The organism is Streptomyces sp. NPDC046821 (assembly GCF_040645335.1).
Lineage (GTDB): Bacteria > Actinomycetota > Actinomycetes > Streptomycetales > Streptomycetaceae > Streptomyces.
Genome location: NZ_JBEYYB010000002.1, coordinates 115,344 through 171,001 on the forward strand (window position 1 = coordinate 115,344; position 55,658 = coordinate 171,001).

General features: G+C 71.2%; 54 protein-coding genes (1 of these 54 only partly in view). 16 read left to right on the forward strand and 38 right to left on the reverse strand.

Annotated features, from left to right (window positions below):
* The first annotated feature begins 27 nt into the window (after positions 1-27).
* Positions 28-858, forward strand: coding sequence for a PaaX family transcriptional regulator C-terminal domain-containing protein (locus ABZ893_RS04090; protein ID WP_361396403.1), 831 nt, complete (start codon positions 28-30; stop codon positions 856-858).
* Positions 859-1,132: 274 nt separating this feature from the next.
* Here ABZ893_RS04090 and ABZ893_RS04095 read toward each other — a convergent pair whose 3' ends face one another.
* Complete coding sequence (locus ABZ893_RS04095) at positions 1,133-2,284, reverse strand: glycerate kinase (RefSeq protein ID WP_361396406.1); 1,152 nt, start codon at positions 2,282-2,284, stop codon at positions 1,133-1,135.
* A gap of 244 nt (positions 2,285-2,528) precedes the next feature.
* Here ABZ893_RS04095 and ABZ893_RS04100 point away from each other — a divergent pair, with 244 nt between their 5' ends.
* The 5 genes from ABZ893_RS04100 to ABZ893_RS04120 all read left to right on the forward strand — a co-directional run bounded on the left by ABZ893_RS04100 (position 2,529) and on the right by ABZ893_RS04120 (position 6,583).
* A complete protein-coding gene (locus ABZ893_RS04100) occupies positions 2,529-3,611 on the forward strand; it encodes an ADP-ribosylglycohydrolase family protein (protein ID WP_361396409.1) in 1,083 nt (360 codons plus the stop codon).
* Positions 3,612-3,680: 69 nt separating this feature from the next.
* The gene (locus ABZ893_RS04105) at positions 3,681-4,181 is read left to right on the forward strand and encodes an NUDIX hydrolase (protein WP_361396412.1); all 501 of its coding nucleotides are present in this window, start codon (positions 3,681-3,683) and stop codon (positions 4,179-4,181) included.
* 193 nt (positions 4,182-4,374) lie between these two features.
* Positions 4,375-4,764, forward strand: coding sequence for a VOC family protein (locus ABZ893_RS04110; protein WP_361396415.1), 390 nt, complete (start codon positions 4,375-4,377; stop codon positions 4,762-4,764).
* A 127-nt stretch (positions 4,765-4,891) separates the two neighbouring features.
* The gene (locus ABZ893_RS04115) at positions 4,892-5,623 is read left to right on the forward strand and encodes a Sir2 family NAD-dependent protein deacetylase (RefSeq protein ID WP_361396418.1); all 732 of its coding nucleotides are present in this window, start codon (positions 4,892-4,894) and stop codon (positions 5,621-5,623) included.
* Positions 5,624-5,818: 195 nt separating this feature from the next.
* Entirely contained in the window at positions 5,819-6,583 is a 765-nt protein-coding gene (locus ABZ893_RS04120) for a GNAT family N-acetyltransferase (protein WP_361397677.1), read from the forward strand.
* Between the two features lie 30 nt (positions 6,584-6,613).
* On the opposite strand, the gene ABZ893_RS04125 is transcribed toward ABZ893_RS04120, so the two are convergent.
* The 4 genes from ABZ893_RS04125 to ABZ893_RS04140 form a co-directional block, all read right to left on the reverse strand.
* Entirely contained in the window at positions 6,614-7,105 is a 492-nt protein-coding gene (locus ABZ893_RS04125) for a methylated-DNA--[protein]-cysteine S-methyltransferase (RefSeq protein WP_361396421.1), read from the reverse strand.
* A gap of 11 nt (positions 7,106-7,116) precedes the next feature.
* Positions 7,117-8,583 carry an AlkA N-terminal domain-containing protein gene (locus ABZ893_RS04130; RefSeq protein WP_361396424.1) on the reverse strand — a complete coding sequence of 489 codons (1,467 nt, stop codon included), beginning with the start codon at positions 8,581-8,583 and terminating at the stop codon, positions 7,117-7,119.
* Positions 8,584-9,111: 528 nt separating this feature from the next.
* Positions 9,112-9,627 (reverse strand): O-acetyl-ADP-ribose deacetylase, encoded by a 516-nt coding sequence (locus ABZ893_RS04135; RefSeq protein ID WP_361396426.1) that lies wholly within the window; start codon positions 9,625-9,627, stop codon positions 9,112-9,114.
* Positions 9,624-11,033 (reverse strand): NAD(P)/FAD-dependent oxidoreductase, encoded by a 1,410-nt coding sequence (locus tag ABZ893_RS04140; protein ID WP_361397679.1) that lies wholly within the window; start codon positions 11,031-11,033, stop codon positions 9,624-9,626. Before ABZ893_RS04140 ends, ABZ893_RS04135 begins: the two co-directional genes overlap by 4 nt.
* A 95-nt stretch (positions 11,034-11,128) precedes the next feature.
* On the opposite strand from ABZ893_RS04140, the gene ABZ893_RS04145 reads away from it, so the two are divergent.
* Positions 11,129-11,845: a hypothetical protein gene (locus tag ABZ893_RS04145; RefSeq protein ID WP_361396430.1), complete on the forward strand. Its 717-nt coding sequence runs from the start codon at positions 11,129-11,131 to the stop codon at positions 11,843-11,845.
* Here the strand turns inward: ABZ893_RS04145 and ABZ893_RS04150 are convergent.
* Together ABZ893_RS04150 and ABZ893_RS04155 are read right to left on the reverse strand one after the other, a co-directional pair.
* Positions 11,781-12,635 carry an inositol monophosphatase family protein gene (locus ABZ893_RS04150; protein ID WP_361396433.1) on the reverse strand — a complete coding sequence of 285 codons (855 nt, stop codon included), beginning with the start codon at positions 12,633-12,635 and terminating at the stop codon, positions 11,781-11,783. The two genes, ABZ893_RS04145 and ABZ893_RS04150, sit on opposite strands and share 65 nt — an antisense overlap.
* A gap of 109 nt (positions 12,636-12,744) precedes the next feature.
* Positions 12,745-14,583 (reverse strand): gamma-glutamyltransferase, encoded by a 1,839-nt coding sequence (locus ABZ893_RS04155; RefSeq protein WP_361396436.1) that lies wholly within the window; start codon positions 14,581-14,583, stop codon positions 12,745-12,747.
* Between the two features lie 188 nt (positions 14,584-14,771).
* On the opposite strand from ABZ893_RS04155, the gene ABZ893_RS04160 reads away from it, so the two are divergent.
* Complete coding sequence (locus ABZ893_RS04160) at positions 14,772-15,452, forward strand: hypothetical protein (protein ID WP_361396439.1); 681 nt, start codon at positions 14,772-14,774, stop codon at positions 15,450-15,452.
* 42 nt (positions 15,453-15,494) lie between these two features.
* Here the strand turns inward: ABZ893_RS04160 and ABZ893_RS04165 are convergent, their stop codons facing one another.
* Positions 15,495-17,021, reverse strand: a complete 1,527-nt coding sequence (locus ABZ893_RS04165) for an NCS1 family nucleobase:cation symporter-1 (RefSeq protein WP_361396442.1) — start codon at positions 17,019-17,021, stop codon at positions 15,495-15,497.
* An 87-nt stretch (positions 17,022-17,108) separates the two neighbouring features.
* Complete coding sequence (locus ABZ893_RS04170; RefSeq protein WP_361396445.1) at positions 17,109-18,128, reverse strand: TIGR03842 family LLM class F420-dependent oxidoreductase; 1,020 nt, start codon at positions 18,126-18,128, stop codon at positions 17,109-17,111.
* A gap of 301 nt (positions 18,129-18,429) precedes the next feature.
* On the opposite strand from ABZ893_RS04170, the gene ABZ893_RS04175 reads away from it, so the two are divergent.
* Entirely contained in the window at positions 18,430-19,554 is a 1,125-nt protein-coding gene (locus ABZ893_RS04175; RefSeq protein WP_361396447.1) for a winged helix DNA-binding domain-containing protein, read from the forward strand.
* 17 nt (positions 19,555-19,571) lie between these two features.
* Here ABZ893_RS04175 and hydA read toward each other — a convergent pair whose 3' ends face one another.
* From hydA to ABZ893_RS04195, 4 genes are all read right to left on the reverse strand, one after another.
* Positions 19,572-20,978 (reverse strand): dihydropyrimidinase, encoded by a 1,407-nt coding sequence (gene hydA, locus ABZ893_RS04180; RefSeq protein ID WP_361396450.1) that lies wholly within the window; start codon positions 20,976-20,978, stop codon positions 19,572-19,574.
* 64 nt (positions 20,979-21,042) lie between these two features.
* On the reverse strand, positions 21,043-22,326 hold the full coding sequence (locus ABZ893_RS04185; RefSeq protein WP_361396452.1) for an aspartate aminotransferase family protein: 1,284 nt from the start codon (positions 22,324-22,326) through the stop codon (positions 21,043-21,045).
* Positions 22,327-22,373: 47 nt separating this feature from the next.
* Positions 22,374-23,216 (reverse strand): nitrilase-related carbon-nitrogen hydrolase, encoded by an 843-nt coding sequence (locus ABZ893_RS04190; protein WP_361396454.1) that lies wholly within the window; start codon positions 23,214-23,216, stop codon positions 22,374-22,376.
* A 199-nt stretch (positions 23,217-23,415) separates the two neighbouring features.
* On the reverse strand, positions 23,416-23,667 hold the full coding sequence (locus ABZ893_RS04195; RefSeq protein ID WP_361396456.1) for a helix-turn-helix transcriptional regulator: 252 nt from the start codon (positions 23,665-23,667) through the stop codon (positions 23,416-23,418).
* A gap of 52 nt (positions 23,668-23,719) precedes the next feature.
* Here ABZ893_RS04195 and map point away from each other — a divergent pair, with 52 nt between their 5' ends.
* A complete protein-coding gene (map, locus tag ABZ893_RS04200; RefSeq protein WP_361396460.1) occupies positions 23,720-24,487 on the forward strand; it encodes a type I methionyl aminopeptidase in 768 nt (255 codons plus the stop codon).
* A gap of 107 nt (positions 24,488-24,594) precedes the next feature.
* Here the strand turns inward: map and ggt are convergent, their stop codons facing one another.
* Positions 24,595-26,436, reverse strand: a complete 1,842-nt coding sequence (gene ggt / locus ABZ893_RS04205) for a gamma-glutamyltransferase (protein ID WP_361396463.1) — start codon at positions 26,434-26,436, stop codon at positions 24,595-24,597.
* 103 nt (positions 26,437-26,539) lie between these two features.
* Between ggt and ABZ893_RS04210 the strand changes: the two genes are divergently transcribed.
* Positions 26,540-27,298, forward strand: a complete 759-nt coding sequence (locus ABZ893_RS04210) for a hypothetical protein (RefSeq protein ID WP_361396466.1) — start codon at positions 26,540-26,542, stop codon at positions 27,296-27,298.
* A 202-nt stretch (positions 27,299-27,500) separates the two neighbouring features.
* On the opposite strand, the gene ABZ893_RS04215 is transcribed toward ABZ893_RS04210, so the two are convergent.
* The 5 genes from ABZ893_RS04215 to ABZ893_RS04235 form a co-directional block, all read right to left on the reverse strand.
* Entirely contained in the window at positions 27,501-28,370 is an 870-nt protein-coding gene (locus ABZ893_RS04215; RefSeq protein ID WP_361396469.1) for an amino acid ABC transporter permease, read from the reverse strand.
* Positions 28,367-29,011 (reverse strand): amino acid ABC transporter permease, encoded by a 645-nt coding sequence (locus ABZ893_RS04220; protein WP_361396472.1) that lies wholly within the window; start codon positions 29,009-29,011, stop codon positions 28,367-28,369. Before ABZ893_RS04220 ends, ABZ893_RS04215 begins: the two co-directional genes overlap by 4 nt.
* A 9-nt stretch (positions 29,012-29,020) precedes the next feature.
* Entirely contained in the window at positions 29,021-29,938 is a 918-nt protein-coding gene (locus ABZ893_RS04225; protein ID WP_361396475.1) for a glutamate ABC transporter substrate-binding protein, read from the reverse strand.
* Between the two features lie 17 nt (positions 29,939-29,955).
* Positions 29,956-30,699 (reverse strand): amino acid ABC transporter ATP-binding protein, encoded by a 744-nt coding sequence (locus ABZ893_RS04230; RefSeq protein WP_361396478.1) that lies wholly within the window; start codon positions 30,697-30,699, stop codon positions 29,956-29,958.
* Positions 30,700-30,849: 150 nt separating this feature from the next.
* Entirely contained in the window at positions 30,850-31,290 is a 441-nt protein-coding gene (locus ABZ893_RS04235) for a DUF6278 family protein (RefSeq protein WP_361396481.1), read from the reverse strand.
* A 215-nt stretch (positions 31,291-31,505) separates the two neighbouring features.
* Between ABZ893_RS04235 and ABZ893_RS04240 the strand changes: the two genes are divergently transcribed.
* Positions 31,506-33,278, forward strand: a complete 1,773-nt coding sequence (locus ABZ893_RS04240; protein ID WP_361396484.1) for an SGNH/GDSL hydrolase family protein — start codon at positions 31,506-31,508, stop codon at positions 33,276-33,278.
* A 30-nt stretch (positions 33,279-33,308) separates the two neighbouring features.
* Here the strand turns inward: ABZ893_RS04240 and ABZ893_RS04245 are convergent, their stop codons facing one another.
* The 3 genes from ABZ893_RS04245 to pcaC form a co-directional block, all read right to left on the reverse strand.
* Positions 33,309-34,088 carry an exodeoxyribonuclease III gene (locus ABZ893_RS04245; protein ID WP_361396486.1) on the reverse strand — a complete coding sequence of 260 codons (780 nt, stop codon included), beginning with the start codon at positions 34,086-34,088 and terminating at the stop codon, positions 33,309-33,311.
* A gap of 110 nt (positions 34,089-34,198) precedes the next feature.
* Entirely contained in the window at positions 34,199-34,834 is a 636-nt protein-coding gene (locus tag ABZ893_RS04250; protein ID WP_361396488.1) for an MBL fold metallo-hydrolase, read from the reverse strand.
* Between the two features lie 53 nt (positions 34,835-34,887).
* On the reverse strand, positions 34,888-36,186 hold the full coding sequence (gene pcaC, locus ABZ893_RS04255; protein ID WP_361396491.1) for a 4-carboxymuconolactone decarboxylase: 1,299 nt from the start codon (positions 36,184-36,186) through the stop codon (positions 34,888-34,890).
* Positions 36,187-36,369: 183 nt separating this feature from the next.
* On the opposite strand from pcaC, the gene ABZ893_RS04260 reads away from it, so the two are divergent.
* Entirely contained in the window at positions 36,370-36,990 is a 621-nt protein-coding gene (locus tag ABZ893_RS04260; protein WP_361396494.1) for a hypothetical protein, read from the forward strand.
* A 7-nt stretch (positions 36,991-36,997) separates the two neighbouring features.
* On the opposite strand, the gene ABZ893_RS04265 is transcribed toward ABZ893_RS04260, so the two are convergent.
* The 6 genes from ABZ893_RS04265 to ABZ893_RS04290 form a co-directional block, all read right to left on the reverse strand.
* Entirely contained in the window at positions 36,998-37,576 is a 579-nt protein-coding gene (locus ABZ893_RS04265) for a sugar kinase (protein ID WP_361396497.1), read from the reverse strand.
* Complete coding sequence (locus tag ABZ893_RS04270) at positions 37,576-38,748, reverse strand: ROK family glucokinase (RefSeq protein ID WP_361396501.1); 1,173 nt, start codon at positions 38,746-38,748, stop codon at positions 37,576-37,578. The genes ABZ893_RS04265 and ABZ893_RS04270 overlap by 1 nt, the downstream gene beginning before the upstream one ends.
* 181 nt (positions 38,749-38,929) lie before the next feature.
* Entirely contained in the window at positions 38,930-39,742 is an 813-nt protein-coding gene (locus ABZ893_RS04275; RefSeq protein WP_361396504.1) for an ATP-binding cassette domain-containing protein, read from the reverse strand.
* On the reverse strand, positions 39,709-40,764 hold the full coding sequence (locus ABZ893_RS04280) for an ABC transporter permease (protein ID WP_361396506.1): 1,056 nt from the start codon (positions 40,762-40,764) through the stop codon (positions 39,709-39,711). Before ABZ893_RS04280 ends, ABZ893_RS04275 begins: the two co-directional genes overlap by 34 nt.
* Positions 40,761-41,765 (reverse strand): sugar ABC transporter substrate-binding protein, encoded by a 1,005-nt coding sequence (locus ABZ893_RS04285; protein ID WP_361396509.1) that lies wholly within the window; start codon positions 41,763-41,765, stop codon positions 40,761-40,763. The genes ABZ893_RS04280 and ABZ893_RS04285 overlap by 4 nt, the downstream gene beginning before the upstream one ends.
* Positions 41,766-41,870: 105 nt before the next feature.
* On the reverse strand, positions 41,871-42,659 hold the full coding sequence (locus tag ABZ893_RS04290; RefSeq protein WP_361396511.1) for a GntR family transcriptional regulator: 789 nt from the start codon (positions 42,657-42,659) through the stop codon (positions 41,871-41,873).
* Between the two features lie 76 nt (positions 42,660-42,735).
* On the opposite strand from ABZ893_RS04290, the gene ABZ893_RS04295 reads away from it, so the two are divergent.
* Positions 42,736-43,740, forward strand: coding sequence for a Gfo/Idh/MocA family oxidoreductase (locus tag ABZ893_RS04295; RefSeq protein ID WP_361396515.1), 1,005 nt, complete (start codon positions 42,736-42,738; stop codon positions 43,738-43,740).
* Between the two features lie 7 nt (positions 43,741-43,747).
* Here the strand turns inward: ABZ893_RS04295 and ABZ893_RS04300 are convergent, their stop codons facing one another.
* From ABZ893_RS04300 to ABZ893_RS04325, 6 genes are all read right to left on the reverse strand, one after another.
* On the reverse strand, positions 43,748-45,022 hold the full coding sequence (locus tag ABZ893_RS04300; RefSeq protein ID WP_361396518.1) for an alpha/beta fold hydrolase: 1,275 nt from the start codon (positions 45,020-45,022) through the stop codon (positions 43,748-43,750).
* Between the two features lie 203 nt (positions 45,023-45,225).
* On the reverse strand, positions 45,226-46,290 hold the full coding sequence (locus tag ABZ893_RS04305) for a hypothetical protein (RefSeq protein ID WP_361396521.1): 1,065 nt from the start codon (positions 46,288-46,290) through the stop codon (positions 45,226-45,228).
* Between the two features lie 64 nt (positions 46,291-46,354).
* Positions 46,355-48,010, reverse strand: coding sequence for an OPT/YSL family transporter (locus ABZ893_RS04310; protein ID WP_361396524.1), 1,656 nt, complete (start codon positions 48,008-48,010; stop codon positions 46,355-46,357).
* A 203-nt stretch (positions 48,011-48,213) separates the two neighbouring features.
* Positions 48,214-48,990: an IclR family transcriptional regulator gene (locus tag ABZ893_RS04315; protein ID WP_361396527.1), complete on the reverse strand. Its 777-nt coding sequence runs from the start codon at positions 48,988-48,990 to the stop codon at positions 48,214-48,216.
* Positions 48,991-49,191: 201 nt separating this feature from the next.
* Positions 49,192-49,857 (reverse strand): response regulator transcription factor, encoded by a 666-nt coding sequence (locus ABZ893_RS04320; protein ID WP_361397682.1) that lies wholly within the window; start codon positions 49,855-49,857, stop codon positions 49,192-49,194.
* Between the two features lie 25 nt (positions 49,858-49,882).
* A complete protein-coding gene (locus ABZ893_RS04325) occupies positions 49,883-51,163 on the reverse strand; it encodes a histidine kinase (protein WP_361396530.1) in 1,281 nt (426 codons plus the stop codon).
* A gap of 179 nt (positions 51,164-51,342) precedes the next feature.
* Here ABZ893_RS04325 and ABZ893_RS04330 point away from each other — a divergent pair, with 179 nt between their 5' ends.
* Positions 51,343-51,543: a hypothetical protein gene (locus ABZ893_RS04330; protein ID WP_361396532.1), complete on the forward strand. Its 201-nt coding sequence runs from the start codon at positions 51,343-51,345 to the stop codon at positions 51,541-51,543.
* A gap of 23 nt (positions 51,544-51,566) precedes the next feature.
* Here the strand turns inward: ABZ893_RS04330 and ABZ893_RS04335 are convergent, their stop codons facing one another.
* From ABZ893_RS04335 to allB, 3 genes are all read right to left on the reverse strand, one after another.
* Positions 51,567-51,974 (reverse strand): ribonuclease domain-containing protein, encoded by a 408-nt coding sequence (locus tag ABZ893_RS04335; protein ID WP_361396535.1) that lies wholly within the window; start codon positions 51,972-51,974, stop codon positions 51,567-51,569.
* A 202-nt stretch (positions 51,975-52,176) separates the two neighbouring features.
* Positions 52,177-52,998, reverse strand: coding sequence for an AIM24 family protein (locus tag ABZ893_RS04340; RefSeq protein WP_361396538.1), 822 nt, complete (start codon positions 52,996-52,998; stop codon positions 52,177-52,179).
* 132 nt (positions 52,999-53,130) lie between these two features.
* Entirely contained in the window at positions 53,131-54,471 is a 1,341-nt protein-coding gene (gene allB / locus ABZ893_RS04345; protein ID WP_361396540.1) for an allantoinase AllB, read from the reverse strand.
* Between the two features lie 302 nt (positions 54,472-54,773).
* On the opposite strand from allB, the gene ABZ893_RS04350 reads away from it, so the two are divergent.
* Positions 54,774-55,574 carry an IclR family transcriptional regulator gene (locus tag ABZ893_RS04350; protein ID WP_361396543.1) on the forward strand — a complete coding sequence of 267 codons (801 nt, stop codon included), beginning with the start codon at positions 54,774-54,776 and terminating at the stop codon, positions 55,572-55,574.
* Here the strand turns inward: ABZ893_RS04350 and ABZ893_RS04355 are convergent.
* Positions 55,517-55,658, reverse strand: partial view of an ABC transporter ATP-binding protein gene (locus ABZ893_RS04355; protein WP_361396545.1) — the 3' portion only. It continues 605 nt past the right edge of the window; 142 of the gene's 747 nt are visible here — the last part of the coding sequence; its start codon lies beyond the right edge, outside the window — the gene reads right to left on this strand; it ends in the stop codon at positions 55,517-55,519. The genes ABZ893_RS04350 and ABZ893_RS04355 overlap by 58 nt on opposite strands.

Below are 55,658 nucleotides of genomic sequence, written 5' to 3' on the forward strand. Positions count from 1 at the left end.
ACACAACGGACAAGGGGGCCAAGGGAATTGGAAGCCGCACCACGGACCCGGCGCCGGGCGGACGGGTCACCGAGCGCGCGGACGCTCCTGCTGACCGTGCTCGGCGAGTACGTGCGCTACCCGGGCGCCGAGAGCGTCATGGCGGGCGCCGTCGTCGGCGCGCTCGGCGCGTGCGGGGTCGGCGAGGCCGCGACCCGGCGGGCTCTGACCCGGCTCGTCCGGGAGGGCTGGCTGCGTACGGAGCCGTTGGGGCGCCGCACGCGCGTCGTCCTGGAACCGCGCCTGATCGCCCTGCTCACGGCATGGACGCACCGGCTCGAACGGGCGGTGGAGGAGACGCCGTGGCACGGGGAGTGGCAGCAGCTGCTGCTGCGGGTCCCGGCGGACGCGTGGCGGGACCGGGCGCTGGTGGAGGAACAACTGGCCTTCGAGGGGTTCGGGTCACCGGGCCAGGGCGTATGGGTCGCGGCGGACGCCGGGGGCGTACCGGCGCTACGCGGCCTGCTCGCCGACCAGGGACTCGCACCGTACGCGCTGTGGCTGACGTCCCGCGTGACCGATGAGGCAGAACTGGTGCGCAGGGCCTGGGACTTGAGCCGCGTCCGCGCGGCACACGAGGAGTTCGTGGCCGGATTCGGCGTGGTGCGGGCGGAATCGGACGAGGAGGCGTTCGTGGCGCGTACGCGGCTGGTGCACGCGTGGCGCGGGACGTTCGCGCGGGATCCGCGGTTGCCGGGTTCCCTGCTACCCGAGGACTGGCCCGGTCACCGGGCGACGCGGTTGTTCATCGATACGTGGCGTGCCCTGCACGCGCCCGCTGACCGGCACTGGCGGAGGCTTGCGGAGGGGCGGGGGTAGGGAGGGCGTCGGGGAGCGGGTGGGGCTGCGCGCGCGGCCCGGCTGACGGGAACCGGCGGAGTCCATGGGCCGGGTCGCACGCCCTGCCGACGGGCGCCGCGAGAGCCAAGCGAGGGGCGGGCCGACTCGGGTTGCGCTGGGCCGCACAAGCTTCACAGCCTCGCGCGCGCCCAGTCCCCCGGGCGGACAGGCCCGTGCGGGGCCGGGTGACGCGTCACCGGAGACGCGTCACCCGCACACAGGACAGGTCAGACCAGCCCGCACACAGGACAGGTCAGACCAGGTAGTCCCGGGCGATGCGCTCCGCGACCTCTTCGAGGATCGGGCCGGCTTCGGCGATGCAGCGGGCCACGTCCGGTTCCACGTCCGTGAGGGCGTAGGCGCGGCGGATGCCGGCCTTGCCCAGGGCCTCCGGGGCGAGCTGGAGGCGGCCGCAGACCGCCACGACCTCGACGCCCGCGGCGCGGGCCGCCGCGGCGACGCCCGCCGGGGCCTTGCCGTGCAGGGTCTGCTCGTCGAGCGAGCCCTCACCGGTGATCACGAGGGTGGCGCCGGCCAGCGCCGGGGCGAAGCCGAGGACGTCGAGCATGACCTCGATACCGGCCCGGAAGCTCGCACCGAGTCCGACGAGAGCGCCGTAGCCGATGCCGCCGGCCGCACCCGCGCCGGGCGAGTCGGCGTACTCGAGCGCCTTCGGGCCGATCGACTCCGCCAGGACCCGCGCGAAGTGGGCGAGCGCCGCGTCCAGCGTGGCCACGTCGTCCGGGGTCGCGCCCTTCTGCGGGCCGTACACCGCGGGCGCGCCCTTCGGGCCGGTCAGCGGGTTGTCGACGTCGCTGGCGAGGACGATCTCCACATCGGCCAGACGCGGGTCGAGCCCCGAGAGGTCGGCCGTGGCCACGTCGGCGAGCGCGCCGCCGCCCGGGCCGACCGGCTTGCCGTCCGCGTCCAGGAACGTCGCGCCGAGCGCGGCCAGCATCCCCGCGCCGCCGTCCGTCGTGGCGCTGCCGCCGACGCCGAACACGATGGAGCGCGCGCCCGCGTCGAGCGCCGCGGCGAGCAGTTCGCCGGACCCGTACGTGGTCGAGGTGAGGGGCGCGAAGGCGCCCTCGGGCAGCAGCTGGAGCCCGGACGCCTCGGCCATCTCGACGACGGCCGTGCCGTCCCGGAGGGCGTAGGCCGCGGTGACCTCGTCACCGACCGGCCCGGTCACCCGTACCTCGCGGCGCTCGAAACCGGCCGCCACGGCAGCGGCCACCGTGCCGTCGCCGCCGTCCGCGACGGGCACGGAATCGATCCGCACTCCGGGCGCGATCCGCCGCAGACCGGCAGTGACCCGCTCCGCGACCTGTACGGCCGTGAGCGAGCCCTTGAACTTGTCCGCGGCGATGAGCACACGCTCCGCCGTCACTCCAGCGTCCGCCACCTTGTCATTCCCCTTGCTTTCGCGCCTTGCTTCCGCAAGGCAGTCGCGCCGCAGCGACCCTAACCGGAGAAGGGGTCCGCTGCCCATGGCTGTCCGGTCCGCGAAACGACGGACCTGGCGGTTATCCCCGTCTATTTCTACTTATTCCCGGGTGTGATCGGGTGCGATCGGCGCAGAAATGATCGATCAATTCGGTATGGCGGAGCGCGTCGCCCGCCGCGTCTTCATCGGGTAGACCGGAAGCATGACCTCCGTGGGCGACGACCTACGAGACGACCTTCGAGGCGATCTACGAGACCGCATGCTCGGCGGCTGGCTCGGCCGGATCGCGGGCAACATGCTCGGCAAGCCGGTGGAACAGGGCGACTACTGGACCCGCGCGCGCATCGACGCGTATCTGCGGCGGGCCGGCGCCCTGCCGCTCACCGACTACCTGCCGGAGCCCGCCGACGCGACGGACCGGCGTGCCCTGCGCCCCGAGTGGGAGCAGTGCGTGCGCGGCCGGATCCACGGCAGCTGCCGAGACGACGACGTGGACTACGCGATCCTCGGCCTGCACCTTCTGGAGACGTACGGCTTCGCCTTCTCCACCGAGAACGTCGGCGAGCTGTGGCTCCTGCGGCTGCCGTACCTCCAGACGTTCACCGCGGAACGGGCCGCGTACCGCAATCTCGCGAACGGGCTCAGGCCCCCGCTGACGGCGACGTACGACAACCCGTACCAGGAGTGGATCGGCGCGCTGATCAGGGCGGATGTCTTCGGCTGGACGTGTCCGGGGGACGCCCGCCGCGCGGCCTTCCTGGCGCGGCGCGACGCCGCCCTGTCCCACACGGGCAACGGCGTGTACGGGGCGATGTGGGCGGCGGCGCTCGTCGCCTCGGCGTTCACCGCGCCTGGTGTGCGCGACGCGCTCGGCACCGCGCTCACCGTCATCCCGGCGAGCAGCCGGCTCGCCCGTACGGTGCGCCGCACGATGTCGCTCCACGAGGCGGGCCTCAGCTGGGAGGAGACGCTGGCCACGATGGAGGAGGAGACGGCGGGACTCGGCTGGATCCACACCGTCCCGAACGCGGCCGTCCTCACGGCGGGGCTGCTGTACGGCGACGGCGACTTCACCCGCACGCTCGCGCTCACGGTGCGCGGCGGCCTGGACACGGACTCGAACGGCGCGACGGCGGGGTCGGTGGCGGGTGTGCTGTGCGGGGCGGCGGCGATTCCGGAGCAGTGGAAGGAGCCGCTGGAGGACCGGGTACGGAGTGCGGTGTTCGGGTTCGACGGGGTGCAGATCAGTGAACTGGCGGCGCGGACAGTGGAGTTGGCCGAGTAGCGGTCCGGCGTGAGCAGGGCGCACTCAGCGATACCCGGCGGCCTCGCGCACGGTCGTTACGCTTCCCCCATGACCCACTCCTCTGCCGAGTACGCCACGTACATCGCCGGTCTCCCCCGTGTCCTGTGCGGCGCCGCCGCGCTCTTCCGCGACGCCGAGGGGCGCCTGCTGATCGTCGAGCCGAACTACCGCGACGGGTGGGCGCTGCCCGGCGGAACCGTCGAGTCCGACGCCGGGGAGACCCCGCGCCAGGGCGCCCGGCGCGAGACGGCCGAGGAGATCGGCCTCGACGTCACGCTGGGCCGGCTCCTCGCGGTCGACTGGGTGCCCGGCACGACCGTGCGACCGCCGCTGGTGGCGTATCTGTACGACGGCGGCGTCCTGGACGAGGACCGGTTCAAGGCGATCAAGCTCCAGGAGGAGGAGCTGCTTTCGTGGCGGCTCGTGGAGCGGGCCGAGCTGGACGCGTACCTGCCGGGCGGGCTGGGCCGCCGGGTGAACGCGGCGCTGGACGTTCTGGAGGAGGGGCGGGGCGCGGCGGAGCTGGAGAACGGCGAGGTGGTGGGCTGACGCGCCGCTACGAACGCTAGGCCGAGCACTTCCTCGCCTTCGTCGGTACAGCCGCAGCCCTCATCAACTACCGTTGACTTACTGCGTAGATACGTAGATGTGTAGACAGGGCTATGATCCACGGCGACATCGCGTGTCGGTCACCGGCTGGGTGAGGCATGGAGGTGTCGGGACATGCCTTCGGAGGCATTCCTTGTCAGTCAAGTTGAACCACACGATCGTCCACGCCCGGGACAACCGGGAGTCCGCAGAATTCTTCGCGAACCTGCTGGGCCTTGAGATCACCGCCGAGTGGGGGCCGTTCATCGCGGTCGAGCTGAGCAACGGCGTCACGCTGGACTTCGCCACCATCCCCGCAGACAAGATCACTCCCCAGCACTACGCCTTCTTGATCTCCGAGGAGGAGTTCGACGCGGCGTACGCGCAGATCGCACAGCGCGGCATCGAGCACTACGCCGACCCCCACCGGAAGCACCCCGGCGCAATCAACCACAACGACGGTGGCCGCGGCGTGTACTTCATGGACCCGGCGGGCCACGCCATGGAGCTCATCACCGTGCCGTACGGCGGCTGGACCTCGTAACCACATGCGCTGAGGGCCGCACCCCCAGCGCGGGGTGCGGCCCTCAACCGCTGCTTGTGCCTCCTGGCGACCGGGCCGTGCGTTAAGCGCTCGCCTGGAAACGGCAGGCCGTCCTACCCTCGGCGGCATGAGCACGCAGCCGCCCCTCGTGGCGATTCTCAGCGGCGCCGGGATCTCCACGGACTCCGGGATTCCGGACTATCGCGGGCCGAACGGCCTGTGGCGGCGCGATCCCGAGGCCGAGAAGCTCGTCACCTACGAGTTCTACATGGGTGACCCCGACATCCGCCGCCGCTCGTGGCAGATGCGGCGGAAGAACCGGACGCTGGCCGCACAGCCGAACGACGCGCACCGGGCCGTGGCCGAGCTGGAGAAGGCCGGGGTGCCGGTGCGGGTGATCACGCAGAACGTCGACGGGCTGCACCAGCTCGCCGGGATGCCCGACCGTAAGGTCCTCGAACTGCACGGAACAGCAAGGAAGTTCGTGTGTACGCAGTGTCATGCGCGCGGGCCCATGGAGGACGCGCTCGCCCGGGTCGAGGCCGGCGAGGACGATCCGGCGTGCCTGGTGTGCGGCGGGATCCTGAAGTCGGCGACGGTGATGTTCGGGGAGCGGCTCGACCCGGTGGTGCTGGGCGAAGCGGTGGCGATCACCAAGAACTGCCAGGTGTTCTTCGCCGTCGGCAGCAGCCTCCAGGTGCAGCCGGCGGCGGGTCTCGCGGGCCTCGCGGCGGACAACGGGGCGCGGCTGGTGATCGTCAACGCCGAGGCGACCCCGTACGACGACCAGGCGGCCGAGCTCGTACGGGAACCGATCGGGACGGCGCTGCCGCGGCTGCTGGGGGAGCTTGTCCCTTAGGGGCGGGGCCTTGGGGCGGGCCGGGGGTGCGGTCTTCGCCGGGTCATGCTGGGATCAATCGCTATGGGTGATCAATTCCTCGATGAGGCCGACTTGGATACAGCCGACTCGGATGCAGCCGACTTGGATACAGCCGACTTGGATACAGCCGACTTGGACGCAGGCAACTCGGATGCATCCGGCTTGATGGACAGGATGGAGCGGAACCTCGCCGAACATGCCTGTCACCTGCACCGGAGCATGACCGATGCGACCGTCACGGAGGTCGGTGACCTTCTGGTCGCCGACAGCGGCCTGGACGACGACACGTTCAACATCGTCGCCATGGCCCGCTTCACCGCCGCCGACGCCACGGCACGTATCGCCGAGACCGCTCGGACGTTGGCCCCTACCGGCCGCCGTTTCTCCTGGTGGGTGGGGCCCGCGTCGACGCCGCTGGATCTCTCCGCCCGATTGACGGCGGCCGGCCTGCCGGAGTCCGAAGGCGAGACGGCGATGTGGGCCGCGCTGGATGACACCCTCGCACCGCCCGCCCTCCCCGGACTGGACATCCAGAGGGTGGCCACGCCCGAGCAGCTCGCGGATTACGCCACGGTCATCGCCGCGAACTGGGACCCGCCCTCCGACACCGTCCGCCGGTTCTTCGCCCAGGCCGCCCCGCAGGCACTGGCCGCGCACTGCCCGGCCCGGTATCTGGTCGGCTACGTGGAAGGCCGTCCGGTCTGTACCGCCGAGGTGTTCCATCACGCGGGAGTCTCCGGTATCTACAACATCGCCACCCTGGCCGCCCACCGCCGGCGTGGCTACGGCGGTGCCATGACGCTCGCGGCCCTCCGCACGGCCGGCGACCGGGGTCACCGCATCGCGGTTTTGCAGGCGTCGGCCGACGGCGAGGCCGTCTACCGGCGCCTGGGTTTCCGCTCCTGCGGCCAGTTCACGGAACACGCCATCAACCCCTGACCAGTCCCTAGGGGATCAGGCGAACCAGGCCTAGAACAGGGCGGCGCCCCGTTCGAAGTCCAGCAGGCGCTGCTTGCGTTCCAGGCCGCCGCCGTAGCCGGTCAGGCCGCCGTTCGCGCCGATCACGCGGTGACAGGGGACGATGACGCCGACGGGATTCTTGCCGTTGGCGAGGCCGACGGCACGGGAGGCGTGCGGGTTTCCGAGGGCCTCGGCGAGTTCCCCGTAGGTGCGGGTCTCCCCGTACGGGATCGCCCTGAGCTGCTGCCAGACGCTGCGCTGGAATGGGGTTCCGCCGAGGTGCAGCGGCAGGTCGAATTCCTTCAACTCGCCCTGAAAATAGGCCTCCAGCTGATCGACGGCCGCCCCGAAGGGCCGGGCGTCACGCTCCCCGAAGGTCTCCTCGGCGGGGCGGTGGCGTTGGCCGGTCATGTAGAGCCCGCTGAGGGTGCCGTCGGTGGCGACGAGGGTCAGGGGCCCGTAGGGGCTGTCGATGACATCGTGCTGCTTCGTGCCGGTCATGTTGAAGTCCCTTACTCGGGGAGGGAGTTGATCGGGTGGTCATCGGTGGCCCACAGGTACTGGACGGCGTACGCGCGCCAGGGGCGCCAGGCCGCAGCGCGCGTCGTGAGCGCCGCCGGGGTGTGCGGCAGCCCCAGTTCCTTGGCCGCGCGCCGCATTCCGAGGTCGGTGGGCAGGAAGGCGTCCGGGTCGCCCAGGGCGCGCATCGCGATGACCTCGACCGTCCAGGGGCCGAACCCGGGGATTTCCCTGAGCCGGGTGCGGGTCTCGTCCCAGTCGCTCTCGGGGCCGAGGGGCAGGGTGCCGTCCGCGAGGGCGCGGACGAGGGTGGTCAGGGTCGTGCGGCGGCTGCGGGGCAGGGCCAGGGACTCGGGGTCGAGCGCCGCAAGGGCGGTCGGCGCGGGGAAGAGGTGGGTGAGGCCGCCCTCCGGGTCGTCGACCGGCTCGCCGTGCGCGGTGACCAGGCGGGCCGCGTGAGTACGGGCGGCGGCCGTGGAGACCTGCTGTCCGAGCACCGCGCGGACGGCGAACTCGGCCTCGTCGACGGTACGCGGCACGCGACGGCCCGGCGCCTTGTCGACGAGCGGCGCGAGCAGCGGGTCGGCGCGCAGCTGATCGTCGACGGCGACCGGGTCGGCGTCGAGGTCGAGCATCCGGCGGCAACGGCTGATCGCGACGGTCAGATCGCGCTGGTCGGTGAGGACGAGCCGGCAGCCGATGTGGTCGGGGGCGGGGGTGAGGGTCACGATGCCGTGCCCGTAGGGGAGGCGCAGCGTGCGCCGGTACGCGCCGGAGCGCCACTCCTCGACGCCCGGGACGGCGGTCGCGGCGAGGTGGCCGAAGAGGTTGTCGGGGGTGAGGGGGGCGCGGAACGGCAGCCGCAGGGTGATCGCGCCGGGTGCCGCGGTGCCCGTCCTGGGCGCGCGGGTGCGCAGCTCGCTCGGGGAGAGGGCGTAGACCTCGCGGACGGTGTCGTTGAAGGTGCGGATCGAGGAGAAACCGGCGGCGAACGCGATGTCGGCCATCGGCAGGGCGGTCGTCTCGACGAGGATCCGGGCGGTCTGGGCGCGCTGGGCGCGGGCCAGGGCGAGAGGGCCCGCGCCCAGCTCGGCGAGGAGCTGGCGCTCGATCTGGCGGGAGCTGTAGCCGAGGCGTGCGGCGAGCCCGGGTACGCCTTCGCGGTCGACGACGCCGTCACCGATGAGGCGCATGGCTCGGGCGACGAGGTCGGCGCGGTGGTTCCACTCCGGGGAGCCGGGGCTGGTGTCGGGCCGGCACCGCTTGCAGGCCCGGAACCCGGCCTGCTGGCAGGCGGCGGCACTGGGCAGGAACGTCATGTTCTCGGGCTTCGGAGGCACGACCGGGCAGCTGGGCCGGCAGTAGATGCGGGTCGTCAGCACGGCGGTGAAAAACCACCCGTCGAACCGGGCGTCCTTGGACTGAACTGCCCGAACGCATCGCTCGGTATCGGTGTGCATGAAGCAAGCATCGCCGATACCGGCTCCCCCGGGCTGGCGGAAATCCGACATGGACGTGGGGGCGGCTGAGGTTCGGTGGGGTGGGCGACGCCGGGCGCGGGGCGAGGTCAGGCGGGCGGTCACCCGGCCGATGCCTCGACGAAGCTTGCCGTCGGCGCCGGTACGCCGACGAAAGCCGGCGTCGCCTACGTGCGGGGTTGGATGACCTCCGGCGAGGGCGGGCGGCAGCGCGCGGCTACGGCGACCCGACGAGCGCGCCGGCAAAGCCTTGGCACCAGCGGGCCGGTGCATTGGGGAACACCCTCGTCCCCCGGTCGGCGCCTCGACGAGCGCTTCACTCAGCCGGCCGGTGCGTCAGCGGTCTCAGGCCGGCCCAGCACCACGCTGAGCCGGCCGACGACTCGGCGAACACCACGCTCACCAGACCACGCCCCCGACGCCCACCCAGCACGCCCCCGGCGCCCACCGTCACTTACTCCAGCTCGCCGACGAGCCCACCGCCACCCGCCCCAGCACACCGCCGCCACGTCACCCCGCCAGCGCCTCCGAGAACGCCGCATACGCCCTGTCGTCGAAGACCACGAACCGCACTTCCTCGACGGGCGGCGCCGCTGCCTCCCTCACCGTGCGGACCGCGATGCGTGCGCCGTCCGCCAAGGGCCACCCGTACACGCCCGTCGAGATCGCCGGGAACGCGACCGTGCGAGCCCCGAGTTCGATGGCCACGCGGAGCGACTCGCGGTAGCAGGACACGAGCTGTTCGGAGCGGTCGAGGGAGGCGGACCAGACCGGGCCGACGGTGTGGATCACATGCGCGGCGTGCAGGTTTCCGGCCGTCGTGGCGACCGCCTGGCCCGTCGGCAGGCCCTTGCCCAGGTGGGAGGCGCGCAGCGCGCGGCACTCGGCGAGGATCTCGGGGCCGCCGCGCCGGTGGATCGCGCCGTCGACGCCACCGCCCCCGAGCAGCGAGGAGTTCGCCGCGTTGACGATCGCGTCGGCGGTCTCGTCGGTGATGTCGCCCTTGACCAGGGTGATGCGGGTCATGACGCGCGGATCCTCCTCCACACGGCCTTGGCCGCGTTGTGCCCGGACATGCCGTGGACGCCCGGCCCGGGCGGGCTCGCGGACGAGCAGATGAAGACGGCGGGGTGCGGGGTCGTGTACGGCGACAGCGACAGCTTGGGCCGCAGCAGCATCTGGAGCCCGCTCACGGCGCCGCAGGCGATGTCGCCGCCCACATAGTTCGCGTTGCGGGCCGCCAGCTCGGGCGGTCCCGCCGTGGCGCGCGCCAGGATCCGGTCGCGGAAGCCGGGCGCGAAGCGCTCCAGCTGCCGCTCGACGGCGTCGGTCAGATCGCCGTCCCAGCCGCTCGGGACATGCCCGTACGCCCAGAAGACGTGCTTGCCGTCGGGCGCTCGCGTGGGGTCGACGACGCTGGGCTGGACCGTGATGAGGAAGGGCTTGTCGGGGGCGCGGCCCTCGCGGGACGCGGCCCGCAGGGCGGTCGCGATGTCGCGGCTGCCGGGCCCGACCTGGACGGTCCCCGCGCTCCGGGCCTCCTTCGCGGTCCACGGCACGGGCCCGTCCAGCGCATAGTCGAGCTTGAAGACGCTCGCGCCGTACCGGAAGTGGTCGTAGTACCCGCCGAACCCGGCGATACGGGCCAGCGCCTTCGGCGAGGTGTCGAAGACGTAGGCGCGGGCGGGCGGCAGGTCGTCGAGGCGCTTGACCTCGTAGCCCGTGTGGACGGCGCCGCCGAGGTCCTTCAGGTATGCGGTCAGCGCGTCGGAGATCGACTGGGAGCCGCCGCGGGCGACGGGCCAGCCCCGTGCGTGGGCGGCGAGCGCGAAGACGAGGCCGAGGGCTCCCGTGGCCAGTCCGTCGAGCGGAGCGATGGCGTGCGCGACGAGCCCTGCGAACAGGGCGCGCGCCTTGTCGTCGCGGAACCTGCGCATCAGCCACGTCGACGGCGGCAGCCCCACGAGCCCGAACCGGGCGAGCGTGACGGGATCGCGCGGCAGCGCGGTGAGCGGCAGCGCCATGAAGTCCCGCACCAGCGCGTCCCACCTGGGCAGGAAGGGCGTGACGAGCCGCCGGTACGTGCCCGCGTCGCGCGGCCCGAACGAGGCGGCCGTCTCGGCCACGGACCGCGCGAGCACGGCCGCGCTGCCGTCGGGGAACGGGTGCGCCATCGGGAGCTCGGGGTGCAGCCACTCCAGGCCGTAGCGCTGGAGCGGCATGGCCCTGAACGCCGGTGAGTTGATGCCGAGAGGGTGGGCGGCCGAGCAGGGGTCGTGGCGGAATCCGGGGAGGGTGAGCTCCTCGGTGCTCGCTCCTCCGCCGACGGTGTCCCTGGCCTCGAAGACGGCCACGGAGAGCCCTCGGCGGGCCAGCTCCACGGCAGCGGTCAGTCCGTTCGGTCCCGCACCCACGACGACGGCATCGAGCATCGACGGCACCTCGGACTCCTTTGTCAGCCGACGGCCACTGGCGGACAGGATATGCCGGGGGACCGACAGGGCGAGGCGCGGGTAATCTCCGGCGGATGACGCACTGGTCAAGCCGCCCTCGCAATGGTCTCCGGTCCTGGTACGAGACCGGCGAGGACGGCCGGGTCCTGCGCGAGGCCGTGTTCGACAGGGCGCTGGAGGTGCCTCGCCCGGATCTGCGGCACGCGAGTGACGACGGAACGGCAGGCGGCGCGACCGTGGCCGCGTCGCACGCCGAGCTGACCTCGGTGCGCGACCGCTTCGGTCCGCTGGGTGTCCAGCTTTACGAGGCGGTGTACGGGGTCATGACGGACGGGCCGCACGACATGTCACACGAGCCGGTGACGGCGGAACGCTTCGAGCAGGCCTGGCGGACCGCCCGAAGCCACCGCCATTTCACGCGCTACGACTCGGGCCCGCTGCCGGAGGGCGCGCGGGTGACCGGCACGGTGTCGGCCCTGCCCTGGGGTCCCGGCCGAACCGGCCTGTTCGTAGACATGGACCTGCTCGCGGTGCCTGCCCCCGTCGACACGGACCTGCGCCCATTGCCCGCCTCCGCCGACACGGACCTGTGCCCGGTGCCCGCCTTCGTGGACTTGGCGTGGCTGCCACGCGACCCCGACGCCTGGCCGGCGGTCGGTGACACCGGCGCCTTCGAGGTCACCACGATCCGGTTCACCCTGAGGCCCGACTACACCGGCCTCCAGGTCAGGCTGCGTCCCGAAGGAGCCCGACCACTCGGCGGGCCGTCGCCGCGTCCCGGGCGGCCGTGAACGGCAGCGCGTTCCCCCCGGTGATCCGGAACGGCACACCGTCCCGGGTCAGGTGAGCCCCGCCCGCCTCCTCGACGAGCAGCAGCCCCGCCGCGTGATCCCATGCCGCCTCCCAAGAGAATGCAACGGCGTCCAACTCACCGCGGGCGATGGCCAGATACTCCAGTCCGGCCGATCCGCACGGGCGCGGGCGCACACCGTCCGTGACCAGGCCCAGGAGGGCGCGCTTCTGGTCGTCCGTCGTGTAGTCCGGGTGGGACGTCGCCACGTCGATCGACTCGTCCGGCGCGGGTGAACCGGCGTGCAGCGCCTCTCCGTTGAGCCAGGCACCCTTGCCGCGGATCGCCACGGCGAACTCGTCGAGCACGGGCGCGAACGTCCACGAGGCGACGACCTCGCCGCGCACCGCGAGCGCGACCAGCGTGCAGAACCCGGGGTCGCCGTGCACGAACTGCCGGGTCCCGTCGACCGGGTCGACGATCCACACCGGCGCGTCCTCGCCTATCGCGTCGTACGTCGACGGGTCGGCGTGCACCGCTTCCTCGCCGACGACGACGGAGCCGGGCAGCAGCGCGCTCAGCTCACGGGTGAGATACTCCTCGGCGAGCCGGTCGGCGACGGTCACCAGGTCGTGCGGGCCGCTCTTCTGGGCTACCTCGTCCACGGCGAGCTGCCGGAACCTGGGCGTGATCTCGGCCGCTGCCGCGGCACGGATCGTCTGCTCGACATCGGCGGCGCCCAGTACCAGAAAGTCGTCGATGCTTTCCTTGATTCCCTTTGCTTCGATCATGTCCCCCATGAGAGCACGCTCCACTGACAATCCGTACCGGCGTGGTGGACGAGGGGTGGAATCCCCGTGAATACCGTGAACCCCACCCCTCGCCCGTAATCACCACAGCTCAGCGGCCCACCGCGTACCCCTGCATCCCGCGAGGGTTCGCCGCGGCCGACAGGACGCCGGTGCGCGGGTCGCGGGCGACCGCGCAGAGGCGGCCCTCCGACCAGGGCTCGCCGACCGTCACGTCGTGGCCCCGGCGGCGCAGCTCCTCGATGACGTCCTCGCCGACGCGGGACTCGACGGTGACGCTGCCGGGCACCATGCCGCGCGGGAAGAAGGAGCTCGGGAACGAGTCGTTGTGCCAGTTCGGGGCGTCGACGGCGCCCTGGAGGTCGTACCCGCCGCGCACAGCCTCGCGCAGGGCGACGGCGAGGAAGAAGTGGACCTGCCACTGGTCCTGCTGATCGCCACCCGGCGTACCGAACGCGAGGACCGGCACGCCGTCCTTGAGGGCGAGCGAGGGGGTGAGCGTCGTCCGGGGGCGGCGGCCCGGCGTGAGCGAGTTGGGCAGCCCCTCCTCCAGCCAGGCCATCTGGAGGCGCGTGCCGAGCGGGAAGCCGAGTTCGGGCACGACGGGGTTCGACTGGAGCCAGCCGCCGGAGGGCGTCGCGGCGACCATGTTGCCCCAGCGGTCGACGATGTCGAGGTGGCAGGTGTCGCCGCGGGTCGCGCCGTCGGCGGCCACCTCCTGGTCACCGCTCTTGGCGACGGTGGGTTCACCGGCGCCCGCTATTCCCAAGGCGTCGAACGCAGGCTCCCCCGCCGCCACGGCGAGCGCGTGCGCGGAGATCCGGGGCTCGGCGCCCAGCGGGCTGCCGGGCCGCAGCTCGTGTGACGCCTTGCTGCCGACGAGGGCACGGCGTGCCGCGTTGTACTCGTCGGAGAGCAACGCGTCGACGGGCACGCCCTGTGGGTCGGCGTCCCCGTACCAGGCCTCGCGGTCGGCCATGGCGAGCTTGCAGCCCTCGATGAGCAGGTGGACGTACTCGGCGGAGCCGTAGGCGGGCAACTCGTCGGGGAGCAGGGCGAGTTGCTGGAGGAAGGCGGGGCCCTGGCTCCAGCCGCCGGCCTTGCACAGGGTCCAGCCGTTCCAGTCGTAGGTGGCGGGCGCCTCGTAGGTCGCGGACCAGCCGGCCAGGTCGGCGGCGGTGAGCGTGCCTCGGTGGCGGGTGCCGCTGGTGTCCAGGGTGGGGCGGCCGGCCTGGCGTACGAGGGCTTCGCCGATGAAGCCCTCGCGCCAGATCGCGCGGGCGGCCTCGATCTGGGCGGCGCGGTTCTCGTCGCCGGTGCCCGCGCTCTCCTCGGCCTCTTCGATCAGGCGCCGCCAGGTGGCGGCGAGTCGGGGGTTACGGAAGAGCTCGCCGGGCCTCGGCGGCTTCCCGTCCTTGAGATAGACCTCGGCTGAGGACGGCCACTCGTCTTCGAACAGGGCGCGCACGGTTTCCACGGTCTCGCCGACGCGCTCCACGGGCGTGTGCCCGTCCTCCGCGTACCCGATGGCGTAACTCAGCACTTCGGCAAGGGACTTGGTGCCGTGGTCCTTGAGGAGGAGCATCCAGGCGTCGAACGCGCCGGGGACTGCGGCGGCCAAGGGGCCCGTGCCGGGGACGAGTTCGAGGCCGAGGGAGCGGTAGTGGGCGACGGTGGCCCCGGCGGGCGCGACGCCCTGTCCGCACAGGACGCGGACGTCTCCGCCGGCGGGCGCGAGGATGATCGGTACCTCGCCCGCGGGGCCGTTCAGGTGCGGTTCGACGACGTGCAGGACGAAACCCGCGGCGACGGCGGCGTCGTAGGCGTTGCCACCGCTCTCCAGCACGGCCATGGCCGACTGGGAGGCGAGCCAGTGGGTGGACGAGACCATGCCGAAGGTGCCTTGCAGGGTCGGCCGGGTGGTGAACAAAGTGGCTGCTCCTCGGGCTTCGACGAAAGACCCGCAGAACGTATTTCGCATACAGCCCCTGGGCAAGAGGGCCCTCGGCCCGCCGGAAGGCACACGAGGACCACCGGGGCGGGAGGGGGCGGTGTTGTCACCGGGTAACTCGTGTGACACTGGCGTCCCCTCCACCTCTCACACAAGGGACGTACACCGTGCGTTCTCTCCCTCTCCCCCTCCTTCTGTCCGCGCGGGTGCTGCCTGTCGCCGTGCTCGCGTGCGCCGGGTGGGCCTGGACCTCGGGCCCCATGGCGGACCCGTCCGGACAGACCTCCGCGGCCTCCCGGCCCACACCCCACGGGTCCGCGCCCGACGGCTCCACGCCCGACGGTTCCGCTCCGTCGACGCGGTCCACGGCCGACCACCGCGAGTACGGGAAACCGCCCGCTCCGTGCAGTGCCGTCCCGCCCAAGACGGTCGCCGCTCTGGTGCCGAAGGCCGACGCGGCCGGCAAGGAACTCGCCGCCGCCGACAGCTCGTTGCGCCGCGGCTGCTCGTGGAGCGGGATGCAGGGCTTCGACTACCGCTGGCTCGACGTGTCCTTCGAGGTCAAGCACTCCTCCGAGGAGGCGCATACGGCGTTCGCCAAGCGCGGCAAGGGCGACGCGGCGTCCGGGCTCGGTGACGAGGCCAGGGTCGCGGTCGGCCTCACCTCCCAGGACAAGCAGGACACCCGGGAGGCCGTCGTGACGGTCCGATCGGCCAACGCCCTGGTCACCGTCACCTACAACGGCAGCGACTTCGAGTCCCACGGCGCGCCCCCGGCGGAGGACATCCACCAGGGCGCGCTGCGGGCGGCAGGCGACGCGGTGGCGTCACTCACCGGAGGGAACTAGCCGGCCTCACGACAGACAATTCGCCGACCTCACGACAGGGAGTCAGCCGGCCTCACGACCACGCCGCGACCTCGTCAGCGCCACGTACACGACCAGCGAAGACCCCAGCCCCACCGCCCACCCGTAGTCCGCGAGCGGCTTCAGGAACGGGATCAGGCCGTCCGCCGGGAACGGGCCCTGCTTGGCGCCCTTCGCGTCGAGGGTCGAGTACGAGCCGCCGACGGCGAGGACCCCGCCCACCACGAACGCGGTCACCGCCGTCCCGTTCCAGCCGCCCCGGTACCAGTAACGCCCGTTCGGGAGGTACAGGTCGGCGAGGTGGAGGACGGTGCGGCGGATGATCCAGTAGTCGGCGATCAGAATGCCGGCGACGGTGCCGAGCAGACCGCCGACGACGCCGAGCCACGTGAAGATGTACAGCTCGGGTGTCGAGGTGAGCTTCCACGGCATGATGACGACGCCGATGACGCCCGTGATGAGCGCGCCCGTACGGAAGTTGATGACTTTGGGCGCGAGGTTCGCGAGGTCGTACGCGGGTGAGACGACGTTCGCCGCGATGTTCACGGAGATCGTCGCGATGAACACCGTGACAAGCGCGAAGAGCAGCCCGAAGACGTTGTCGGTCTTGCCCGCGAGCGCCACCGGGTCCCAGATCGCGGCGCCGTAGACCTTCTCGGAGCCGGACGTCACCAGGACGGACATCAGCGCGAACAGCGTCATGGTCGTGGGCAGGCCCAGCGATTGACCCCACACCTGCGCGCTCTGGCCTTTGCCGAAGCGGGTGAAGTCGGGGATGTTCAGGGACAGCGTGCTCCAGAAGCCGATCATCCCCATCAGGCCCGGGAAGAAGATCTTCCAGAAGTCGGAGCCCCAGCCGACCTTGGACGGCTCGTCGAGGAGCGGGCCGAAGCCGCCCGCCTTGTTCGCGATCCAGATCAGCAGCACGACCGCGCCGACGAGGACGAAGGGCGCCGCCCAGTTCTCGAAGCGGCGCAGGGTGTCCATCCCCCGGAAGATGATGGCCAGTTCGAGCGCCCAGAACAGCACGAAGCACAGCCACAGAGTCCACGGATAGCCACCGACCCGGGACACGTCCGCCCAGCCGCCGAAGACCTTGCCGAGCAGGACGAACACGCCCTGTCCGCCGATCCAGGTCTGGATGCCGAACCAGCAGCACGCCACCGCCGCCCGGATCAGCGCGGGCAGATTGGCGCCACGCAGCCCGAACGAGGCGCGGGCGAGGACGGGGAAGGGGATGCCGTACTTCGGTCCCGCGTGCCCGGTGAGCAGCATCGGCACGAGCACGATGACGTTGGCGAGCGCGATCGTGAGGACGGCCTGCTTCCAGTCCATGCCGAGCGCGACGAGGCCCGAGGCGAGGGTCCAGGACGGGATGCAGTGGGCCATGCCGATCCACAGGGCCACGAAGTTGTAGGTGGTCCAGCGGCGTTCGGCGAGGGGGACGGGGCGCAGGTCGTCGTTGGCGTAGCGGCTGCCGGCGGGGTAGGCGTCGGCACTGAGGTCTATCGCGGCGTCGGCGGGTGGCGCGGAGGGCGCGGTGTCGGTCATGAGCAGGCCATTCGTCCGGGAGCCGGGGGCGGCTCAGGCAACGGGAGGTTCGAACGGGCCGTGCGTGTAGGCAAGTTGGACCGGGGCTCAGGCGTTCACCGCCGGAATGATCTTCTCCCCGTACGCGTCGATCACCTCCTCCTTGGCGTCGTGCATGTCGTAGATCGCGAACTGGTCGACGCCGAGGTCGCGCAGCGTGCGCATCTTGTCGATGTGGTCCTGCACGGTGCCGATGACGCAGAACCGGTCGACGATCTCGTCCGGGACGAACTCGGTGTCGGGGTTCCCGGCCCTGCCGTGGTGGACGTAGTCGTAGCGCTGGCGGGTCTTGATGTAGTCGGTGAGCTCGTCGGGGACGAGGGAGGAGTGCTCGCCGTACCTGCTGACCAGGTCCACGACGTGGTTGCCGACCATGCCGCCGAACCAGCGGCACTCCTCGCGCGCGTGGGCGAGGGCTTCGGGCGAGTTGTCGGACGTGACGTAGGCGGGCGCCGCCACACAGATCTTCACCTCGGACGGGTCGCGCCCCGCCGCCGTGGCCGCGTCGCGCACGGCCTTGATCATGTACCGGGTGAGGTACGGGTCGGCGAGCTGAAGGATGAACCCGTCGGCCTCCTCCCCCGCCATCTTCAGGGCCTTGGGCCCGTACGCCGCCATCCAGACCGGGAGGTGCGCGCCGTCGCGCACCCAGGGGAAGCGGATCACCGTGCCGCCGAGGTCGGCCTCGTCGCCCCGGGCGAGCGCCCTGATGACCTTCATGGCCTCGCTGATCCGGGCGAGCGTGTTGGGCTTGCGTCCGGCGACGCGCATCGCTGAGTCGCCGCGGCCGATGCCGCACACGGTCCGGTTGCCGTACATGTCGTTGAGGGTGGCGAAAGTGGAGGCGGTGACCTCCCAGGTGCGGGTGCCGGGGTTGGTGACCATCGAACCGACGGTCAGGTGCTGCGTCTCGGCGAGGATCCGGCTGTAGATGACGAAGGGTTCCTGCCACAACACGACCGAGTCGAAGGTCCACCCGTGGGTGAAGCCCTGGCGTTCGGCGCGCTGCATGAGGGCGACGACGTCGGAGGCCGGAGGGTCGGTCTGGAGGACGAGTCCGAAGTCCATGTGTTCCGCCAATGCTTTCCGGTTCTGGTACTGGCAGTCAGGTACGGGCAGGTGGAGGCGCGGGGTGTACGGCCGTGTCAGGTGGCGGCCGTGAACTCCTGCTCACAGACGGCGAGTTCATCACTGGGGGCCCGATCCTGGACATTCTCCGCAGGCTCGGCAGAAGCGACTCTACGCGCGCCCACCTCGGTTCAGAAAGAAGCGGGGACGATGACGATCGGTGTCGCGGACCCACGGCCGGGCGGCCCTGCACCCTGCCGCTCAAGGCTCCCTCGAGTCCGGCGCGGGTAGGGTTCGGCCCGTGCCCGCGACCACTGCCTCCCGGCCCGCCGACGTACTCGACCGGCGCGCCCTCAACCGCGCTTTCCTGGCACGCCAGTTGCTGCTGAAGCGGCCGGCGATGTCGGCGTCGGCCGCGCTCGAACACCTCGTCGGCCTCCAGGCGCAGGCTCCCCTGCCGCCGTACTACGGCCTGTGGACCCGCCTCGAGGACTTCCGTCCGGAGGAGCTGTCGGATCTGCTCACCGGACGGCAGGCCGTGCGTGTCCCGCTGATGCGCGGCACCGTCCATCTGGTGACCTCCGCCGACTTCCGGGCGCTGCGGCCGTGCGTGCAGCCGTTCCTGGAACGCAGCCTCGCCACGACCTTCGCCAAGGATCTGAAGGGTCTGGATCCGGCCGACGTCGCGGACGCGGGCCGGGCGCTCCTGGAGAAGGCTCCGCACACCGTCGGCGACCTGACCGTCGCGCTGCGCACGACCTGGCCCGACCACTCCGCGAACGCGCTCAGCAATGTCGTGCGCTGCCTGCTGCCGGTGGTCCAGATCCCGCCACGCGGGGTGTGGGGCCAGGGCGGGCAGCTGACGTACGCGCTGGCGGACGACTGGATCGGGGCTCCGCAGGACGCGGAGGCCGACCTGGACAGCCTGGTCCTGCGCTATCTCGCGGCGTTCGGTCCGGCCACCGTCAAGGACATCCAGGCGTGGTCCGGGCTGACCCGGCTGCGCGCGGTGACCGAACGGCTGCGGCCGCAACTTGTCTCCTTGCTGGCCGACGACGGCCGGGAGCTCCTGGACCTGCCGGACGCCCCGCGGCCGGGAGCCGACGCGGACGCTCCCGTGCGCTACCTGGCGCCCTTCGACAACGCGATCCTCTCCCACGCGGACCGCACCCGGATCATCAGCGACGAGCACCGCAAGGCCATCTCGACGAAGAACGCCCTGATTCCGGGGACGATCCTGCTCGACGGATTCGTGGCCGGCGCCTGGCGCACCGACCGCACGCGCACGTCGACCACGCTCGACGTGCAGCTCTTCACCCAGGTCACCAAGCGTCAGCGCGCCGGTATCGCGGAGGAGGGCGAGCGTCTGCTGCTCTTCGCGTCGGACGGCGCCGGCCCGCGCGAACTGCGCATCGCCGACGCCTGACCCGAACGGCACGGCGACTAGCCCACGTACTGCGTGACCCCGCGCGGGACGTACACGCCGTGTCCGGCGCGGCCGGTGAACTCCCGCTGGTCGATGACGAGTTCGCCCCGCGAGAGCACGGTCTCGACGCGGCCGGTGAGCTGTTTTCCCTCGTACGCCGAGTAGTCGACGTTCATGTGGTGGGTGTCGGCGGAGACGATCTGTTCGGCGTGCGGGTCGTAGATGACGACGTCGGCGTCGGTGCCCGGCGCGATGGTGCCCTTCTTCGGGTACAAGCCGAACATGCGGGCCGGGTTGGCGCAGGCCAGCTCGATCCAGCGGCGGCGCGAGATGCGCCCGTCGACGACGGCCTGGTGGAGCAGGTCCATGCGGTTCTCGACGCCCGGCAGCCCATTGGGGATCTTGGAGAAATCGCCGCGGCCCAGCTCCTTCTGGCCGGTGAAGCAGAACGGGCAGTGGTCGGTGGAGACGACCTGGAGGTCGTTCGTGCGCAGCCCACGCCAGAGCGCGTCCTGGTGGTCCTTGGGGCGCAGCGGCGTGCTGCACACGTACTTGGCGCCCTCGAAGTCGGGCTCGGCGAGGTTGTCGGTGGACAGGAAGAGGTACTGCGGGCAGGTCTCGCCGTAGACGTGCAGGCCCTCGTCACGGGCGCGCGCCAGCTCGGCGAGCGCCTCGCGCGCGGAGACGTGCACGACGTAGAGGGGTGCGCCCGCGACCTGGGCGAGTTTGATGGCGCGGTGCGTGGCCTCCGCTTCGAGGAGGGCCTTTCTGACCTCGCCGTGGTAGCGGGGGTCGGTCTCGCCGCGCTCCAGGGCCTGTTCGACGAGGACGTCGATGGCGATGCCGTTCTCGGCGTGCATCATGATGAGTCCGCCGTTGCGGCCGGCCCGCTGCATGGCGCGCAGGATCTGCCCGTCGTCGGAGTAGAAGACTCCGGGGTACGCCATGAACTGCTTGAAGGACGTGACCCCTTCGGCGACGAGCAGGTCCATCTCCTTGAGCGTCCCCTCGTGCACGTCGGAGACGATCATGTGGAAGCCGTAGTCGATCGCGCACTGCCCGTCGGCCTTGGCGTGCCAGGCGTCCAGGCCCTCGCGCAGAGTGTGCCCGACGGACTGGATGGCGAAGTCGACGATGGTGGTGGTGCCGCCCCAGGCCGCCGCCCGGGTGCCCGTCTCGAAGGTGTCGGAGGCGTAGGTGCCGCCGAACGGCATCTCCATGTGGGTGTGGGCGTCGACGCCGCCCGGGATGACGTACTTCTGGCGGGCGTCGATCGTCCGGTCCGCCGTCCAGGACCGCGCGGCGTCGGTGCCCGCGGCGGCGAGGGCGGCGATACGGCCGTCCTCGATGAGGACGTCGGCGTGGATCTCGTCGGCGGCGGTGACGACGAGTCCCCCGCGGATGACGGTACGGCTGCTGCTCATGCTCCCTCTTCCTACGGTGCCGGCGGACCGGAAGACGTTCGCTTGCCCGCGCTGTGTGCGGCTGTCAGACGCCGCGCAGCGCCCGCTCCAGGATCGCGGCGCCCTCTTCCGCCTCGGCGACGGTCAGGCTCAGCGGCGGTGCGATGCGCAGCACGCTGGTGTTGTGCCCGCCGCCCTTGCCGACGAGGAGTCCGGCCTCGCGGGCGGCCTCGATGACGGCGGACGCCGCGTCCGGATCGGCCTCGTCCGTACCGGGCTTGACCAGCTCGACGCCGATCATCAAGCCACGGCCGCGCACCTCGCGTACGTGCGGGACGGAAGCGGCGACGGCACGCAGGCGTTCGATGAGGAGTCCGCCTACGCGGCGGGCGTTGCCCTGGAGGTCGTGTTCGAGGAGGTAGGTGAGGTTGGCGAGCCCGGCCGCCATCGTCACCGGCGATCCGCCGAACGTCGAAATGGAGTTGGCGTCAAGGCAGTTCATGACCTCGGCGCGCGCCACGACTCCGCCGATGGACATGCCGTTGCCGATGCCCTTGGCGAAGGTGAGCATGTCCGGGGGCCCGTTCTGCGCGTGGGCCTGCCAGCCCCAGAAGTGCTCGCCGGTGCGTCCCCAGCCGGTCTGCACCTCGTCGGCGATCCACAGGATGCCGTGCTCCTGGAGCACCTCGCGGAACGCCGCGTACAGGCCGTCGGGCGGTGACGTGAACCCGCCGACGCCCTGGATGGGTTCGGCGATGAGGGCGGCGACGCCGCGGGTCTGGCCGAGGATGTCGCGCAGGTCGGCGACGCAGGCCTCGATGAACTCGGCGTCGCTGAGGTGCGCGAACGGGCCTCGGGTGCGGACGCCGCCGTGGACGTACAGGGTCTGGAGCGGGGAGAGGCTGGTCGGGGACCAGCCTCGGTTGCCGGTGATGCCGACGGCGGAGAAGGACCGGCCGTGGTAGCTGTTGCGCATCGCGAGGATCTGGTTCGAGCGGCGGTACGCGGTGGCGAGCAGCAGGGCCGTGTCGTTGGCCTCGGTGCCGGAGGTGGTGAAGAAGACGCGGGCGTCCGGGATTCCGGACAACGAGGCGACGCGCTCGGCGAGTTCGATCATCTGCCGGTTGAGGTAGAGCGTCGAGGTGTGGATGATCCGGCCGGCCTGCTCGCTGACGGCCTTGGTCACCTCGGGCAGGGCGTGCGCGGTCATCGTCGTCAGGATGCCGCCGAAGAAGTCGAGGTACTTCTTCCCGTCGGCGTCCCAGACGTGCCGGCCCTCGCCGTGGGTGATCTCGATGGGGCGGTCGTAGTACAGGGCGAGCCAGTCGGGCAGGACGGCGCGGTGACGGGCGTGGAGATCGGGGGTCATCAAGGCGGCACTGGCCCTTTCGTCGGCTCCTTCGCGGACGGCGCTCGTCACGGCTCCACCAGCCCGTCGTACGCGTCGGGCCGGCGGTCGCGGTAGAACGCCCACTGCTGGCGTACCTCGTCGATGAGGTCGAAGTCCAGGTCCCGTACGAGGAGTTGCTCTTCTTTGTCGCTCGCGGTGTCGCCTACGGCCTGGCCGCGCGGGTCGACGAAGTAGCTCGTGCCGTAGAAGTCGTTGTCGCCGTACTCCTCGACGCCGACGCGGTTGATCGCGGCGATGAAGTACTCGTTGGCGACGGCGGCGGCGGGCTGTTCCAGCTGCCACAGGTACGCGGAGAGGCCGCGGCTCGTGGCGGACGGGTTGTAGACCAACTGGGCGCCGTTCAGGCCGAGTTGACGCCATCCCTCGGGGAAGTGCCGGTCGTAGCAGATGTAGACGCCGACGCGGCCGACGGCGGTCTCGAAGACGGGCCAGCCGAGGTTGCCCGGCTTGAAGTAGAACTTCTCCCAGAAGCCCTTGACCTGCGGGATGTGGTGCTTGCGGTACTTGCCGAGGTACGTGCCGTCGGCGTCGATCACGGCCGCGGTGTTGAAGTAGAAGCCGGACTGCTCGACCTCGAAGACGGGGACGACGATCACCATGCCGGTCTCGCGGGCGAGCGCCTGCATCCGGGTGACGGTCGGGCCGTCCGGTACGGGTTCCGCCCAGCGGTAGTGCTCGGCCTCCTGCACCTGGCAGAAGTAGGGGGCGTTGAAGACCTCCTGGAAGCCGATGACCTGGGCGCCCTGCCGGGCGGCCTCCCGAGCGTGTTCCTCATGCTTGGTGATCATGGATTCGGTGTCGCCCGTCCAGGTCGCCTGGACCAGCGCGGCGCGTACGACGTGGGCCATGTGCCGCTCCTTTGCTGTTGCCCCGCGGGGGGACGTCAGAGAGCCTCTACGCCCGTAGAAGCAGGCCGTAGAAACCCGAACGTAAGCCTCACCGACGGCCTTGCCAAGACCATCGCCGTCAACCGACGGAATCGATCATGTTTCGCACCCGTGCGGGTGAGAAGCCGCCACACGGGTCGCCCGGAGCGCTCCGGTTCGGTCAGACGGGCGCGAGCGAGCAGGTCTCCGCGATCTCGTCCATGGACAGGCCGAGCGCCCGGGCCAGGGCCGCGACCGTGAAGAACGCCGGGGTGGGCGCGCGGCCGGTCTCGATCTTGCGGAGGGTCTCCGCCGAGAGGCCGGCGCTCGCGGCGACCTCCACCATGCTGCGCCCGCGCCGGGCCTCGCGCAGGAGCAGGCCGAGCCGCTCGCCGCGCTCACGCTCTTCCGGAGTCAAGGGAGTACGGACCATGCGGCCAGTCTACCGGCGCGCAACCGATTCAAATACCGGTATTGTAATTGGCATGGTGGAACTCAAGACAGACACATCGATCGACGCGATGCGTGAGGCGGGGCGCGTCGTGGCCCAGGCGCTCGCCGCGGTCCGGGACAAGGCCGCCGTCGGCGTCTCGCTCCTGGAGCTGGACGCGGTGGCGCACGACGTCCTGCGCACGGCGGACGCGCGCTCGCCGTTCCTCGGCTACCGGCCCTCGTTCGCCCCGACCCCGTTCCCGGCGGTGCTCTGCCTCTCGGTGAACGACGCGATCGTGCACGGCGTCCCCGACGGGTACCGGCTGCGGGACGGTGACCTGGTCTCGGCCGACTTCGGGGCCGAGCTGGGCGGCTGGGTCGGCGACTCGGCGATCAGCTTCACGGTGGGCCGGGCGCGCCCGGAGGACGTACGCCTCATCGAGACGGCGGAGCGCGCGCTCGCGGCCGGCATCGCGGCGGCGGTCGTCGGCAACAGGATCGGGGACATCGCGCACGCCATCGGCACGGTGTGCCGCGCGGCGGGGTACGGCATCCCGGACGGCTTCGGCGGCCACGGCATCGGCCGCCGTATGCACGAGGACCCGTCCGTGCCGAACGAAGGGCGGGCGGGTCGCGGCATGGTCCTGCGGCACGGCATGGCGCTGGCGATCGAGCCGATGCTGACGGCGGGCGGCACCGATGACTACTACGCGGCCCCGGACGGCTGGACCCTGTGCACGAGCGACGGCAGCAGGGCCGCTCACGCGGAGCACACGGTGGCGATCACGGATGCGGGGCCGCGGATTCTCACGGCGCTGTGACCGAGGCGCGTCCGGCGAGGGTGGCGTGCGCCTGTGTACGCCAAGTGGCTTGCGGGGCCCGCCAGTTGACGTCTTCCACGTCACCGGCGGGCCCCACAGGCCTACGGTCAGTTCTCGGAGGCCGGCCGCACCACCATCGCCGAACCGCCGCCGCGCCGTACCTTCTCCGCCGCCGCGAGCCATTCGCCGTTCTTCAGGCGCTGCACGCCCGTCGCAGCGCCGATCTCGGGGTTCTGCTTGAAGACGTGGCCGATCTTCTCCAGGTCGGCCCGCACGGGGCTGTTCCACAGGCCCGGTTCGAGTTCCGTCGCGGCCGCGTTGCGCTGGCTCGCGCGCGGGGCCGCGATCGCGTCGACCAGCGGGAGGCCGCGGTCGACGAAGCCGGTCAGGGTCTGCAGGACGGTCGTGATGATGGTCGCGCCGCCGGGCGAACCGAGGGCCACGACCGGCTCGTTGTGCCGGTCGAGCACGATCGTCGGGGAGATCGACGAGCGCGGCCGCTTACCGGGACCGGGCAGGTTCGGGTCGTGGACCGCCGGGTCGGCCGGCGCGAACGAGAAGTCCGTGAGCTCGTTGTTGAGCAGGAAGCCACGGCCCGGGACGGTGATGCCGCTGCCGCCCGTCGACTCGATCGTCAGCGTGTACGCGACGACGTTGCCCCACTTGTCGGCGACCGTCAGATGGGTCGTGTTCTCACCCTCGAACGTCGTCGGCGCCGCCTTGTCGCCCGGCGTGCCGCACGCGCCCGGGTGACGCGGGTCCCCCGGCGCCAGCGGGCTGGTGAGGACCGCGTCGTCCTTGATGAGGCACGCGCGCGAATCGGCGAACTTCTTCGAGAGCAGTTCCTTCGTCGGCACGTCCTCGAACGCGGGATCGCCGACCCAGCGCCCCCGGTCCGCGAACGCGATCCGGCTCGCCTCGATGAAGTGGTGCAGGTACTGCGCCTGACTGGCCTTCGAAAGGTCCGTCCGCTCAAGGATGTTGAGCGCCTCGCCGACCGTCGTGCCGCCCGAGGACGACGGCGCCATCGAGTAGACGTCGAGCCCTCGGTACGTCGTCTTCGTCGGGGCCTGCGGCTTCGTCGCGTACGCCCGGAGGTCCTTGACGGAGAGCGCGCCCGGCCGTGCGTTCCGGCCGGACGCCGGGTCGACGGGCGGCTTGTTCACGGTGCGGACGATGTCGTCGCCGATGTCGCCGCGGTAAATAGCGCCGACGCCGTCGCGGCCCAGCTGCTCGTAGGTGCGGGCGAGATCCGGGTTCTTGAACGTGGAGCCGACGACGGGGAGCGCGCCGCCGGGCAGGAAGAGCTTCGCCGAGGCGGGGAAGTCCTTGAACCGGCTCTGGTTGCCCTCGGTCTGGGAGCGGAACGTCTCGTCGACCGGGAAGCCGTCCCGCGCCAGCTTCTCGGCGGGCTTGAGGACTGAGCCGAGTTTCCGGCTGCCCCACGTGTCGAGCGCGGTCTGCCAGGTGGCGGGTGTGCCGGGCGTGCCGATGCTGAGGCCGCTGGTGACGGCGTCGTTGAAGGCGAGGGGCTTGCCGTTCTCCAGGAAGAGCCCGGAGTCGGCGGTGAGCGGGGCGCGCTCGCGGCCGTCGATCGTGTGGACCTGGCGGGACTTCGCGTCGTAGTAGACGAAGTAGCCGCCTCCGCCGACGCCCGCGGAGTACGGCTCGGTGACGCCGAGGGCCGCCGCGGTGGCGACCGCCGCGTCGACCGCGTTGCCGCCCTTGCGCAGGACCTCGATCCCGGCGGCGGACGCGTCGGCGTCGACGCTGGAGACCGCGCCGCCGTATCCGACGGCGAGCGGCACCTTCGGCGCGGGCGCGCCGGATGTATCGGTCACACCCGACGAAGGGGGTGGGGCAGCCCCAATCGTGACCACTGTGGCGATCACGGCCAATCCTGAGAGAGTCCGCAGATTTCGCAGATTCCGCGCAACAGGACGTCTCATCCGTACCTCCAGTCAACGGCAGTCCGCGCAGCGTAACTTCCGATCCGCGCCCCGTCAGGACCCCCTCGAACACGGGTACGTCCGACGGCTAACATGCGCCCCCATGACGGAAGACGTGCGCAACATCGCCCTCGGTGTGGTCGCGGTCGCAATCGGCGCTCTCATCGGCTGGTTCGCCCGCACCTACCTGTGGAACAGCAAACTCCGCCGCAAGCAGGCCTTCTTCGGGCTCCCGGACAACTCCGAGTCGCTCCTCGTAGTCAACCGCGACGGCGGCGGCCCCGACCTGTCGGTGAAGCGGCACGACGTGTTCGCCCTGCTCGAACTCTCGGCGATCATCAAGGACTGCGGGGCGCACGCCCAGGTCATCGCGCACGACATGGCCCGCCAGGGCTTCGGGGAGCGTACGGAGTTCTGCGTGGGCGGGCCCGCGTCGAACCGCCGGATGGCCGCCCACATGCACAGCCTGCTGCCCGGCATCCGCGTCAACGCGGACCCGGAGCCGGGCCCGGACCGCGGCGCGTTCCAGATAGGCAGCGAGCGGTACCGCCTGGAGCCCGGGAAGTCGGAGTACGTGATCGTCGCCCGGCTCACCGCGGGCCAGGAGCAGGACGCCCGGCCCGTCTTCCTGTTCTGCGGCCAGCTCCCGGTCACCAACCAGGCCGCCACGCGCTATCTCGCCCGCAACCACGAGCGCCTGGCCCGCAAGCACGGCGGCAACACGTTCGTGCTGCTCCTGAAGGTCGTGAACTCCCAGGCGTACGGCCCGGACGTCGTCGAGCTGGTCGGGGACGTCACCCGCGCGGCCCAGGCGCCCGCTCCGGCCCCTGTCGCGTCCCGCGGCGCCCACCGGGCGAAGTAGTACTAGGCGGAGCAGCACGTACGCGGGACGGCTCGGCTGCACACGACGCTCACCTGTGTCGAGCACAACCCGACCGGCGCGCAGCTGACCTTCTCCTCGCCCGAGGACGACCCGTCATACGTGTCGATCCCCCTGCGCGAGCAGTGATCTCCGGCTGCTGCCGGGCGGGCGGTGCCCTGTGGTCTGAGCTATGAGCCCCCTGCTACCGCACCCCCGGCAGCAGCGGCCCCGGTTCGGCCGGGGCGACGTCGGACGCTTTGGTCCTGGGGCTGCGCCGCTGGCGCTTGGACACCCACTGGGCGAACCACGAAAGCAGCATGCACATCCCGATGTAGATCGGAGAGATCACCATCACCACGGGGATGAAAGGCAAATCGTAGTCGAGGTTCGATGCGATGAGCTTCCCGGCGTGGAGGAACTCCTCGTAGGTGATGAGGTAGCCGAGCGATGTGTCCTTCAGCGCGACGACGAGCTGGCTGATGATGGCGGGCAGCATCGCGCGCACGGCCTGCGGCACGAGGACGAAGCTCATGACCTGCGTCTTGCGCATCCCGAGCGCGAACGCGGCCTCGCCCTGGCCTCGTTCGACCGCGTTGACACCGGAGCGGAAGACCTCGGCGAGCACGGAGCCGTTGTAGAGCGTGAGTCCGGCGACGAGGGCGGTCAGCGGCTGGGCCTTGAGCGCCACGAAGATGAAAAAAATCATGACGAGGACGGGCATCGCGCGGAAGAACTCGACCACGAGCGTGGACAGCCAGCGCACCACGCGGTGATCGCTGAGGCGCCCCACGGCGAGGAAGGTCCCGAGCGCGAGCGAGAGCGCGGCGGCGATGACGAAGGCCTTGAGCGTGTTGCCGAGCCCGCGCAGGATCAGCCGCTGGATGCCCGTGTACTCGAAGGGCATCCACTTCGTGTACGTGAACTGGTCGGTGTCGAAGAGGAGGTAGAGGATCCAGGCGAGGAGCCCGAGCACGATCGCCGTGGAGAGCACCCCGTACATGCGGTGCCGGCTCTCGGTCCTCGGTCCGGGGACGTCGTAGAGGGCGGTGGCCTCGTGGGCAGCAGCTTTCATCGGGGTACTCCCCAGCGCTTCTCCAGCACGTTGAAGACCGCGCTGATGGCGAGCGTGATGATCAGATAGCCGACGGCGATCCAGACGAACGTCCAGATGACGTTGTAGCCCAGTTCGCCGAGCGTCTTGTACGTACCGAGTAGCTCGGTGACGCTGAACGCGCCGGCGATCGCCGAGTTCTTCGCGAGGGCGATGAGATTCGAGCCGATGGGCGGGATGACGGACCGGAACGCCTGCGGCAGCACGACCACCGACAGCGTCTGGCCGAACGTCATGCCGAGGCTGCGGGCCGCTTCGCCCTGGCCCCTCGGCACGGTGTTGATGCCGGAGCGCAGGGCCTCGCAGATGAACGCCGAGGTGTAGCAGCCGAGCGCGAGCACGGCGAACACCTTGAAGGGCAGCACCAGTCCGAAGCGCGGCAGGCCGAGCAGCACCGCGAAGAACAGCAGGGTGAGCGGGGTGTTGCGCAGGACCGTGACCCACACGGTGCCGAACACCCGGAAGGAGCCGACGGGCGCGACCCGGAACGACGCCATCACGAAGCCGAGCACGAGCGCGAGGACGGAGGCGTAAACGGTCAGTTCGACGGTTCCGAGGAATCCCTTGGCGAAGGTGGAGAAATTGCTGGTCAGTACGTTCACGGGGCCTCCTCAGCTCGCCGGGTAGCGGTCGATGGCGGGCGGCTTCGGCGCGGGCACCCCGGAGAGGCCGAGCGTCGCGTCGTACGCCTTCTTCCAGTCGCCGTTCTTCTCGCGGGCCTGGAGGGCGGTGTCGATCGCGAACCGCAGCGCGTTGTCGCCGCGCGGTACGCCGATGCCGTAGGGCTCCTGGGAGAACGGCTTGCCGACCAGCTTGAGTTCGGCGGGCACCTTGGCCGCGTAGCCGAGCAGGATGGCGTCGTCGGTGGTGACGGCGTCGACCTGGTAGGTGAGCAGGTTGTCGACGCAGACCGAGTACGTGTCGTACGCGACGAGCGTCGCCTTCGGGTAGTCCTGCTGGATGCGCTGGTACGGGGTCGAGCCGGCGGCCGAGCAGACGCGTTTGCCGTCGAGGTCCTGCGGCCCGTTGATGTCGTGCTCGTCGGTGCGGACGAGGAGCGACTGACCGGCCATGTAGTAGGGGCCGCCGAAGCCGACGAGCTTCTTGCGGTTGTCGTTGATCGTGTAGGTGCCCACGTAGTAGTCGATCTGCCCGTTCTGCAGGGCGGTTTCGCGGTTGGCCGAGGCGATGGTCTTGAACGAGACCGAGGAGGGCGCGAGGCCGAGGGAGGCGGAGATCATCTTGGCGATCTCGATGTCGAAGCCGGAGTAGACGCCGGTGGCCGGGTCCTTCTCGCCGAGGTAGGGCTGGTCCTCCTTGGCCCCGACGACGAAGTGGCCCCGCTTCTGTGCTTTCTGCCAGGTCTTCGAGTCGGTGAGCTGGAACCCTTGCGCCACTTGGTACTTGGGGAGCTGGTCGGCCCTCGGGCCCTTGACCGGCGGGCTGCCTTCCTTGCCGCAGGCCGCGGCGGCCAGGGCGGTGAGCGCGAGGGCGGCGAGGGCGCGGATCACACGTGTCGTGCGCTGCATGGATCGGTCCGTCCCCGTCAGTGCTTGAGGATCTTGGAGAGGAAGTCCTTGGCCCGCTCGCTGCGCGGGTCGGTGAAGAACTCCTCCGGGGTGCGGTCCTCGACGATGCGGCCGTCGGCCATGAACACGACGCGGTTGGCGGCGGAGCGGGCGAAGCCCATCTCGTGGGTGACGACGACCATCGTCATGCCGTCGTGGGCGAGTTGCCGCATCACTTCCAGGACTTCGTTGATCATCTCCGGGTCGAGGGCCGAGGTCGGCTCGTCGAACAGGAGGGCCTTGGGGTCCATGGCGAGCGCGCGGGCGATGGCCACACGCTGCTGCTGCCCGCCGGAGAGCTGGGCGGGGAACTTGGCGGCGTGCGCGGCGAGTCCGACCCGGTCGAGCAGGTCGCGCGAGCGCTGGTCGGCCTCGTCCTTCTTGCGCTTACGGACCTTCGTCTGGGCCAGCGAGACGTTCTGGAGGACCGTCTTGTGCGCGAAGAGGTTGAAGGACTGGAAGACCATCCCGACCTCCGCCCTCAGCTGCGCGAGGGCCCGGCCCTCCGCCGGCAGCGGCTGCCCGTCGAGCAGGATCTGCCCCGACTGGATCGTCTCGAGCCTGTTGATCGTCCGGCAGAGCGTCGACTTGCCCGACCCCGAAGGGCCGATGACCACCACAACCTCCCCCTTGCCGACGGTGAGATCGATGTCCTGGAGGACATGCAGTTCCCCGTAGTACTTGTTCACGTCACGCAGCTCGATCAACGGATCGACGGCCATGGCAGATCTGCCCAACTCTCCTGTGTCAGTTCGCGCAAAGTACCCATGAGGATTTGGGACTTAACTGACGACACGCACGGATGGGCATTAACCGTATTTGCGGTTTCTACGTCTCCAAGGCGTTCTTCGGCGGCGTTCTTCAGAGGCGTTCTACGTCTCCGACGCCTCGGCGTAGAACTGCGACAGCTCCGGCACCCCGCTCGCCGCCCAGTCCTGTCCTGCGGTGACGACGTCGACCTCGCGGCCCGAGCCGAGCCGCACGACCGGCTGCCCGTTGGGCCAGATCATCCAGGTCGCGTCGGGCACTTGGCGTACGAGGACGGTCCCCAGGTACAGGCCCGCGTCGTTGCCGAGCCATGGCAGCGACTCCTCGTCCTCCCGCCAGCGCGGCACGAGTTGGTCGAGCGCCTCCAACGACTCGACGGAGTCGTCCAGTTCGACACCGGCCCGCTCCGCCTGCGAGCGCAGCAGTTCGCACTCGGAGAGCAGTTCGGCGACGCCCTCGGCCCCGCCGTCACCTTCGGCGAAGACGGCCACGCCGAACGCGGAGCCGTGCTTCTTGCGCCAGTTGTCCAAGAAAGGGATGTTCATACCGTTCAGCCTGACATCCCCCCTGGCCATCGCACCACTGGGCACGCTGATCTTTTGCGACGGAGGCGTGGGAGGTTCGCGGCCGGCCGCGGGGAGCCCGGGGCCACCGGAGAGTTCGAGCCAGCTTCCCTCGCGGCTCATTGACGCGTCCCTGCCCCCTTCCTAACTTCATGGCGCACATGTCACCTCTCACCCACGAGCGGAGGGAGTCGGTCATGCGCCGACGAGTCTGGGGAACGGCAGTTGTACTGGCACTCCTTACGACGGGGTTCACCTCCACCACCGCAGGGGCCACCCCGCAGAGAACCGAGCCGCTCCCCCTGGAGCGGCTTTTCGACAATAGGGCGGTGAGCGCCGACGACCGGGCCTCGGACGCCGACTTCGACGGCTCGGGCAGCTCACTGTCCGCCGGAGATCTGACGGCGGCGGGCTGGACTCCCGGGCGCGCCTTGGACGTTGAGGGCGCCCGCCTCACCTGGCCGCGCACGGCGGGCAGCGGACCGGACAACGTGCGCGCCGACGGCCAGCGGGTCCGGCTCAAGGGCCACGGTGACGCGCTCGCGTTCCTCGTGGCCGGAACGGGCGGCGACGCGACGGGAACCGGCGTCGTGCGCTACCGCGACGGCTCGCACTCCTCTTACCGCCTCACCGCGCCCGACTGGCGCACCGGCCCGCTCGCCACGAAGTCCGTGGCGCTGTCGCACCGGAACACGCCCGACGGCCAACTCGCCGAGAAGACACGGCTGTTCGTGGTGACGGTGCCCGTCACGCGCGGCCGCACGATCGAATCCGTCACCCTGCCCAGCGACCCCGGTGACCCCGATCTGCACGTGTTCGCGCTGTCGGTGCGGTCGCCCGCGCCGGGCTGGACCGGCACGTGGTCGGCGTCGACCTCCGGCTACCGGGCCGTCGGCCCCTGGGTCGACCGGACGGTGCGGCTCGTCGTGCACACGAGCGTGGGCGGGCCGCGCGTGCGGATCCGGCTCGACAACACGTTCGCGTCGGGGCCGGTGCGGGTCGGGAGCGCGACGGTGGCCGTGCAGGACGCGGGCGCCGGCGCGAAGAGCGCGCCCGTGCCGCTGACGTTCCAGGGCTCGGCCGGCGCTCAAATCCCGGCGGGCGCACAGGCGTTCAGCGATCCGGTGGGCTTCGACGTACCGGCCGGGGCGAACCTGCTGGTGAGCTTCCACCTCCCGGAGACGGTCGCCTCGGCGCCGGTGCACCAGCAGGCGATCCAGCGCTCGTACGTGAGTCTGCCCGGCGACCACGCGGCGGAGGCGTCTCCCGCGTCGTACACGTCGACGATCACGTACTGGCCGCTGCTCACCGGCGTCGACGTGAGCGGCGGGCCCGGCTCGGTCGTGCTGCTCGGGGACTCGATCACGGACGGTGTGATGTCGACGGCGGACGCGAACCACCGCTGGCCCGACGTGCTGGCCACCCGTCTGCACGAACAGCACAAGGTGCCGCGGTACGGCGTCCTCAACCAGGGCATCTCCGCGAACCGTGTGACCGGCGACCGGTATCCGGGGGACGGCGTCTCCACGGACCTGGGCGGCGTGAGCGCCCTGCACCGTCTGGACCGTGACGTGCTGTCCCAGACGTCGGCGCGGACGGTCGTCGTCTTCCAGGGGGTCAACGACGTGCGGGCCGGCTTCAGCGGGGCCCAAGTCGTCGCCGGGCTGCGGGAGATCGCGCGGCGGGCCCACGCGCGGGGCCTGCGCGTCGTCGGGGCGACGGTCACCCCCTGCGAGGGCGAACTCCTGTGCACGGCCACCGCCGACCGCGAACGCGAGGTGGTCAACGCGTACATCCGCGACAGCGGCGGTGACTTCGACTCCGTGGCCGACTTCGACGCGGTGGTCCGGGACCCGGACCACCCCGCGCGGATGCTGCCCGCGTACGACAGCGGCGACCACCTGCACCCGGGCGACACGGGCCTGGACGCGCTGGCCCAAGCTGTGGACCTGCGGTCGCTGGCGCCGTAGGCCAGTGGGGCTTTAAGGCGGGCGTCGCTTCTAGACGTCCAGGTCCACGACGACCGGCGCGTGGTCCGACGCCCCCTTGCCCTTGCGCTCCTCGCGGTCCACGTACGAATCCTTCACGGCCTTGGCGAACGCCTCGTTCCCGTAGACGAGGTCGATGCGCATACCGCGGTTCTTCGGGAAGCCGAGCTGGCGGTAGTCCCAGTACGTGAAGGGGTGGTCGTACTTGAGGGGGCGCGGCACGACGTCGGTCAGGCCCGTCTCGCGGAGCGAGGCGAGGGCGGCGCGCTCGGCGGGGGTGACGTGCGTGGCGCCTTCGAAGAGGGAGATGTCCCAGACGTCGTCGTCCGTCGGCGCCACGTTGTAGTCGCCCATCACGGCGAAGGGGCGGGAGCCCGCCGCGTCGCCCGCGACCGCGGCCTTCAGCGCCTCGAACCACTGGAGCTTGTACGCGTAGTGCGGGTGGTTCACCTCGCGGCCGTTCGGCACGTACACCGACCAGACGCGGGCGCCGCCGCAGGTCGCGGAGATGGCGCGGGGCTCGGGCGCGCCCTCGTAACCGGGGTCGCCGGGCAGGCCGACGACGACGTCCTCCAGGCCGACGCGGGAGAGCAGGGCCACGCCGTTCCACCGGCCCGTCGCGTTCACCGCCGACTCGTAGCCCAGCTCCCGCAGCTCGTCCGTGGGGAACTGCTCGGCCGTGCACTTGGTCTCCTGGACGCACAGCACGTCCGTCCCGGTGCTCTCCAGCCAGGCGAGGAGCCTCGGGAGCCGGGCGGTGATCGAGTTCACGTTCCACGTAGCAATCCGCATGACCACAACCTACCCGGCGGGTACGACAACGCCCGCCGGGCCCGCGTCGGGAGACGGGCGGGCCACGGCGGCCGACGCCGGCGACCCGCCCGTGAGCCGGGGCTCCGCGCTCAGAGCGACGCGCACTCCCCCGGCGTCAGGCGCAGGTGGTCGGTGCCGCCGAGCGCCCCGATCTGCCCGTCGTAGATCGGCCGCGCGAGGTCGGTCAGGAGCGCGTCGTGGATGTCGTACGCGCGCTGCGGCCGGACCTCGCGTACGTAGTCGATGACCTCGGAGATCTTGTTCCACGGGGCCATCACGGGCAGCATCAGCGTCTCGACGGGCAGGTCGGGGACGGTGAGCGCGTCGCCCGGGTGGAAGACGCGGCCTGCGTCGAGGAGATAGCCGACGTTCGTGACGCGCGGGATGTCCGGGTGGATGACGGCGTGCAGCTCGCCGTGGACCTGGACGTCGAAACCGGCCGCCTCGAACGTGTCGCCGTGCCCGACCGTGTGCACCCGGCCCGGGAACGCCGCCGAGATCTTGTCGGCGACGGACTTCAGGGTCCAGATCTCGGTGGCCGGGTCGGCGTCGAGGGCCGCGCGCAGCCGGCCCTCGTGGAAGTGGTCGGCGTGCTCGTGCGTGACGAGGATGGCCTCCGCGCCGACGGCCGCGTTCTCCTCGCTGAAGCCGCCCGGGTCGATGACGAGCGTCCGCCCGTCCTTCTCCAGGCGGACACAGGCATGGATCTTCTTCGTGAGCTTCATGGGAACCATCCTGCTCCCTGGGGCGCACCCGGCGGCACGCCCCACCCGCACGACTACTCCTGCGGCGTGGTCTCCTCGCGGATCACGGCCTGCGCCACATTGAACGCCGAGTTCGCCGCGGGCACCCCGCAGTAGACGGCGGCCTGGAGCAGCACTTCCTTGATCTCGTCGGCGGTGAGGCCGTTGCGCAGGGCGGCCCGGGTATGGAAGGCCAGCTCGTCGAAGTGGCCGCCCGCCACGAGCGCCGTGAGCGTCACACAGCTGCGCATCCGGCGGTCCAGGCCGGGACGGCTCCAGATCTCGCCCCACGCGTAGCGGGTGAGGAACTCCTGGAAGTCGCCGGAGAAGCCGTCGGCGGCGGCCAGGGCCTTGTCGACGTGCGCGTCGCCGAGCACCTCGCGGCGCACCTTGAGGCCGATGTCGTGCCGGTCGGCCCGGACCTCGGCCTCGGGCTGGGACTCCGTCGGACCGCCGATCTCGGCCACGGGGGCGACCGGCGGGGGCGGCGGGGCCAGGACCGGCTTGACCGGGGGCGCCGGGATCGCGGCGTGCTGCCCGGTCTCGTACGCGGGCTGCCAGGCGGTGGAGAAGTGCCGCACGAGGAGGTCGGTGACGGCGGCCGGCTGCTCGACCGGGGCGAGGTGCGAGGCGGCGGGCACGACGGCGAGCCGGGCGTCGGGTATGCCGGCGACGAGCGTGCGGGCCTGGGCGGGCCCGGTCACCTGGTCGTCGGAGCCGACGAGGACGAGCGTGGGCACGCCGATCGCGCCGAGCTCCGACCGGATGTCGAAGGACGCGAGCGCCTCGCAGGCCGCGATGTAGCAGCCCGGGTCTGTGGTGCGCACCATCTGCACTGCCCAGTCCGTGATGGCGGGCTGGGCGGCGGCGAAGCCGCTGGTGAACCAGTGCTCGGGGGACGTGCGGGCGATGGGGTCGAGGCCGTTGCTGCGGACGATGACGCCGCGCTGGCGGAACTCGTCGGCGGTGCCGAAGCGGGGCGAGGCGGCGATCAGGGCGAGCGATGCCACGCGCTGGGGGTGGCGCAGGGCCAGTTCCGCGCCGATCGCGCCGCCGAGGGAGCAGCCCGCGTAGCCGAAGCGCTGGACGCCGAGCTCGTCGAGCGTGGCGAGCAGGCGGGCGGCGAGTTCGGCGACGGAACCGGCCGGGTGGGCGGGGGCTCCGCCGTGGCCGGGCAGGTCGAACCGGAACACTCGCCACTGCTTGGCGAGCTCCGGAACCTGCCGGTCCCACATGTGCCAGGTCGTGCCGAGCGAGGGCCCCAGGATGAGCACGGGGGCGTCGTCCGGGCCGTCGAATCGGTACTGCAGGGCGGGTGTCTTCGTCTCACTCACTTGGGCCACGCTAATCCACCCGCCCTGTGAGGGTTTGGGGCGGGGGCCGTGAGTGAGGGCCTGGTGAGGGGCGGACGGTGGCCCTGTGTCAGGTTCAGGGGGGAGGTGTGAAGGGGGTCCTCAGGTGCCTCGTTCCCGGTGTGTGGTGGCAGGCGGCACGCACGCCAGGACGAGGAGCGGTGGATGGGCTGGCGGTCTCTCGACGGTGAGCGGCGAGTGGTGACGGACGCCATGCGGCGCGGTGACCACGCGATCGCGCAAGGCCGGTGGAGCCTCGCGCTCCGGCATTACGGGAGGGCCAATCACTTCGCCGTGAAGGTGGCCAGGGCGGCGGACGGCGACCAGGACCGGGCGGTCCTCGGCTCGGTCTACTACAACCTGGCGGAGCTCCACACGAAGGACGGCGGCCTCGCCCCGGCCTGGCTGTGCGCGCTCCAGGCCTGCGCGGTGTACGCCCCGCTCGACCCCAGCGGGGCACGGCCGGGCGACGTGGCTTCCCTGGTCTCGTCCGCGGGTTCGTCCCTGGCCGAGGAGCGGATCGGCCTGTGCGCGGACGCCCGGTCCCGCTACGTCCTGCTCAGCGCGGGCGTGGTGCGGCAGTTCGGGCCGCAGGCGCTCGGGGCGAACGTCGCCGACGGCGCGCTCGACGGGATCACCAACGTCTTCCGGGTGGTCGACACCATCGGCGAACCGGCCGTGCGCACCTTCGAGGAACTGGTACGGCACGGCCACCGGTACACGGAAGCGGACGTGGACCGCACCCGCCGCCGTGTCGCCCAGGCCCGCGAGCTCATCGGGGCCTGAGCGGCCCTCACGGCGTCGTCGTGGACACCACGTAGACGAAGGGGCGGGCCGGGTTGGAGCGGTTGACCACGACGTCCAGGGTCGGCAGCGGGTCCTTCTGCTTGTACGTGAGGCCCGAGTAGGGGCCGGGTCCGCCGAACTTCCAGCCGACGACCTTCTGGTCCCGCCCGCTGATGGTTATGTCGTCCTTGACCAGCTTGGACGAGCTGGTGCCCATCTCCTTCAGGAACGTGTCCAGGCCCGCGTTCGACACACTGAAACGCACGTAGAGGCGGCTCGTGTGGATGTTGTTCGTCTCGTAGTACGCGACGCCCTGGGCGGAGGAGAGCGGGATCGGCACCTGGTACAGGCGGCGCTGGACCCTGGACGGCCAGTCGATGGTGAGGCCGGTCGCGGAGTACTTGGCCTCCTTGTCCTTGCCGCTGTTCCGGCTCTGGTTCGCGGAGATCACCAGATAGCCGGCGGGGACGCCGATGAGCAGCACGATCGTGAGCAGCGTCAGCGCGCGGCGGCGTATCACCGAGCGGCGGCTCTCAGGGTGGCGCTGCCCGGCGTCGGGGGACGAGGGCTGGCGTGGCACGGTCATTACTTCGGTCCCTGAGTCTCGCCGGCTTCGCTCGCCGGGCCTTGCGGGCCGGGGCCGAAGCCCTTGCCCTGGTGGTAACGCTCGTAGCGCTCGTACCGTTCCACGCGCCGGCGCTTGGCCCTGCGGAAGCGGCGGGCGACGAGCCGGGCGAGGTCCGCGGCGCCGACCATACCGGCCTCGGGGCCGAGCTGGGCGCGGGCGATACGGGCCTCCGGGCGGTAGCCGCGGCCGGTGAGGTGGCGCTTGAAGGCGTCACGGGCCGGGCCGATCAGCAGGTCGTCGGCCGCGGAGACGCCGCCGCCGATGACGAAGCAGGACGGGTCGAGCGCGGCCGCGAGGTTCGCGATGCCGACGCCGAGCCACTGGCCGATGTCCTGGAGCAGCTCGATGCACATGGCATCGCCCTCGCGGGCCAGCTCGGTGATGAGCGGGCCGGTGATGTCCCGGACGTTGCCGTTGACCCGCTCGATGATGTTGTACGCGACCGGGGAGTCCGCGGCGGCGAGCTCGCGGGCCTCGCGCACGAGCGCGTTGCCGGAGCTGTACTGCTCCCAGCAGCCGCGGTTGCCGCACGGGCAGCGGTGGCCGCCGGGGACGACCTGCATGTGGCCGAACTCGCCGGCCACGCCGTACTTGCCGCGCTTGACCCGGCCGTCCTCCAGGATCGCGCCGCCGATGCCGGTGCCGAGCGTGATCATGACGAGGTGGTCCTCGCCCCGGCCGGCGCCGAACCGCCACTCGGCCCAGGCGGCCGTGTTCGCGTCGTTGTCGACGAGCACGGGGACGGAGAGGCGGCCGGCGAGGCGGTCGCGCAGCGGTTCGTTGCGCCAGGACAGGTGGGGGGCGAAGAGCACGCGGTTGCGGTCCGCGTCGACCCAGCCGGCGGCGCCGATGCCTACGGCGTGCACGTCGTGCCGGTCGGAGAGGTCGAGCACCAGCTCCGTGATCGTGTCCTCGACGACCTTGGGGCTCTTGGACTTGTCCGGCGTCTCGGTGCGCAGGGTCTCCAGGATGTTGCCGTCGGCGTCCACGACGCCTGCCATCACCTTGGTGCCGCCGATGTCGATGCCGACGGTGGGGACGCGGGGGGCCGTCAGGTGTGAGCGGCGCTCTCGCGCGGCTACGGTGGCTCTGGCGGAGCCGCGGTGGGTTAGGTCGCGGTAAGTGGTCATCGCCCCTGATTGTGCCAGTTCGCTTCCGCGGGTTTCGGGTCGTGTGCGGGTTGGTTGTGGCTGGGTGCGCAGTTCCCCGCGCCCCTGTCGGGGGCCTTTGTCTGCGGGCCGTGGGGGCTTGTCGCGCAGTTCCCCGCGCCCCTTAACGGGGCGCCAACCCACGGTTCGAAGACAGGCACCCCTACGACGGCCTGCCCTCCAGTTCGTGGCGCAAGGCGTCGAGTTCTGTGCCTCCTGCCATTTGGCGGGTCAGTTCGTCCAGGGTGATTTCGTCCTGGGTGTAGCTGCCTGACATTGCTCCTCGTTTGAGGAGGACGAAGCGGTTCGCCACCAGGTAGGCGTGGTGGGGGTTGTGGGTGATGAGGACCACTCCGAGGCCCGCGTCACGTGCGGCCGCTACGTACTTGAGGACTACGCCCGACTGCTTGACGCCCAGTGCGGCCGTCGGCTCGTCGAGTACGAGGACCTTGGCGCCGAAGTGGACGGCGCGGGCGATGGCCACGCACTGGCGTTCGCCGCCCGAGAGCGTGCCGATGGGCTGGTCGACGTCGCGCAGGTCGATGCCCATGCGGAGCAGCTCCGCGTGGGTGGTCCGGCGCATGAGGTCGACGTCCATGCGCTTGAAGGGGCCCGAGCCCTTCGTCGGCTCGGAGCCGAGGAAGAAGTTCCGCCAGACCGGCATCAGCGGGACGACGGCGAGGTCCTGGTAGACCGTGGCGATGCCCCGGTCGAGGGCCTCGCGGGGGCTCCCGAGCTTCGTTTCCTCGCCCTCGACACGGAACGTGCCGGAGTCGTGCTGGTGCAGGCCGGCGATGATCTTGATGAGCGTCGACTTGCCCGCGCCGTTGTCACCGAGGACGCAGGAGATCTCCCCCGCGTTCACGACGAGCGAGACGTCCTCCAGGGCGCGGATGTTGCCGTAGTACTTACTGACGCCGTCGAGCTCTACCAGGGGTGTCGTCATTTCGTCGCCTCCGCGCGCTTGCGGACCCATGCGTTGAGGAGGGTCGCGAGGAGCAGCATCGCCCCGAGGAAGAACTTGAACCAGTCCGGGTTCCACTCGGCGAACACGATGCCCTTGCTGGTCATGCCGAAGATCAGGGCGCCGATCGCCGCGCCGACCGCGGAGCCGTAGCCGCCGGTGATCAGGCAGCCGCCGATGACGGCCGCGATGATGTAGATCAGCTCGTTGCCGACGCCCTCGCCGGACTGCACGACGTCGAACGAGAACAGCAGGTGCTGGCCCGAGATCCAGGCGCCGAAGGCGACGCCCATGTAGAGGCCGATCTTCGTCTTGTTGACCGGGACGCCGACCGCGCGGGCCGCGTCCTCGCCGCCGCCGACCGCGTAGATCCAGTTGCCGACGCGGGTGCGCAGCAGGATCCAGGTGGCGACGACGATCAGGACGAGCCACCACAGGATGGTGATCTTGAAGTCGACGCCGCCGATGGTGAGCGTCGAGGCGAAGAGCGCCTTGGCGGAGGAGAAGCCCTCCATGTCGGAGATCGACTTGGTGGAGACGGTGCCGCTGATCAGCTTGGTGAAACCGAGGTTCATGCCGGTCAGCATCAGGAACGTGCCGAGGGTGATGATGAAGCTCGGCGGGTCCGTACGGGTGAGCATGACGCCGTTGAACACGCCGATGGCGAGCGTGACGAGCAGCGAGACGCCGACGCCGACCCAGACGTTCGCCGTCATCTGGTAGCTGAACATCGACGAGACGAGCGCGGACGTCGTGACCATGACGCCCGCGGAGAGGTCGAACTCGCCGCCGATCATCAGCAGGGCCACGGGGACGGCCATGATGCCGATCGTCGACGACGCGTACAGGACCGTGGCGAGGCTTGACGCGCGCAGGAAGCTGTCCGCGAAGATCGCGAAGAAGAGGAAGACGGCGATCGCGCCGACGACCGAGCCGAGCTCGGGCCGGCCCATGAGCTTGCGCAGCGGCGACGTCTTGAGGAGGCGTTCGTCCGTAGCCGGTGGTTGCGGTGCCTCGGGGGCCACGGTGCTCATCGGGTCCCCCGCTTCGTGTACTCGGCGAGCTTGGCGGCCTGGTCCTTGGTGACGATCTGCGGGCCGGTGAGCACGGGCTTGCCGCCGCCGAGCACGTCGGCGTTGTAGCGGTAGAGCCAGAGCAGGTCCACGGCCTCGTACCCCTGGAGGTACGGCTGCTGGTCGACGGCGAAGCCGAGGGTGCCGTCCTCCAGGCCCTGCGCGACCTTCTCGTTCAGGTCGAACGTGTCGATCTCGGCCTTGCTGCCCGCGTCCTGCTTGGCCTTCGCGGCGGTGGCGGCGAACGGGGCGCCGAGCGTGACGACGGAGTCGATGGACTTGTCGGCCTGGAGCTTGGCCTCGATGGAGGACTGGACGTCGGGCATGTTGGTGCCCTCGACGTACAGGTTCTGCATCTGGCCCTTGAAGGTCGACTTGGCGCCGGCGCAGCGCTGCTCGTGGCCGACGTTGCCCTGCTCGTGCAGGACGCACAGGGCCTTCTTGCGGCCGCGCTTGTTCAGCTCTTCGCCGACTGCCTGGCCCGCGACGGTCTCGTCCTGGCCGATGTGCGTGAGCGCGCCGAACTTCTTGGACTCCGCGGAGCCCGAGTTCACGGTGACCACGGGGATGCCGGCCTTCTCGGCGCGGGCGACGGCGGCCTTCATCGCGTCGGGCTTGGCGAGCGTGACGATGATGCCGTCGACCTTCTTGTCCACGGCGGCGTCCACGAGCTGGGCCTGCTGCTGGGCCTCGTCGCTGTGCGAGTAGAGGAAGTTGATGTTGTCCTTGCGGGCGGCCTGCTCGGCGCCGCTCTGGACGATGTCCCAGAAGGTGTCGCCGTCGCCGGAGTGGGTCACCATCGCGACGGTCCAGCGCGGGGTGTCCACCGCCGCCTTGCCCTGGGCGGTGGCCGCCTTCCTGGCGTCCTCCGCCCGTTTGCCGCCGGTGCTGCTGCACCCGGCGAGGGTGAGGCCGACCACTCCTGCGAGGGCGATACTCACCCAGCTCCGAAACCGTGCCACGAGGCGATGCCCCTTTGCTCTGCTGTCTGGAACACCGGCGTCGGCTGACCGGCGCCGGGGGGCACGTCTGGGGCCCCGGACGTTTCAGTATCTCCGACGGGAGTCCTACGGCCTGACGAGGAGCTGGAACTCGAAGGAGTAGCGGGACGCCCGGTAGGTGTGCGACCCGAATTCCACCGCCCGGCCGGTGTCGTCAAAGGTCGTGCGGCGCATCGTCAGGAGCGGGGCGCCCTCCGGCTCGCCCAGCCGCTCCCCCTCCCGTGCCGTGGCGGCGCACGCGCCGACGGACTGGCGCGCGCTGTGCAGGGTTATCCCGGCGCCGCGCATCAGCCGGTACAGACCCGTCGCCTCGAGCCGGTCGGTGTCGAGCGGGAGCAGGCCGACGGGCAGGTGGTTGCAGAGGTACGCGACCGGGTCGCCGTCGGTCAGGCGCAGCCGTTCGATCCGGTGCACCTCGTCGCCCTCCGCCACCCCGAGCGCGGCGGCGACCTCGGCGGGCGCGGGGACGCGCGCGTTGTCCAGGACGCGCGTCCCGGGCTTCTGGCCCGCGGCCTCCAGGTCGTCGTAGAGGCTGCTCAGCTCGACCGGGCGTCTGACCCGGCTGTGGACGATCTGGGTGCCGACGCCTCGGCGGCGGACGAGGAGGCCCTTGTCGACGAGGGACTGGATCGCCTGGCGGACGGTGGGCCGGGACAGGCCGAGCCGGCCGGCGAGCTCGATCTCGTTGCCGAGCAGGCTGCCCGGTACCAGCGCCCCGGACTCGATCGCCGCCTCCAGCTGCTGCGAGAGCTGGAAATAGAGCGGGACGGGGCTGCTCCGGTCGACGCCGAGCCGCAGATACACCGTCGGGTCGACTACTGGTTTGGCCACGCGCCGAGCGTAGTCCCGCTCCATGTTGACGGGAAGTCGTGAAGTTCGGTTGTCCGGACAAATCGTTGACACGGGGTGCCCCGGGCGGCAGGTTGACTCCATGCGCATCGGACTCATCGGAACGGGTCGTATCGGCACGTTTCACGCGGCGGTTCTGGAGCGGCACCGCGAGGTCGGCCAGCTGGTGATGACCGACGCGGACCCGGCGCGGGCCACCGCCCTCGCGGCCCGCATAGGAGCGACCGCGGCGCCCTCCGTGGACGAGATCTTCGCCTGGGGCGTGGACGCGGTGATCATCACGGCGGCGACGTCGGCGCACTCCGAGCTGATCGGGCGGGCGGCGCGGGCCGGGCTCCCGGTGTTCTGCGAGAAGCCGATCGCCCTGGACCTGGCGGGCACGCTGGCCGCGCTCGACGAGGTCGACCGAGCGGGGACCGTGCTCCAGATCGGCTTCCAGCGCCGCTTCGACGCGGGCTACACGGCGGCCCGCGAGGCGGTACGCGCGGGCCGCCTCGGCCGGCTGCACACCGTACGGGCCATCACGGCCGACCCGGCGCCGCCGCCCGCCGCGTACCTCCCGCTGTCGGGCGGGCTCTTCCGGGACTGCCTGGTCCACGACTTCGACATGCTGCGCTGGGTGACCGGGCGCGAGGTGACGGAGGTGTACGCGACCGGGTCCGACGCCGGGCCCGCGATGTTCCGCGAGGTCGGGGACGTCGACACGGCGGCCGCCGTCCTCACGCTTGACGACGGCACGCTGGTCACGGCGACGGCGACGCGCTGCAACGGCGCGGGGTACGACGTGCGGCTGGAGCTCTCGGGCGAGCTGGACACGGTCGTCGTCGGGCTCGACGACCGCACGCCCATCGCGTCGACCGAACCGCAGGGCCCGCCCGCCGCGGACCGGCCCTGGCCCGGCTTCCTGGAACGCTTCGCCCCCGCGTACGAGGCGGAGCTGCGCGCGTTCGTCCATGTGGCGCGCGGCGAGCGGGCCAACCCGTGCGACGGACGCGAGGCGCTGCAGGCCCTGCGGATCGCGGAGGCGTGCGAACTGTCGCGGCGGGAGCGGCGGTTGGTGCGGATGTCGGAGATCGCAGACCGTTGAGCCTCCGTCAGTTCTTCTCCTGAGCCATCGACATGAGCCGGTCGAGGACGGCCGGGTCGGCCTTCACGCCGTCGTGGGCGTGGGTCTCGGAGACCCAGGTGCGCAGGCCGCGTACGAGGCCGGCCGTCTCCAGGGACTGCTCGCGGTCTACGAACATGTCGTCGTGGTAGACGGCCGCGACGACCGGGACCTCGTTGGCGGCGAGCCGGTCCAGGTCGTAGAGCGCGGGCCAGTCGGTGCGGTGGGCGAGGCGTTCGGCGGTGTCCTTGAGGGGGACGAGTGCCGGGTCCTCGTCGAACATCCAGGGGTAGATCATCTCGCCGGTGAAGCGGAGCGGGCCGGTGCCGGCGGCGTCGAACTGCGGGAACTCGTCGCGGATACGGTGCGCCGACCAGTCGGTGGCGCGGCCGCCCTGGGCGTAGATCGGCTCGTGCAGGACGGCGTAGAGGGGGCGCGGGGCGAAGGAGACGGTGGCGTCGATGCCGCGCAGGAACGGGTCGGAGAGGGCGGGGCCGTGCGCGCCGTCGACGAAGGCCGTCTCCAGGAGGTAGTGGAGCGCGTCGAAGCCGGACGACGTGCCGAAGTTGATGCCCATGGTCTGGAAGCGGCGGACGGTGAGGCGTTCGCCGCCGGGGAGCCGGACGTCGTGGTCGGCGAGGTGCGCGGCGACGGCGTCGGCGATGGGCTGGTCGCCGGGATAGCGGGCGAAATAGCGGTCGTTGTGCGCGAGGGTACGGCGGTACGCGGCACGGTAGACGTCGTCCGCGTGGCCGGTGAGGGTGGGCAGGCCGCCGGTGATGAACACCTGGGCGAGGCCCTCGGGCGCGTGGCTGAGGTAGGTGAGGGCGCAGAATCCGCCGAAGCTCTGGCCCAGGACGGTCCAGGGGCGGTCGCCCTGAAGGTGGCGGCGCAGGAGTTCGGCGTCGCGCACGATCGCGTCGGCGCGGAAGTGGGTCAGGTGTTCTGCGGGGTCGCCGGAGGCGGCGAGGGTGGTGCGGTCCGCTGGCGCGGAGCGGCCGGTGCCGCGTTGGTCCAGGAGGACCACGCGGTACTCCTTGAGGGCGCGGCGCAGCCAGGCGCCTGCGGCGTTGGGCCTCTCGGCCTTGCCGCCGGGGCCGCCCTGGAGCCAGAGCAGCCTTGGCAGGTCGTGGTGTTCGTTCTCCTCGGCGATGACCTCGCGGGCGAACAGGGAGATTGTCCGGCCCTCGGGGTGGGTGTGGTCGAGGGGGACGTCGAGGGTGTGGTCGGTGCAGACGAGTCCGCTGTGGCGGTAACTGGTCATGTGGCGGCTCCTGGGGGCGACGGTTCGGCTGCGGGTGGGTGGGGGCTGGTCGCGCAGTTCCCCGCGCCCCTGAAATGCAGGCGCTGCGCGCCGCATTTCCCCGATGAAGGCGCGGCGCAGCCGCAAGCCTTCAGGGGCGCGGGGAACTGCGCGACCGGCCACGACGGCGGGACGGCCGAACAACGACCGCCCCGCGCAGCGGATCAGTACCCGGCCACACCCAACTCACGGCAGATCTCCACCAGTTCAGGGTGCACATAAACCCCGTCCCGCTCAACACACTCCCCGTCGAGGAAGATCGACGGACCCAGCACAGACCCGTCCGTGTGCGCCGCCGCAACCCACGGCTCGCCCCCGATCCACGCACCCTTCGTGCCGATGCCGAGCTCCACGCAGCCGAAGACACGCTCGTCCTCGACGATCCGGCCGGTAGGCGCAAGCACACCCGGGTTGAAGCCGAGCGACCAGTGCGCGATGCGGAACATGTTCGGGTCGCCCCACGACTCCATCCACCGTCGGAAGACGTCGGCGTCCTGGGCGCCCTCGATCTTGGTGACGACACCCTTCTCGACGGTGCAGCGCACCGGGGAGCGCAGCAGGCCGAGCTGGTCCGGCGGCCACAGGGCGCCGTCGAAGACGAGGACACCCTCCTGGGTCTCCTCCAGCGGGTTCCAGGAGATCTGGCCGGAGAGCATGACGGTCTCGCCGGGATTCTCGGCCGGCTTGCCGCGCAGGTTGATGGGGCGGTCGCCGTTGCGGCCGACGATGTCGGTGCCGTTCGCGGACGTGATGCGCACCTCGTCGGCCTGCTCCAGGAGGCGTACGAGGGCCTTGCCGAGGCGGATGACGCCCTCGAAGTCGGGGCGGCCCACGGTCGCCACGAGCATGTGGACGTCCATCGCGGTGAGGTTGGTGTAGCGGCAGCCGTTCGCCATGGCCTTGCGGAAGGCGTCCGAGTGCATGACGTAGGAGACCGCGAACTCGATCCACACGTCGGCGTTGGCGATGGCGCCGGCGACCGGGCGCGGCGGCTCCATCGAGGAGCTGGGCAGCGTCTCGTACCAGACGACGACGGGGTGGGCACCGGCGGCGGCGACGGCCTGCGCGGTCGCCTCGATGACGCGGCGGTCGCTGCTGGTGTCGCCGGTGAGGACGACGTGCTCGCCGGGCTTGACGAGCATGACCTGCTCGATCAACTTGCGGGCGGCGAGGGCGAGTTCGAAGCTCAGGTACTCACCGCGGGGCTCGAGGCGGCTGAACATCTCCATGGGGTGCTTCTCCTTGCACGTGCGGTACTGCGGGAATTGCGGATGGTGTTGAGGGGTGGGGCGGTCAGCCGGCCTTGATGATCTGGGCCGAGTCGCCGAGGGAGCTGCCCGCGATGAGGCCGGCGCCGACGAGGTTGAGCTCCTCGTCCGCGCGGGGGCCGCGGAACCTGCGGTAGACGACGCGCACGGCGAGTGCGGCGAGGACCAGGAAGCAGGCGTTCGGGGTGAGGATCAGGAGGCCGGTCGCGAGCATCACGCCCATCTGCCGGCGGGGGCCGCCGATCAGCTGGATCAGGGCGCCGGGGATGGCCCAGAGGAGCATGGTGCGCAGGACGCCGGGGTCGCCGAGGCCGTGCTTGACCGTGTCCGCGTACACCTTGGCGACGGGCGGGATCAGGCCCTGGCGGAAGTACGACTGCCACAGGACGGCGACCACGATGAGTGCGGCGGCGAAGCCGATGATCGCGGCGCGGAACTGCTCGCGGCGGCCCTCGCGCTCGTACGGGTCCCAGGGCTGGTGGTCTCGGCGCAGGAGCCAGCCGGCCTTGAGGTCGTAGCCCATGTCGGCGAAGGCGGGGCCGGTGGCGGAGACGTAGCCGACGAGGAGGGCGAGCGGCACGGACGGGATGCCGATGAGCAGGCCGAAGACGAGGAAGATCAGGGTGACCGCGAAGGACGGGAACCAGCCGGACTGCATCGCGGCGAGGCCGACGATCAGCTCGTGCACCAGGGCGGCGAACGCGGCGAACAGGATCCAGCCGACGAGGCCGAGCGGGCTCATGTCGCTGACGAGACCGCCCACGACGGCCAGGACGACGGCGCCGCCGGTGAACAGGGCGTACCCGCGGATGAGGGTGCGGCGCAGCGTGGCCTCGTCGACGGTGATCGCGGTGGTGGGGTCGGCGGGTGCGTCGGGCGTCTGCGCAGTGCTCGTCTTGGCGGGGCGGCGGCGGGCGATGAGGCGGATGGCCTGGCCGAGCGCGACGACACCGGCTCCGACCATCACGCCGTGCGGCACGAAGCCCGCGCCGAGGTCCGTGTGGAACAGGGTGGGGCTGAACTCGCGCAGGCCGAGGCCGACGCCGAACATCAGGAGCGCCCAGACGTTGCCGAGGAAGGCGACACCGGCGGCGGACAGCGGCAGGCTCAGCAGGGTGCCCCCGAGTCCGACGAGGGTGCCGGCGCCGAGGATCAGGGCGCGCTTGCCGCCCTTGTCACCGGCCTTGATGGTCTCGGCGGCGGCGGTGCCGGGCGGCCAGGCCGCGTCGGCGGGCAGCAGCCGGGACCCGAACGCGCGGTACAGCACCCAGGTGTCGATCAGCAGGCCGATGAACGAGCCCGCCAGCATCGGCCACACCAGGTCCTTGCGGCCGAAGACGAACGGCACGGCGATGGACGACAGCAACGCGTTCGCGGAGGCGAAGGTGGCGGCGGAGATGGCGCTCTGGGCGAGGTTCTGCCGGTGGACCGAGCGCATCTTGCGCAGTCCCGCGATCGGGATGCGGCCGACCAGCATGGCGATGAGGGCGCCGACCACGGAGGTGTTGGCGGAGATGCCGAGCTTGGCGACGAGGTCGGCGCCGATGAGCGCGCCGACGACGGACAGCGCGGCGAGGACCACGAAGAGGACGGGTTCCCGGACGCGGGGGTGTCCGGATCCGGGGGCGTCCCCGGTGGGCGGTTCGGTGTTGGCGGCGGTGACTGAGGTGTGGTGCGACACGGGACGGACACCCCTTTGCGGGCAGGCAGGACCGAGCGGCGTGCGCGTGGGCGGCACACGGCGCCGGGAGGGGGACGGGGAGGGAGGGCGGTGCGGAGGGTGCGGGACGGGGGCTATGAGGGGTGCGGAGGTACAGGGCGGTACGGCGACGGGGTGCTGAGGGAAGCGGTCCCGTTCCGTGGCCGGTCCGGAGGCGCGGGGCGTCAGAGGCCGAACGCGGCCGTGGCCTCGCGTGCTCCTTCGACGACGAGTTCGGTGATCTGATCGGCGTCGCGCTCGATACGGTGTGAGGGGCCGATGACCGTCAGTGAGGCGGCGATGGTGCCGGCCTGGAAGACGGGGGCCGAGATGGCGGCCACCGCCTCGTCGTACTCGCCCAGGCTGAGGCTGTGGCCCTTGTCCCGCACGTCCTGGTAGACGCGGAGCAGCTCGTCGAAGTCGGTGACGGTGTGGTCGTTGAAGCGCTGGAGCGGGGTCGCTCCGAAGATCTGCCGGATCTCCGCCTCGGGGTAGTGGGCGAAGATCGCGTGCCCGGAGGCCCCGGCGTGGCCGGGGATGAGGGCACCGACGATGGCCGTGTAACGGACGGGACCGGTGCCGTCGACGGCGGCGGCGCAACGGTATCCGCTGCCGTTCGGCACGTTCAGTACGACGCTCTCCCCGGTCTCGCGCAGCAGTCCGGCGAGGATGGGCCGGACCAGCGAGGGAAGGACGCCGCTGTGCTCGCCGACGCGGGCGAGCCGGGAGACGGCGGGACCCAGTCGGTAGCGACGTGTCGTACTGTCGCAGGTGAGGAACGCGCGTGCGGTGAGCGTGGTGAGGACGCGCTGGGCGACGGCCTTGTCCCAGCCGTGTTCCCGCGCGATCTCGCTGACGCCCCACTCGGGGCGCCGCTCGGTGAAGGAGAGCAGGGCGAGCAGGGCGCGATCGGCGCCCTGGAGGACTCCGGGTCCACCGGCCTTCGGGCTCTCTTCGGTCATGGCCCGTTCCTCCTGACGCCTGGTTCTCGCTTCGGTGCGGTGCGCTGAGCGCAACGCCGTTGCGCTCAGCGGCCAAGAACTATGGGCGTGCGACTGGCGGGTGTCAAGGGTTTTTGTGACCTGGATCAAAGGGTTTTTACGACCCGGATCAAACGCGGCACGGAGTGCCTCCGCGCGACGGCTCCGCGGAAACGCTGCTGGTCAGTCGTCCAGTAATCCCGCGTCGTGCGTCAGGAGCGCGATCTGGACGCGGTTGTTCAGGCCGAGCTTGGCGAGGATGCGGGAGACGTGCGCCTTGACGGTGGCGACGCTCATGTACAGCTCGGCGGCGATCTCCGCGTTGGCCGCACCGCGCCCCACGGCGACGGCCACCTCGCGCTCGCGCTCCGCGAGTTCGGCGAGCCGTTCCCGCGCGTGTGCCCGGCGGCTCCGCTGCGGGTCGGGACCGGTGGCCCGCGCGATGAGCTGCCGGGTCACGCTCGGCGACAGGACGGGCGCGCCGGACGCGACGCGGCGGACGGCCTCGACGATCTCGGCGGGCGCGGTGTCCTTGAGAACGAAGCCGGCCGCTCCGGCGCGCAGCGCACGTAGCACCTGCTCGTCGGCGTGGAACGTGGTGAGGACAATGACCTCGGGTGCGCCGGGCCTGGCCCGCAGCGCCTCCGTAGCGGTGAGGCCGTCCACGTCCGGCATCCGGATGTCCATCAGGACGACGTGCGGCCCGGTCTCCGCGACGAGGGCGGGCACCTGCGCACCGTCGGCCGCCTCGCCGACGATCTCGATGTCGACGGCGCCGCCCAGCATGAACGAGAGCCCGGCCCGCACGAGCGGGTCGTCGTCCACGAGGAGCACCCTGATCGGGTCCACCGCCGTCACTCCGTCACGCACTCCGTCACTCACTCCGTCCAGCCTCCCGCCACGGCAGCCACGCCTCCACCGCGAAGCCTCCGTCGTCGCACGTTCCGTGACCGAGACGGCCCCCGGCCAGCGTGGCGCGTTCCCTGAGTCCGATCAGGCCGTGGCCCGAGCCGGGGACGTGCGGGACCTCGTCGGGCGGCGCCGGATTGCGGACCGAGACGGTGACGCCGTCGCCGGGCGCACCGGTGACGAGGACGTCGACGGCGGCGCCGGGCGCGTGTTTACGGGCGTTGGTCAGGCCCTCCTGGACGATGCGGTACGCCGTGCGGCCGACGGAGGCGGGAACCGCTTCGGGGTCGGCGATCCGGTGGTCGAGGACGACCTTCATGCCCGCCTCGCGGGACTCGGCGACGAGCGCGTCGAGCGCCGCGAGGGTCGGCTGAGGGCGGCCCGAGTCCTCGCCGTGGTCGTCCGCGCGCAGGACGCCGATGATCTCGCGCAGGTCCTGGAGCGCGTCGTGCGCGCTCTCGCGGATGACGCCCGCCGCCCGCGCGATCTCCGGGCGCGGTGCGTCGGGCCGGAACTCCAGAGCGCCCGCGTGCACGCTGAGCAGCGTGAGCCGGTGGGCCAGTACGTCGTGCATCTCGCGCGCGATGGCCTCGCGGGCGAGCCGCTGCGCCTGCTCGGCCCGCAGCCCGGCCTCGGTCTCGGCGCGCCGCGCCCGGTCCCGCAGCGAGAGCAGGAGCTGGCGCCGGGAGCGTACGAACATGCCCCAGCCGACGACCGTGACGGTGAGGACGGCCGAGAAGGCGACCGAGACACCGAACGGCGAGTCCGGGTCCGGGCGCAGCCAGAAGAAGACGGGGATCAGCGCGACGGAGACACCGGCGACCCAGGCCACGTACTTGAAGGGGCGGTGCACGGCGAGCGTGAAGAGGGCGACCAGAAAGGCGCCGCCCGCGACGTTCGACACCATGCTGACCGCCGAGAGTGCGACGGCGAGGCCCAGCGGCCACCGTCGCCGGAGCCATACGGAGGCGCAGGCGAGCGCGCCGAGCCACTGGTCGAGGGCGGCGAGTCCGGCCGATGTGTTCGGGTCGTGCGTGACGGACTCGGCGCTGAGGAGTCCAATTCCGACGGCGGCGAGGAAGCAGGCGAAGTCGACGACCCAGTCGCGCAGGGTGCGGCGGCGTCGCCCTGGGCGGCCGTCCGGGTCCAGATCGAGTTCGTCGGCGACGGCCGAGGGCAGCAGCCCGCGCCACCACCCGTACCGCTCCGCCGGCCGACCCGTCCCTGTGCTCGCCTCAGCCTCCATGGTCGACAAATCTACGCACGTAGGAGACCCGCCACCCCTTGATCGCGGTGACCGTGGACGAAAGTCGGGCCGCCGTGGACTTTGGTCGATGCAGCGCGTGGACCGGGGAGCCTTTCGGCGGGAGGGCCTCGCCCCGCGGCCGATGTGGGTGGGGGGTCCGCGGGACGAGGCTCTCACTCATGAAGAAGGTTCTTGAGTTCATCGGCGCGATCGCGCTGATCCAGGGCGTGACCGGCCTGCTGCACGAGTTCACCGGGTGGCTGAGCTGGGGTGTCGTCCAGCACATCGGCTTCCTCGACGGCTACGAGGTGTACGGGAGCATCGCGCTGATCGTGCTCGCGTTCGCCCTGTTCGCCGCGTCGGAGAGCATCGAGAGCTGACGGCGCCCGGCCGCCCGGCGGGCTCAGCAGGTGAAGTCGACGAGGTCGAACGTCGCGTAGTGGTCGCCCGTGTAGTAGTCCTCCTGGGACTTCTCACCGGTGACGATGCGTCGGGCGCCGCGGGTCGGGGAGCCCGGGGTGATGACCGTGTACTCGTGGTAGTAGCCGGTCGACTGCGTCGGCAGGACGCCCTCCCGGTTCTGGAAGACGGTGCCGTCCTGGTCATACGGGTAGGGGCCGCCCTTGTCGATGAGGTCGAGCGTGTCGTGGGCCTGGGACGGCAGCGCCGAGTAACAGATGTCGCCGACGGCGGTCGCGGAGTACGTGACGGGGGCCGGTGCCGCGGTCGCCGGTTCGGCTAGGACGGGGCCGCCGATCAGGAGCGCGGCGGCGAGAGCGGTGAGACAGGCGATTCGTGGGGGGATTCGCATGTCCCCTAGTGTGACGCGCGTAGAGCGGGGCGTGTCAATGTCAAGTCGGCCAAGTTTTACGGAAGTTCACCTATCGGGGGGGGCGTGCTCGGGCTACGGCGGCGGGCGCGAGAGGGGCGGCCGGGTCGGCGGGAACGAGCGGCGTGGCCGGGTCGGCGGGAGCGCGTCGACCCGGCCGGAGTACGCGGAGTGCGGACACCCCCTAGCCCGCGTGCGTCGAGAACAGGCCGCCCGTCGGGCCCTGTTTGTCGCCGCCCTGAGCCTTCTTCAGGGCGTTGGCGAGGCCCTCGATGGTGAGGGACTGGAGGATGACGCGGCCGTCGCCCTCCAGCGTGGCGAGGGAGAGGCCCTCGCCGCCGAAGACGGCGTTCATCATGCCCTGGCGGTTGAGGCCGCCGATGCGCTGGACGCCGTACTGGATGCCTTCCTCGAAGGCGACGATGCAGCCCGTGTCGACCTCGATGCGGCCGCCGAAGTCGGCCGGGTTCAGGTCGATGAAGTTGCCCGCGCCCGCGATGACGACCGTGCCGTGGCCGGTGAACTTCTCCAGGACGAAGCCCTCGCCGCCGCTGAAGCCGGTCCGTCCGCCCTGCCAGGCGATGCCGAAGTTGACCGTGGACTCGGCGGCCACGAACGCGTCCTTCTCGGCGAACCACGCGCGGTTCCCGTCCAGCTCGAGGGCGCGCATCTCGCCGGGCAGGACGCCCGCGAAGCCGACCGTGCCCTCGCCGCCCGTGGACGTGAAGTGCTGGAACGCCAGGGACTCGCCGGCGAGCACGCGCTGGCCGACCTGCATGGCGGTGCCCATGGCCTGCCGGAGCATCCCGCCCATGCCGCCTCCGCCGGCGCCGCCCTGCGGCTGCCCGCCCCCGTTGTTCGACGGGCCCGAGAGCCGCGTCTCCATGGTCACGTTCGCCGTCTTGAACAGGAACTTTCCGGCCTCGCAGTACACGCTCTGGCCGGGCTGGAGGCTGACGACGGCCATCTGCATCGCAGTGCCGACGATGTTTTGTCGAAGTGTCACGAACGAAGAACGTCGCCATCCGGCGAATCGGTTCCCGTGACGTGGTGCGCGCGGAGGCGCACCGGTGCTGTCATGCCGGTGCGCTCCCGCGCGGTCTGTGGAGTTGCCGCCCTCCGGGGAGGGCGGGCGTCTCTACTTGGTGCGCTCGAGCAGCTTGCCCTGCGGGTCGGTGAACTCGCCGCCGGCGACGATGCGCTCGCCGCGCAGCCAGGTGGAGCGGACGACACCGTGCAGCGTCTTGCCCGCGTAGGCGGTGACGCGGTTGCGGTGCTGGAGCTCGGCCGGGTCGACCGTGAAGGTCTCCTCGGGGGCGAGGACCGCGAAGTCGGCGTCGCGGCCGACGGCGATGGCGCCCTTGCGGTCGTCGAGGCCGACGAGCTCCGAGGTGCGCGAGGACATCCAGCGCACGACGTCCTCGAGCGAGTGGCCGCGCTTGCGGGCCTCGGTCCAGATCGCGGAGAGGCTGAGCTGGAGACCGGAGATGCCGCCCCACGCGGTGGCGAAGTCGTTGGTCTTCAGGTCGGCCGTCGACGGCGAGTGGTCGGTGACGACGCAGTCGATCGTGCCGTCGACGAGGGCCTCCCACAGCAGGTCCTGGTTGGCGGCCTCACGGATGGGCGGGCAGCACTTGAACTCGCTGGCGCCGTCCGGGACTTCCTCCGCGGTGAGCGTGAGGTAGTGCGGACACGTCTCGACGGTGAGCTTGACGCCCTCGGCCTTGGCGGCGGCGATCAGCGGCAGCGCGTCGGACGACGACAGGTGCAGGATGTGCACGCGGGCGCCGATCCGCTTGGCCGTGTCGATGAGGCCCTTGATCGCGGTGTCCTCGGAGACGCGGGGGCGCGTGGCGAGGTAGTCGTTGTACTTGGGGCCGCTGTTGTTCGGGGCGACGTCCAGCTCGTGCGGGTCCTCGGCGTGCACGATGAGGAGACCGTCGAACCCGGCGATCTCGGCCATCGAGGTGGCGAGCTGGTCGCCGTTCAGGTGCGGGAACTCGTCCACGCCGGAGGGCGACAGGAAGCACTTGAAGCCGAAGACACCGGCGTCGTGCAGCGGCCGCAGGTCCTTGACGTTGTCCGGGAGCGCGCCGCCCCAGAAGCCGACGTCGATGTGCGCCTTGGCGGCGGCGACTTCCTGCTTGGTGCGCAGGTTGTCGACGGTCGTGGTCGGCGGCAGCGAGTTGAGCGGCATGTCGACGAGCGTGGTGATGCCGCCGGCGGCGGCGGCGCGGGTGGCCGTCCAGAAGCCCTCCCACTCCGTGCGCCCCGGGTCGTTCACGTGGACATGGGTGTCCACGAGTCCGGGCATGAGGACGTCGTCACCGAAGTCCTCCAGCCGGGCACCTTCGGGAAGCTCTGCGTCGTGCGGCAGAACGGCGGCAATCTTTCCGCCGGAGACGGCGACCGACGCGGGTCGCGTGCCTTCGGGGGTGATGACGCGGGTCGAGCGCAGCACCAGTTCGACGTCGGACACCCGAGCGCCCCTTTCAGTCATTTCAACGTTCTGTTGAAGGAGTTTTCACTCAGGTCCAGGGTCCGTCAAGACCCGCCCTACCGGGTACCGCCGTCCTGGACGTTTCCACAAAGTGGAATTAAACTTCCGTAAGCCAGAACGTAGCTACCTACGACGACAGCGTCAAGGGAAGACGGGACCGGTCCGCAGACACCTGGACAAAGGCCACTGACCGGCCGGAACAACCCGGGCGGGCCACAACCCCCTCCTTGACCGCCGGGTAGGCTGCTGCCTCGCCCTTCCGCCCCGAAAGGAACGCGCCCGTGCCGACGTCAAGCGCCAGCACCAAGTCCTCTGGCCCTTCCGCCCCGACCGGCGGAGTCCAGTCCCTCGAGCGCGCCTTCGACCTCCTTGAGCGAATGGCCGACGCCGGGGGCGAGGTGGGTCTCAGCGAGCTGTCCGCGAGCAGCGGCCTGCCCCTGCCGACGATCCACCGTCTCATGCGCACCCTGGTCGCGTGCGGCTATGTGCGCCAGCAGGCCAACCGGCGGTACTCGCTCGGCCCCCGCCTCATCCGCCTCGGCGAGTCCGCCTCACGCCTCCTCGGCACCTGGGCCCGCCCGTACCTGACACGCCTCGTCGAGGTCACCGGCGAGACCGCCAACATGGCGCTCCTCGACGGGGACGAGATCGTCTACGTCGCCCAGGTGCCGTCCAAGCACTCGATGCGCATGTTCACCGAGGTGGGCCGCCGCGTCCTGCCCCACTCCACCGGTGTGGGCAAGGCCCTGCTGGCGTACACCCCGGCCGACGAGGTCCGCGCGCTGCTCGCGCGGACCGGGATGCCGGCCGCCACGGAGAAGACGATCACGACGCCCGAGGGCTTCCTCGACGCGCTGGCCGAGGTGCGCACCGCGGGCTACGCGGTCGACGACAACGAGCAGGAGATCGGTGTGCGCTGCCTCGCCGTCTCCGTGCCGAACTCCCCCACCGCCGCCGCCATCTCGATCTCGGGGCCCGCGGGCCGCGTGACCGAGGCGGAGACGGAGAAGATCGTGCCGCTGCTTCAGCAGGTCGCGGTCGAGCTGTCGGAGGCGCTGTCGAACTCCGGGGTCGGCGCGTAGCTCCCGTCGGGGGACGGGCCGGCCTTCGTGAGCCGCCCGTCCGCCATCTCGCACACCTCGTCGGCCACGGCGAGGTGTGCCCGG

Coding starts and splice junctions, on each gene's coding strand:
- ABZ893_RS04210 (WP_361396466.1), top strand. CDS start 26,540: ATGACGGAAGACGTGCGCAACATCGCCCTCGGTGTGGTCGCGGTCGCA.
- ABZ893_RS04225 (WP_361396475.1), bottom strand. CDS start 29,938: ATGCAGCGCACGACACGTGTGATCCGCGCCCTCGCCGCCCTCGCGCTC.
- ABZ893_RS04165 (WP_361396442.1), bottom strand. CDS start 17,021: ATGACCGACACCGCGCCCTCCGCGCCACCCGCCGACGCCGCGATAGAC.
- map (WP_361396460.1), top strand. CDS start 23,720: ATGGTGGAACTCAAGACAGACACATCGATCGACGCGATGCGTGAGGCG.
- ABZ893_RS04185 (WP_361396452.1), bottom strand. CDS start 22,326: ATGACCCCCGATCTCCACGCCCGTCACCGCGCCGTCCTGCCCGACTGG.
- ABZ893_RS04250 (WP_361396488.1), bottom strand. CDS start 34,834: ATGAAGCTCACGAAGAAGATCCATGCCTGTGTCCGCCTGGAGAAGGAC.
- ABZ893_RS04230 (WP_361396478.1), bottom strand. CDS start 30,699: ATGGCCGTCGATCCGTTGATCGAGCTGCGTGACGTGAACAAGTACTAC.
- ABZ893_RS04125 (WP_361396421.1), bottom strand. CDS start 7,105: ATGACCGGCACGAAGCAGCACGATGTCATCGACAGCCCCTACGGGCCC.
- ABZ893_RS04315 (WP_361396527.1), bottom strand. CDS start 48,990: ATGACCGAAGAGAGCCCGAAGGCCGGTGGACCCGGAGTCCTCCAGGGC.
- ABZ893_RS04150 (WP_361396433.1), bottom strand. CDS start 12,635: ATGATCGAAGCAAAGGGAATCAAGGAAAGCATCGACGACTTTCTGGTA.
- ABZ893_RS04265 (WP_361396497.1), bottom strand. CDS start 37,576: ATGACCGTGCCACGCCAGCCCTCGTCCCCCGACGCCGGGCAGCGCCAC.
- ABZ893_RS04120 (WP_361397677.1), top strand. CDS start 5,819: ATGGAGCGGAACCTCGCCGAACATGCCTGTCACCTGCACCGGAGCATG.
- ABZ893_RS04145 (WP_361396430.1), top strand. CDS start 11,129: ATGACGCACTGGTCAAGCCGCCCTCGCAATGGTCTCCGGTCCTGGTAC.
- ABZ893_RS04240 (WP_361396484.1), top strand. CDS start 31,506: ATGCGCCGACGAGTCTGGGGAACGGCAGTTGTACTGGCACTCCTTACG.
- ABZ893_RS04115 (WP_361396418.1), top strand. CDS start 4,892: ATGAGCACGCAGCCGCCCCTCGTGGCGATTCTCAGCGGCGCCGGGATC.
- ABZ893_RS04275 (WP_361396504.1), bottom strand. CDS start 39,742: ATGGGTCCGCAAGCGCGCGGAGGCGACGAAATGACGACACCCCTGGTA.
- ABZ893_RS04170 (WP_361396445.1), bottom strand. CDS start 18,128: ATGGACTTCGGACTCGTCCTCCAGACCGACCCTCCGGCCTCCGACGTC.
- ABZ893_RS04280 (WP_361396506.1), bottom strand. CDS start 40,764: ATGAGCACCGTGGCCCCCGAGGCACCGCAACCACCGGCTACGGACGAA.
- ggt (WP_361396463.1), bottom strand. CDS start 26,436: ATGAGACGTCCTGTTGCGCGGAATCTGCGAAATCTGCGGACTCTCTCA.
- ABZ893_RS04105 (WP_361396412.1), top strand. CDS start 3,681: ATGACCCACTCCTCTGCCGAGTACGCCACGTACATCGCCGGTCTCCCC.
- ABZ893_RS04215 (WP_361396469.1), bottom strand. CDS start 28,370: ATGAAAGCTGCTGCCCACGAGGCCACCGCCCTCTACGACGTCCCCGGA.
- ABZ893_RS04300 (WP_361396518.1), bottom strand. CDS start 45,022: ATGACCAGTTACCGCCACAGCGGACTCGTCTGCACCGACCACACCCTC.
- ABZ893_RS04295 (WP_361396515.1), top strand. CDS start 42,736: ATGCGCATCGGACTCATCGGAACGGGTCGTATCGGCACGTTTCACGCG.
- ABZ893_RS04245 (WP_361396486.1), bottom strand. CDS start 34,088: ATGCGGATTGCTACGTGGAACGTGAACTCGATCACCGCCCGGCTCCCG.
- ABZ893_RS04290 (WP_361396511.1), bottom strand. CDS start 42,659: ATGGAGCGGGACTACGCTCGGCGCGTGGCCAAACCAGTAGTCGACCCG.
- ABZ893_RS04100 (WP_361396409.1), top strand. CDS start 2,529: ATGACCTCCGTGGGCGACGACCTACGAGACGACCTTCGAGGCGATCTA.
- ABZ893_RS04195 (WP_361396456.1), bottom strand. CDS start 23,667: ATGGTCCGTACTCCCTTGACTCCGGAAGAGCGTGAGCGCGGCGAGCGG.
- ABZ893_RS04335 (WP_361396535.1), bottom strand. CDS start 51,974: ATGCGAATCCCCCCACGAATCGCCTGTCTCACCGCTCTCGCCGCCGCG.
- ABZ893_RS04235 (WP_361396481.1), bottom strand. CDS start 31,290: ATGAACATCCCTTTCTTGGACAACTGGCGCAAGAAGCACGGCTCCGCG.
- ABZ893_RS04325 (WP_361396530.1), bottom strand. CDS start 51,163: ATGGAGGCTGAGGCGAGCACAGGGACGGGTCGGCCGGCGGAGCGGTAC.
- ABZ893_RS04330 (WP_361396532.1), top strand. CDS start 51,343: ATGAAGAAGGTTCTTGAGTTCATCGGCGCGATCGCGCTGATCCAGGGC.
- ABZ893_RS04130 (WP_361396424.1), bottom strand. CDS start 8,583: ATGCACACCGATACCGAGCGATGCGTTCGGGCAGTTCAGTCCAAGGAC.
- ABZ893_RS04190 (WP_361396454.1), bottom strand. CDS start 23,216: ATGGCCCACGTCGTACGCGCCGCGCTGGTCCAGGCGACCTGGACGGGC.
- ABZ893_RS04135 (WP_361396426.1), bottom strand. CDS start 9,627: ATGACCCGCATCACCCTGGTCAAGGGCGACATCACCGACGAGACCGCC.
- ABZ893_RS04140 (WP_361397679.1), bottom strand. CDS start 11,033: ATGCTCGATGCCGTCGTCGTGGGTGCGGGACCGAACGGACTGACCGCT.
- ABZ893_RS04260 (WP_361396494.1), top strand. CDS start 36,370: ATGGGCTGGCGGTCTCTCGACGGTGAGCGGCGAGTGGTGACGGACGCC.
- hydA (WP_361396450.1), bottom strand. CDS start 20,978: ATGAGCAGCAGCCGTACCGTCATCCGCGGGGGACTCGTCGTCACCGCC.
- ABZ893_RS04305 (WP_361396521.1), bottom strand. CDS start 46,290: ATGGAGATGTTCAGCCGCCTCGAGCCCCGCGGTGAGTACCTGAGCTTC.
- ABZ893_RS04270 (WP_361396501.1), bottom strand. CDS start 38,748: ATGACCACTTACCGCGACCTAACCCACCGCGGCTCCGCCAGAGCCACC.